Genomic DNA, 44,134 nt, shown 5'->3' on the forward strand with positions numbered 1-44,134 from the left:
CGCTTCAACCCCATCTACCGGCTGGCCCGGCGCATCGCAGCAAGCGGGCTGCTGGGGTCCCTGCGCCACATGAGCCTGGAGAACGACGCCGCCGACGAGAACCTGCCTCCGGGCCACTGGTTCTGGGACCCGGCGGTGAGCGGCGGCATCTGGGTGGAGCACGGCGTCCACTTCTTCGACATCGCCGCACACCTGGCCGGCGCCCGGGGCGAGATCCAGTACAGCCAGGCCTGGCGGCGGGCCCCCGAGGGCCCCGTCGACCGGGTGGTGGCGGTGGCCCGCTTCGGCGACGTCCCCGCCACCTTCTACCACGCCTTCGACAAGCCCGGCCGCATCGAACGGACCACGTTCCGGCTGGCGCACGACGTGGGCTACATTGACGTCCTCGGCTGGATGCCGGTGGCGCTGGAAGCCGAGGCGATCCTGGACGAGGCCGGCCTCTCGGCGCTCACCGCCCTGGTCTCCGGCGGCATCCTGGAGATGGGGGCCGGGCGGACGGCGCCCATCCGGGCCGCCCTGGACCTGGTCCAGGGCTACCCGGGCCAGGAGCGGCGGACCCGCGGCCGGTGGGCGGACCGGGAGGTCAGCCACCGGGTGAGGCTCACCGTCGAGTGCCCCGAGGGCAAGATGGCGGTCTACGCCCGGACGATCCAGGCCGGCGTCGCCGACTTCGCCCGGGGCGTGCGGGACCCGTCCTACCGGCCCGAGGTGACCCTGGCGGACGCGGCGGCCTCCCTCGGCCTGGCCGTGGCCGCCGCCGGCGGGGCGGTCTGCGCACCGACCGGCCCCTGATCCCGCCGCGCCGCATCCCGTACTCAACAGCAAGAAGGGGGCCCCGATTGTGCTGAAGCTCAAGCGCCTGTCGCAGCAGCCCATCCTCACACCGATCCGGGCGCACGCCTGGGAGCGGGAGGCCGTGTTCAACGCGGGCGCGCTCTACGAGAACGGGCTGTTCTACCTGTTCTACCGGGCGGCCGACAACCGCTTCCGCCTGGACCGCCCCGAACCGCGGCCGGAGGAGAAGTTCGTCTCCTCCATCGGCCTGGCGGTGTCGCGCGACGGCGTCAACTTCTCCCGGTTCGACCGGCCCGTCTTCACGCCCGCCACCGAGCAGGAGGCCTGGGGGGTGGAGGACCCGCGCATCACGCGCATCGGCGACACCTACTACATGCTCTACACGGCCTTCGGCGGCCGGGACTGGTATGACTACCGCCCGGCGATCGCCTGGTCGCAGAACCTCATCGACTGGCAGGGGCGGGAGATCCTGCTGGACGAGCCGAACAAGGACGTGGCCCTCTTCCCGGAGAAGGTGGGCGGGCGCTACGTGCTCCTGCACCGGCGCGAGCCCCACATCTGGATCGCCTTCTCCGAGGACCTGCGGCACTGGACCGACCACCAGGTGCTGATGGAGGCGCTGCCCGGCGGCTGGGAGGCGAAGAAGATCGGGGCCGCCGGCCCGCCCCACCGGACCGAGGCCGGGTGGGTGCTCTTCTACCACGCGGTGGACGCCGACCACGTCTACCGGCTGGGCGTGGCCCTGCTGGACCTGGAGGATCCCACCCGGGTCCTGGCCCGCTACCCGCACCCGATCCTCGAGCCCGAGACCGACTGGGAGCGGTACGGGCTGGTGCCCAACGTGGTCTTCTCGTGCGGCTCCGTGGAGAAGGACGGCGCGTACTACGTCTACTACGGCGCCGGCGACTGCTGCATGGGCGTGGCGGCCGTGGACCGGTCCGCGCTGCTCTGGCACCTCACGCAATCGAAGTAGGGGCGCCGGCATGCCGGCGGCCACGGCAGCACGTCCCCGCACCGCCCCGTCTCTCGCACCTGCCCATCCCCATCAGGAGGCCGACGACGCATGATCAAGCTGGAGCGACTCTCTGACCGGCCGATCCTGGAGCCCAACCCCGCCCACGAATGGGAGCGGGCGGCGGTCTTCAACACGGCCGCCATCTACGACAACGGGCTCTTCCACCTGCTCTACCGGGCCACGGACATCGGCTGCCACGCCCGCTACGGCCGCTACATGAACAGCATCGGCTACGCCGTCTCCTCCGACGGCGTCCACTTCAGCCGCCTCGACCGGCCGGTGATGGCCCCGGGCGAGCACATCCAGGAGCTGCGGGGGCCGGAGGACGGCCGGCTGGTGAAGATCGGCGACACCTACCACCTGACCTACACCGGCTTCTCCGACCGGTTCGAGGGCGACTACCGCATCTGCCGCGCCACGTCAAAGAACCTGATCACCTGGGAGCGGCACGGCGTGGTGCTGGATGAGCCCAACAAGAACGCCTCGCTCTTCCCCGAGAAGGTGGGCGGGCGCTACTGCCTGCTCCACCGCCGGTACCCGGACATCTGGATCGCCTTCTCCGACGACCTCGTCACCTGGACCGACCACCGGAAGGTCCTCTCACCCATCCCGGGCACCTGGCAGGACGCCCGGGTGGGCATCGCCGGCCCGCCCATCAGGACCCGGCAGGGGTGGGTGCTGATCTACCACGCCGCCCGGAAGGCCGACAACTCCTACCGGCTGGGCATCGCCCTGCTGGACGCCGCCGACCCCTCGGTGGTGCTGGCCCGCCAGGCCGAGCCGATCATCGAGCCGGAGCTGGAGTGGGAGCGGGTGGGCTTCGTACCCAACGTGATCTTCTCCAACGGCCACGCCCTGCGGGGCGACGACCTCTACGTGTACTACGGCGGCGCCGACACCGTGATCGGCGTGGCGGCCGTGCGGTACTCGGACCTGCGGTTCTGACGCTTCCTGCCATCCCCCTGTGCATCGCGCGAGGGCACCGGCCTGCGGCTGCAGGCAGGTGCCCTTATCCAGCAGAGGACATCTGCGAACGGTTGGTCATCGCCCGGGCCAGGGGGCGCGGCTGAAACGCACCTAGGGCACGCTCACCACGAACGTGTACCGGACCTCCTGCCCGGCCCGGGTGAGGACCACGACCTCGACCTCCCAGTCGCCGGGCATCCCGAAGATGATGGGGTCGGCCACGTAGACGCCCGGCTCCGTCTCCCTGGCCTCGACGGAGTGCAGGCCGATGTCGTGATCCCGCTCCCGGACCCGCAGGCCCACGCTCGCCCCGGAGATGGGCGTGCCGTCGTGCTCGGCGACCTCGACCGTGGGCGTGTTCATCCCAATGCGGGCAGGTGTGATCTTCAGCCGCAGCGCCAGGGGCTGCAGGTGCACCAGCGAGGAGAAGGGGCCGGACCGGGCACGGATCTCGGCCCTGGCCGGCGGCATGCTGGTGAGGAAGCCGGTGGCCGCCACGATGGCGACCAGCAGCGCCAGCTCCGCCCAGACCGCCCGGCCGAACCGGCCGTGTCCCCGGCGCACCATGTTGAGCGCCCCCAGGGCGAGGACCGGCACCAGCAGGGCCAGCTTGGTGGCCAGCGTTCTGCCGTAGGTGGTGGTCGTGACGGCCTCGGGGCCCGGCACGTGCAGCAGGGCGCCGTAGGCTCCGGTGCCCGCCAGCAGCAGGACGGCGGCGGCGGCGACCGGCGTGAACCGGCGGATGACCGGGTCGAGGAGCGCCCGCCGCTCCGCTGGGCCGAGCGACGGCAGCGTCAGGGCGAACCCGGCGAGACCGCCCGCCCAGGCCGCCGCGGCGAGCAGATGGACGAAATCGGCCGCCACGGGAAGCCACTGCCGCGTGGCCATGGCGTGGCTCTGCAGGCTGAGGGTGAGCAGCAGGCCGGCGCCGGGCAGCAGGGCGAGCGCCCGGGTCAGGGGGCCGCCGAGCCGCCCGGCGTAGGTCAGGATGCTCCCGGCGAGCAGGCCCAGGGCCGAGCGCACCAGCCAGAGCTGCCCCGTGCGGGTGCCGGTGGCTGCGTTGAGCAGCAGTCCGGCCGAGAGCGGCTCGCCGGAGGCCTGCACGGCGTACAGGCCCAGTTCGCCGAGGCCCGAGAGGATCAGGAGGCTGCTCAGCACGTCGCCCACCAGCCGCAGCGACCCGGGCAGTCGCCGCACGCCGGCCACCGGCGTCCAGACCAGCAGGAGGAATGCCGGCAGGCCGGCCAGGAGGAGCGAGAGCCACTGCGTCAGGCCGTGGAGCAGGCCGGCCGGAAGCGAGACGCCCGGTGCGCCTGCGCCGCCGGCTGCCTCCGCCGGGGGCGGCGCCGTGCCCACGGAGAAGGCCAGCGTCCCCTGGACCACGTGGCCGTCCAGCGAGGTCACGCGGTAGCTGATCGTATACAGCCCCTCGCCGAGCGGTCTCAGTCCCGCCACGAGCCTCGTCGGGTCCTGCGGATCCACGCGCCCGTCGCCGGCGTCCACGCGGACGCCGGCGCTGTCGCGCACCTGGATGGCCGTGAACGCCGCGGTGACCGGCTCGCTGAACCGGACCTCCACCGCCGTGGGGGGCTCGCGCAGCACCGCCCCGTTGGGGGGGCCGCTGCCCACCAGCTCGGCGTGCGCCCCGGCCCGGCCCGGCGTCACGATGAGGGCGGCCACCGCGGCCAGGATCAGCACCAGGCGCTTCACGGCGGGCTCCCTACCTCCTGCGGAGGGAGAGGACCAGGGCGGCTGCGCCCAGGACCAGCCCGCCGTAAGCGGCACCGGTGGTGAGCGGGCTGGCGGCCGCGGCGGGCGCCTGGGCGGCAGCGGGATCAGCGGCAGGAGCGGGAGCCGGAGCGGGCGCCGTGGGCGCAGGCGGCGCCTGCTCCTGGCCGTGGGCGTCTGTCACGGCCTCGCCGGCCCTCACCTCCATGAAGGAGGCGGGGGTGTTGGAGTCCGAGGCGCCCGCCCAGGCGACCACCTCGCCGCCCTCGTAGGTCTGGTAGACCCGCCAGGCGTACCGGCCGGGGGTGGCGTGGGTCTTGCCCTGGAACTCGAAGTCCTGGAACTCGCCGTCCAGGATCTTGCCGCCCGACCAGGTGATCGCGGTCACGGTCCTGCCGTCGGCGCCCCGGGTGAACTCATAGTTCCAGCCGGGCACCGGCTTGACCCGGGAGACGGCGAACCCCTCGGGCACCTCCACCCTGACCTCGACGGTGGGGACCTCCTTCTCGTTGGGCACCCGGAGCACGAACACCTCGTAGCTGCCGGCGGTCACGACCCTGGGCTGCACGGTGGCGTGGGCGCCGGCCAGCCCGGGCACGAAGAAGAGGGAGAGGGCCGCGACGATGCCCGCAGCAACAGCTTTCTTCAACATATAGATCCCCCTTGTTACCTATCTGTGGTGTGAATTACCACAGTCTGGCCCGCGCGTCACTGGGGCGACGACCTGAGCCCGTTAGGTAGCATGCCCGATGTCGAAGGCCAGGCGCTCGGCGGCGACAGCGAGCACGGCGAATCGCCGAAGGCGGCCGCCGCCTGCCGCGGTGCTCCGGCGCGCACACCGCCGGGCACCGCAGTGCAGCAGAACACCACGACCACCAGCCCCAGCGGAGTGGTGGTCGTGGCGTTCTATGCTGAACCTGGAGCCCGGCGGCGAACCCCCGAAAGGAGGGGCAGTATGGTCAAGCAGTACGCGAGCCGAATTCCGGTTGGCTGCCGCCACGTCTGTAAGGGGAATCGACGGCCGGGCTCCCGGGCACCGCGGGGTGCCTGGTTCCATTATTGCCCAGACCAGCTTTCGTCAAACCGGACCGGAGCCGACTATCAACCTTCATGATCGGCATAGTGCGCACAGAGCTGCAGTGCTCATACGGGAGGTCCGTGCAACAGAAAACCATGGCCACCGACCTAGGGAAAGCAGGATATGGGTACAGTGGAACAGAATAACAATTCGGAGCCCGGCGGCGAGCCCCCGAAAGGAGGGGGCAATATGGTGAGTCTCACCATAACAGGGCGACACGATAGCCGTCGCCTTGCTCGTGCTGATCGTGCTCAGCACGGTTGCTTCAGCCGCTAAAGACAAGCGGTAGGCTATGCGATTTCTTGCTGGCTGCCGCCAAGTCTTGAACGGGGACGCGACAGCCGGGCTCCCGGGCACCGCAAGGTGCCCGCTTCCATTATTGCCTAGACTAGAAATCGCTAGTCGGAGCCCGGCGGCGAGCCCCCGAAAGGGGGACGCGACAGCCGGGCTCGCAGGCACCGCAATCAAACCGGGGTCGACCACGCGCAAAGCCCGGCGGGCTGCGCCGCCGGGCTTCCGAGCACTACTTGTACTGATCCACGAGCTTCTGCCAGACCGCCGGGTCCACCGACCAGTCCCGGTTGACGATGCCCTCGGCCGGGTAGCCGGCCACGCGGTCCTCGTACCGGACCGAGTTCGGGTCCTCGTAGACGATGCCCGTCACCAGCTCCTCCGTCTCCATCAGCTTCTTCATCGCCGCGAAGCGGTCGTGCCGGTCGTAGGTCGGGTCCTCGTCCAGGTTGGTCAGGTGCTGCTTGAAGAAGTCGAAGGTGTTCTGCTTGTTGAACGTAACGCACGGCGAATACGTATTCACCAGTGCGAAGCCCGGGTGCTGGATCGCCCGCTTGATGATCTCCACCAGCTGCTTCTGGTTGGCCGAGAAGCCGTTGGCCACGAAGCCGCAGCCCGAGGCGATGGCCAGCTGCAGCTGATTCACCGTCCGCTCCACGTTGCCCGCCGGCGTCGACTTCGTCTGGAAGCCGTGCTCCGAGGTGGGCGAGGTCTGGCCCTTGGTGAGGCCGTAGATCATGTTGTCCATCACGATATAGGTGATGTCCACGTTGCGCCGCAGGGCGTGCATGTAGTGCCCCATGCCGATGGCGAAGCCGTCGCCGTCACCGCCGGCCGCGATCACCGTCAGCTCCCGGTTGGCCAGCTTCAGCCCCTGGGCCGCCGCCAGCGCCCGCCCGTGGACGGTGTGCAGGTTGTAGGAGTTGATATAGTTGCCGATCTTGCCGGAGCAGCCGATGCCCGAGACCACGGCCACCTTCTCCGGCTCGATCCCCAGCTCAACCAGCGCCTTCTGCAGGGCCGCCAGCACGCCGAAGTCGCCGCAGCCCGGGCACCACCAGGACTTCTCCGAAGTCCGGAAATCCGCCATGGTAACTGCCATCTCGCCTACGCCTCCTTCGCTGCCAGCGCGATCGTCGGGTCGTCGGTCGGCCGCACGCCCTGGCCGCCGCCGGTGACCAGGTACTGCGCCTCGCCGGCGAGCACCGCGCGGGCGCCGTCGACGATGTCCTTGACGGTGAACAGGTTGCCGTCGTACCGGAGCAGGCTCGCCACCTTGGAGGCGTCGTAGCCCGTGCCCTTCAGCATGAAGGCGAACTGGCCCGTGGCGTTGGACTCGACCACCAGCGCCTTGCCGTCGCCCACGTAGCGGGCGATCTCAGCGGTGGGCACCGGGTAGATCAGGCGGATCTGCAGCACGCCGACCTTCTTGCCCGTCATCTGCTCGATGATGGGCTGCGCCTCCTTCGCGGCGCCCAGCGTCGTGCCGAAGGCCAGCAGCACCAGGTCGGCGTTGGGGCTGCCGAAGTAGCGCACCGCCTCGGTGTTGACCTTCGTAATGCGCCGCAGGCGGCGGTTCATCATATAGACGCGGTTGGCGGGGTTCTCCGTCACCTTGCCCATCGGGCCGTGCTCGGCGCCGGTGGCCAGGAACTGGCCGTTCTTCATGCCCGGCAGCGAGCGGGCGGAGACGCCGTTCTCATTGACCTGCTTGCTGTACCGCTCGAAGATGTCGCGCCCCAGCGCCGCCAGCTGCTCCGGATCGGCGATGGGCCCGCGGTCGATCTTCGGCAGGTTGGCGAGGTCGGCCGCGTCAGGCTCCACGGTCTGCTGGAACAGGGCCAGCGCCAGGTCGGAGGCGATCAGCACCGGGCAGTGGTAGTTGTCGGCCAGGTTGAATGCCTCGGCGGTCAGCGGGATGAGCTCCTCCACGGAGCCCGGCGCCAGGACGATGCGCGGGCCGTCGCCGTGGCCGCCGTAGGCCATCGCGAGCAGGTCGGACTGCTCCTGCTTGGTGGGCATGCCCGTCGAGGGGCCGCCCCGCTGCGTGTTCACCACCACCACCGGCGTCTCGGTCATCGAGGCGAGGCCGATGGCCTCCTGCATCAGCGAGATGCCGGGGCCGGAGGTCGCGGTCATCGCCCGCGCACCGCCGAAGCCGGCGCCGACGCAGGCCACGATCGAGCCGAGCTCGTCCTCCATCTGCACCGCAATGCCCCCCACCTTGGGGAAGGCCTTCACCAGGTTCTCGGCGATCTCGGAGGCGGGGGTGATGGGGTAGGAGAACATCAGGCGGCAGCCGCCGGCGAGCGCACCGAGGGCGGCCGCGTCGTTGCCGGTCATCAGCAGGCGCTCCTGCCCGTCGGGCTGCGCCAGCTCCAGGCGCAGGTCGGGCCAGTTCTCGACGACGTGGTTATAGCCCTGCTCCATTGCGGTGTGGATCAGGGCCACGAAGTCCTCGCCCTTGTTGCCCCAGCGGCGCACGGCGTACTTCTTGAAGTGCTCCAGCGGCAGGCCGAGGAACGCGGCCGAGGCGCCGAGGACGATGTTGTTCTTCATCAGGGTGTTGCCCAGCGCCAGGGCCATCTTGTTGAAGGGCATGGTGAGCAGCTTCGCGTCCAGCCCTTCCGGCAGCTGCGGGTCGAAGGCCTCGTCCGCCAGCACGATGGCACCGGGGTACACGTTCCTGGCACAGAGGTTGATGGACTCCTGGTCCAGCACCACCAGCAGGTTGACCCCAGCCGCCGGCGCCAGGACCCGTTCGACGGAAATGCGGGTTGTGAAGTCGGTGTGTCCGCCCTTGATGCGGGAGGCGAACGTCTTGTAGGCGTACACGTAGTAGCCCGCGCGGCTGGCGACGGTGTTGAACACCTCGGCCGTGGAGTCAAGGCCGGAGCCCTGCTCGCCGCCGATCTGCCAGCAAACCTCCTTAAGCAATATGGTCCCCTCCTCAGATCTGGTGCCGCGGAACGAGGCTCTGCACCCGCCCGCGAAGTCAGCTGCGTCCCCATGTGCGCGCTTGCTATCCACTACCAACTATACGGCCTATTAGGGTATGATGAACATGCATAGTTGACATACCGCAAATACTCCCGGTGCATCATGTGCCGGGTAGTACAAGGAGGCCAGCCCGGTGTTACTTCAGCACTTGATAACCTTCTGCCGTGTTGTGGAGACGGGCGGATTCGCCCGGGCCGGGGCGCTGGTGGGCCTGAGCCAGCCGGCCGTGACCCGGCAGATCGCAGCGCTGGAAGCCGAGCTGGGCACGCCCCTGCTGGACCGGGCCAGCAGGCAGCTGCACGTGACGCCCGCCGGCGAGCTGGTCTACCAGCGCGCCCGCCGCATCGCGCAGGCGGTGTCAGCGCTGAAGGAGGAGGTGGCGGACCTGGCCCACCCCGACCGGGGCCGCGTGGCCATCGGCACCGTCACCACCGTCGGCCTCCGGCTCCTGCCCCCCATCCTCGCCGCCTACAAGGAGCGGTTCCCCCGGGTGCAGGTCCAGGTGAAGGCCGGGCGCACCCAGGAGACCATCAACCGCCTCCTGGAGGGCGAGATCGAGCTGGCCATCCTGCCCACCCCGGTCTCGCACCCGAGGCTGCGCACCATCCCGCTGATGGACGACCCCGTCGTGCTGGTCTGCTCCCCGGATCGGCGGGCGGAGCTGCCCGACCCGCTCCCCCTGGCGATGCTGGGCGAGATCGATCTCATCTCGTTCCAGGCCCCGTCCCGCTTCCGCACCTTCGTGGACGCGATGCTGGAGCAGCACGGGGTCTACCCCAACGTCACGATGGAGTTCGACTCCCACGAGGCCGTCACCCTGATGGTGGAGGCGGGCTTCGGCTGCGCGCTGGTGCCGGCGTCGGCGGTGGAGCGGGAACTGGCCCTGGGCAGCCTGGTCAGGGTAGAGGTGGAGGGCATGCCGCCTATGGCCCGGACCACCTGCCTCGCCCTGCGCCACCCCAACCTGGACTGGAACCCGGCCGCCGAGCACCTGTACCAGATGATCATCGCCCACTTTGGCAAAAAGGGGTAAACAGGAAGGATTTCGCCGCATTATGCCTAATTACTAGTACCTAGTCCTAAGTCGCACTTGCCTGAACGCGTTTGTGCTAATTACAGCTTACGTACTCCCGCCGGATAAGGTAGTGCTATACTAGATTCAGGTATAACCGGTTCGGGCCCATCACGAGCCCCTACGAGGAGGACCTGTGGCTATGCATCGACTGGGTAACATGCGGTTGATACTGCGCCTCGAGATCCAGAATACCGGGTCCATTTTCTCGTACATCGCCACTGCGATCGGCGCCACAGGTGGGGACATCCTGGCCGTGGACCTGATCCAGTCCCGTCGCGACGTCGTGATCCGCGACATCACGATCGGGGTGGAGAACAGGGCCCACGGCGACCGGGTCATCCAGGCGGTCACCGCCCTGCCCGGTGTGAAGCTGGTAAACGTCTCGGACCGCATCTTCCTGGCCCACCTCGGCGGCAAGATCGAGGTGACGCCGCGGGTGCAGGTGAAGACCCGCGACGACCTCTCGGTGGTCTACACGCCCGGCGTGGCGGACGTCTGCCGGGCCATCGCCGAGGATCCGAACAAGGCCTTTACGCTTACGATCAAGCGGAACACGGTGGCCGTGGTCACCGACGGCACCGCCGTGCTCGGCCTGGGCGACATCGGCCCGGCCGCGGCGATGCCGGTGATGGAGGGCAAGGCGATGCTGTTCAAGCAGTTCGCCGACGTGGACGCCTTCCCGATCTGCCTCGACACCAAGGATCCGGACGAGATCGTCCGCATCGTCAAGGCCCTCGCGCCGACCTTCGGCGGCATCAACCTCGAGGACATCTCCTCGCCGCGCTGTTTCGAGATCGAGCGGCGGCTGCAGGAGGAGCTGGACATCCCCGTCTTCCACGACGACCAGCACGGCACCGCCGTCGTGGTGCTGGCCGGCCTGATGAACGCCGCCCGGGTGGTGGGCAAGGAGCTCTCCGACCTGAAGGTCGTCGTCTGCGGCATCGGCGCCGCGGGCATCGCCATCACGAAGATGCTGATGCTGGCCGGCATCAAGAACATCATCGGCGTCGACCGGGAGGGCATCATCGAGCGGGGCAAGAAGTACCCGAGCAACCCGATGTGGCAGTGGTACGCCGAGAACACCAACCCCGAGAACCGGCACGGCGGCATGGCGGAGGCCATCGAGGGCGCCGACGCCTTCATCGGCGTCTCCGGCCCCGGTGCGCTGAAGATCGAACACGTGAAGAGGATGGCCAAGGACCCGATCGTCTTCGCCATGGCCAACCCCACGCCGGAGATCGACCCGGAGGAGGCCGAGCCGTACGTGGCGGTGATGGCCACCGGCCGGTCCGACTACCCGAACCAGGTCAACAACCTGCTCTGTTTCCCCGGCCTCTTCCGCGGCGCCCTGAACTGCCGTGCACGGCAGATCAACGACGCGATGAAGCTGGCCGCCGCCCGGGCCATCGCCGCGGTGGTCTCGGACGAGGAGCTGCACGCCGAGTACATCATCCCGTCGGTCTTCAACAAGCGGGTGGCCGAGATGGTCGCCCAGGCGGTGGAGGCGGCGGCGTACGAGAGCGGTGTCGCCCGGCGGGAGCGGCAGCCCCAGCCCACGCAGACCCGGGGCGGCGACGACTAGGCGAGGACGCCCTGTCCCTCACTGAGCACCGGCAGGAAGCCATCGAGGCCGAGGAGCAGCACTCCTCGGGTCCTCGATGGCTTTTGCTATGGAGGCTTGGCCCTGCTTGCGGGGAGAAGGGGGGGCCGCACGCTTGGCCGTTGAACTGCGCGGGAGCCGCGCCCCTCATTTGTGATAGAATAGTCTCGCTACTGCTTGCGCCGGGGATGAAGTGCCCCCCTGGCGGTTCCGTCCGGCGGTCGTCCGTGCTCGCCGTGCAACAGCAGCGGCGGGGGCTGCCCGGCGGGAGGCAGCCAGCGGGAGACATCCAGCGGGAGACAGCCAGCGGAAGGCTGCCAGCGGGAGACAGCCGGCGGGAGACAGCCAGCGGAAGGCAGCCAGCGGAAGACAGCCAGCGGAAGGCTGCCAGCGGGAGACATCCAGCGGGAGACAGCCGGCGGGAGACATCCAGCGGGAGGCAGCCAGCGGAAGACAGCCAGCGGAAGGCTGCCAGCGGGAGACAGCCAGCAGAAGGCTGCCAGAGGAAGGCTGCCAGCGGAAGACAGCCAGCGGGAGACAGCCAGCGGAAGGCTGCCAGCGGGAGACAGCCGGCAGAAGGCACTCGGCGGGAAGCAGCTGGCAGGAGGCAGCCGGCGGAGGCAGCTGGCTGGCGGCACCTTCCGGTCAGTGGGGGAGAGGTCATGTCAGGTATCAGGCGCACCGCGGCCCTTTGGATCCTGATCGTCACGGTTGGATGCACACGGCCGGCCAGTCCCGACCACCTGGCCGGGGACCTGCCGGGGGAGCCGAAGCCGTATGAACTTGAGGTCGCGCAGGTGAGCACCGGTGGTCGGGCCTCCGGCGAGCGGGCGAAGGACCCCGGACCCGCCGACGCCCAGGTGCTGAACTGGGTCGCGTTCGAGGGGGGAGCGGTCGGGGACCGTCCGTTCTCGGGCGGGCGTGTTCTGCTGTGGGAGTCAGAGCCCGGACGACTCACCGCACAGGCCTTTCTCGGCTCCGAGGCCGAGGGCTGGAAGGCGGCCGGCGTGGTGTCACACCTGGTCACGGGTGAGGAACGGCCGCTCTACGCCACCGCAACCTTGCTGAACGACGTGGTGGAGGACGAGCGCCGAGTCCCCTTGTGGACCTTCTACGGCAAGGCAAATGACGCACGCATCGAGTCCATCCGGATCGTGTTCCCGGGCTCGCCAATCATCCAGCGGGATGTGGGTGCGGGCGGCACCTGGCTGATCGTCTACCAGGGGATCATCGACTATGGCCCTCCCCATGAAGTGACCGTGGTCGCACTGGACGGGCGAGGGCAGGATGTGTTCCACCAGCAACTGAGCCTGCGATGAAGGGGGGCATCCCCGCAGCCCGCAACTCGTCCGCCCTCCGCTCCGTCTGACTAGACGGGAGGTGGTCACGGTGCGGCGGCGCTTCGGTCGCGTCATGTTGCTGGCCGTGGCCCTTGTCCTGCTGTGGGTGGAGGCGGCGTTCGCCTTCACTTATTTCGCGCCCGTGCCCCAGGGAACCGTGGGGTGGGCGCGTCCCCGCATCGTCCAGCGGTTCAACCTGGAGCCCGGCGACCGCATCGTCGCCGCCGAGATGTGGCTGGACGGGCGTCCCGTCACCCCCGCCTGGGACGACACGGGCCTGGTCTACTACGACCCCCCCGGTCCGCTGGAGCCGGGGGCCCACCACGTGCGCCTGACCGTCCGGGTGGTGCCGGGCCGGGAGGGCTACGTGTACGCGCCGGTGACCTCCGAGTTCACCATCACGGTGACCGCCGATGCCCCCGCCGTCCTTCCGCCTGCAGGCGCGGAGGGGGCGGCGGCCCTGGCTGCGGTGAACCGGTACCGCCTCACGGCCGGGGTCTCCCCGGTCGTCCTCGACGCGCGCCTCTCAGCGGCGGCCGCCCTCCAGGCCTCGTACCTGGTGGCCAACCCGGACCAGGTGACCGTCGACGCCCACCGGCAAACGCCGTCCACCCCGGGCTTCGTCGCCGAGAGCGCGGCAGGGCGCGCCCGCTACTACGCCTACGACGGCGGGACCGCCGAGGTGATCAACTTCAAGGAGCGGGCGGAGGAGGCGGTCGCGGGCTGGATCGACACCCTCTACCACCGCGTCCCGCTCCTCCATCCGGGCATGCGGGAGATGGGCTACGGGCTGGCCGGCGACGACGGGCTCACGGTGAACGTCGCCGTGCTGGGGCCGTACACGAGCGCGGACCAGACGGTGCGCTGGCCGGCGCCCGGGCAGACCGGCGTGCCGCCGCTCTGGGACGGGCTGGAGACGCCGGACCCGCTCGCCGGCACGGGCCTCTCGGGACCGGTCGGGTACCCGATCACCCTCACGTTCGGCGCCCGGCCCGAGCAGCTGCGCCTCACCCGCTGGAGCCTCACGGGGCCCGACGGCCCCGTGACCGTACTGCCCTACGACCCGGAGCGGGACCCCAACCTGGAGGATACCGTCGCGCTCATCCCGACGGCGCCCCTGCGCCCGGGGGCGCAGTACACGGTGGCCATGGCCGGCGAAGTGGACCTGGGCAGCGGCCGCCAGCCCTTTGACTACTCCTGGACCTTCCGCACGGCCGCCGAGGCCCATCCGGTGGTTTCACGGCGGGTGATCACGTACCAGGCCGACGGCAGCGTGGCGCACATCCGGCTGGAGGGGCACGCCTTCCCCGTCGGGGTTCAGGTCTACCTGGGCGGGCTGCCCGTTGCAGGGCTGGTGCGGGAGTCGGCGTCCAGCCTGCGCTTCCAGCTGCCCCAGGGGTACCCGGGCGGCCCGGCCGACCTGCTGCTCGTCACCCCCGGCGGCCACGAGGTGACCTGGCCGGAGTTCCTCACCGGCGCCGAACCGCTCTCGCCCTCCCCGGCCCAGGCCTTCCGCCAGGTTCCCCTGGTCGTGCGGGGGCAGCCTCAGGGCCAGCCGGCGCTGGTCCACGGCGGCGGGGCCGTGCTCGTGCCCGGGTCGGCGCTGCTGCGGTGGGGACTGGAGCCCGAACAGGTGACGGCCATCGGCCGGACGTGGTGGCGGCAGGACGTTCCGTCGGCCCTGGGCGAGTACACCCTGGGCCGGGTGATCGCCAGCGTCGGCGGCAGGCCCGTCCGTCTGGCGCTGCCGGTGCAGGAGCGGCTGGGGCAGATCTACGTCGATGCATCCTTCGCCGCGGCCCTGATCGGGGCCGAGCTCCGGCAGGTGGGCGGCCAGTACCACCTGGTGCGACCGGTGGGCGGCCAGTACGACGTGGACGGACACTGGGCTGAGGCCGTCATCGCCCGCCTGCTGGAGGACGGTGTCGTCTCGGGCTACGGCGACGGCACCTTCCGCCCCGACGCGACGCTCTCCCGGGCCGCCTTCGTGCGCATGCTCGTCTCGGCCCTGGGCCTCCAGGGGACGGGCGCACAGGGACAGGGGGCGGCGTTCGCCGACACCGCCGGCCACTGGGTGGCCACGGGGGGCTACCTGGGCGCGGCCGTGACGGCAGGGATCGTCCGGCCTGAGGACTACCCCGGCGGCCGCTTCGACCCGGACCGGGCGATCCTGCGGGAGGAGATCGCCGTGATGCTGGTGCGGGCGCTGGGCCTGGAGGAGCGTGCGCTGGCGACGCCGCTGCAGACGTCCGACGGCGTGGCGGTGATCGAGGGCCGCCGCTTCACCGACGCCGGCCAATGGCAGAGGCCCCGGCACGTGGCCGAGGCCATCCGATCGGGTCTGATTGCGGGGTACGCCGAGGCGGGGGGCGCCTATACCTTCCGTCCGGACCGGACCGCAACCCGGGCCGAGGCGGCGGCGATGCTGGTGCGGGCGCTGGGCGAAGGTGGTTAGCCGATGCGTCCCGCAGGCGGGCTCTAGCTGTTGCGTCCCGGGGGCGGCGGGGCCTGGCCGCTACGGCGTGCGGGTGGTGGGCTCTAGCCGATGCGTCCCGCGGGCGGCGCGCTCACGCCGGTGCGTCCCCGGGAGCGGCGTGCTCTGGCCGTTACGGCGTGCGGGTGGTGGGCTCTAGCCGAAGCGTCCCGCGGGCGGTGGGTACTAGCCGAAGCGTCCCGCGGGCGGTGGGCATTAGCCGTTGCAGCTTGCGGGCGGCCTCTAGCCTGTCCGTCCCGTGGTGGCGGGGCGAGGGCCGCGTAGGACCGCGGCCAGGGCGTCACGGATGGCGATGTTGGCCCGCTCGTTCCGCCGGATCGCCCGCTGGTCCTGCAGGCTGGGCACGACCTGTGCGGGGGCGAGGCTCCACTCGCCGCAGACGTCCGCCCCGATGACGCGGCAGTGGCGGCCCAGCAGGCTGATCCAGCGGAGCAGGTCGGCGAGCCGCAGATCGCCGTCACCCCAGTTGGTGGCGCCGTCCTCCGGCGCGAGGACGTCCTTGTCGACGGAGATGTAGATGTCCCCCGTGGGCAGCGTCTGCCGGGCCCACTCGGTGAACGGCTCGGGAGGGGTCGGGTCGGTCACCCGCACGAGGCGGGGGTGGGGGAGGTAGAGCTGGAGCTCGGGGTTCCGGCCGCCCACCCAGACGACCCGCCGGACCCAGGGCAGGTCCAGGGCGTGGCGGACCCAGTCGCCGCAGGTGACGACGCCGCGCTGCACCGGCGCCGAGTCGTGGTGGTGGTCGAAGAGCACGAGCGTCACCGGTTGGCGCAGGGTCCTCAGCCGGAGCAGGGTGACGTAGTGGTACTCGCCGGCGCCCCAGAAGCAGAGGGGGACGTCATGGTAGGGCTGGAGGGCCGCCGCGAGGGCCGACAGGGCCTCGGGCGTGGCGCAGGCCTTCTTCCCCTCCAGGTGCCGGAGGTCGATCCACGTGTGGGTGGCCGCCAGGAGGTTCGGCTGCCAGGTCAGGGTGTCGTCGAGGTTGAGCACCAGGAATGGCCTGTCCATTCGTGTTGTCACCTCGGTTTTCATTGTAGCAGACCCTGGCAACCGGAGCGGATGTGATTGCGCCCTGCACCGGTGCTGCGGCAGGGACAGATGGACGTGACGTAACCCAGCCGACGAGGCTGGGTTTCCTCTTGTGCCTTCGCCGCCCTGCCTTATGAGCCGTGGGCTCGCCGGCCCTCCCGGCCATCACCGACTTCGGCCGAAACTAGCTCCGCGTCCTCCGCCGAGTACCGCCGAATGGAGGGCCTGGCGGCGGCTTTCGGGTTCAACTCGCGCGGCTCGCTCGGCGCCGCCTTGTCGGATGACTGCCTCTCCGGCGACGACTTCTCCCGTGCATCGGGCATTCCCGATCACCGCATCGTCTGCTGCCTGTTGAGGTGCCTGCTGCAAGACGCGGCGCTGCGTCACGTGCGTTGACCCCGCACCGTCGCGAAATAGGGGGAACTTGGAACCCTATTTTTCACCGATTACAGGGAACCTGGCACCCTATCTCGAGCTGCCCATACCCCGGGGGAGTATTTCAAGCGGGTCTCCCCCCCGGTTTACCCGGGCCGCGGGTCCCCGCCCCCCAGCTTCATGGCTGCCGGCGGCCTCCTCACCGGAAATATGGGGAGAATTTCCCTGTATCTCGTGAAAAATGCAGTTCCCGTTTCCCCCTATCTTGGGCTGACGACTGGTACTCTCCTCGCCCACCCTCAGAACGGTGGCGGAGCGGCCCCGCGTAAGCCTCGCATAGCCTGAACCCGGCCGCCGAACGGCAGCAGAACGACCCGCCGGCACCACATCCCCCACGGCGCGGCGTGAGCGGTGGGCTTGTCCCACCGCTCACCGCCACTCACAGCGTCCAGTTCGTGGACTCCCGCACCACCAGCTGGCTCGGCAGGACTACCTGCCGGGGGCCCGTCACCCCGTGCTGGAGGCCGTCCAGCAGCAGCCGGGCTGCGGTGCTGCCCAGGTCGAAGACGGGGATGCGCACCGTGGAAAGCGGCGGGTCCAGGAGCGCCGTGAGGGGGTCGTCGTTGACGCCGATCAGCGCGACCTGCCGCGTCAGGCCCCGCTCCTTCAGCACCATCAGGGCCCCGACCGCCATGGCGTCGTCGGCGCAGAAGACGGCGGTCGGCGGTTGGGGAAGGGTCAGCAGCCTGACCATCGCCCGGTAGCCGCCGTCCTTGGTGAACTCGCCCTCCACCTCGTACTCCGACGGCAGGTCCAGCTTGTAGCGGGCCATGGCCTGGCGGAATCCCTGGCGGCGGTCCAGCGAGACGGTGAGCTCCTCGGGCCCGTTGATCAGGGCGATCCGCTGGTGCCCCCGGCCCACCAGGTGCTCCACCGCCATCTCGCCGACGGCCACGTTGTCGTTGTTGACCCAGCTCACCGGCTGTCCCTCGCCGGCCCGGCCGATCAGGACGAAGGGGTACTCGCCGGCCACCAGCTCCTCCAGCAGCGCATCGTGCACGCGGGAGGAGGTCAGGATCACACCGTCGACCCGCCGCTGCTTCAGCAGGCGGAGGCACGCGGCATGCTCCTCCTCGGGCGTGGTGGTCATGGTCAGGACGAGGTCGTAGCCGTGCCGGTGCAGTTCGGCGCCGATGCCCCGGAGGACCTCCGGGAAGAAGGGGTTGGCGAAGGCCTGCTCCGCGGGCCGGGCGATGATCACGCCCACGGCGTTGGTGGCCCTGCGTACCAGGCTCCGGGCATTGGCGTTCGGGTAGTAGTTCAGCACCTTCATCGCCTCGCGGACCCGGGCCTGGGTCTCGGGGCTGATGCGGCTGGAGCCGGCGACCACCCGCGAGACGGTGGAGGGGGAGACCCCCGCAAGACGGGCCACGTCCTTGATGTTGGCCATAGCCGACACCTCCTCGCATCGCGCAGGCCAACCGGTGGCGCGGCGCCTGCGTCGCCGGTCCTGCAAACGTTTGCGTTAACCCTTTCAGTTCACCACATCCCGCCATTCTCCTGCCGCCCAAGGGGACTGCGGAGTATTGCGACAAATGTCGGTGCGACCGCCGCAGCGTGTCGGCGCCGCCTGGCCGCTGCGCGCTGTCGGCACGGGCGCCGGCCGGCAGGGGTTTCCGGCTCGTTGCGCTATGACGGCACGGGCGTCGGCCTGAAAGGGCCTCCGGCTCGCTGCGCTATGACGCCACGGGCGTTCGGTCTGCAGGGGTTTCCGGCTCGTTGCGCTATGACGGCACGGGCGTCGGCCTGAAAGGGCTTCCGGCTCGCTGCGCTATGACGCCACGGGCGTTCCGTCTGCAGGGGTTTCCGGCTCGGTGTGCTCTGCCGACGAGAGTGTCAGCCTGCAGGGGCTTCCGGCTCGCTGCCCTCAGCTGGCACAAGCGTTGCCGGCCCGATGCTCGCTCGTCACACTCGCCGGCGTGATCCTCCACGGTGGGTGCCCGCTATCCCGCCAAGGCGCCTGGACACCTGGCGGCACAAGGTCCAGGCGCCTGGACGTCTTGTGGCACAGGGTTCGGGCGCCTGGACGTCTTGCGGCACAAGGCCCGAGCGCTTCTGGCTGCTTCGGCCCGGGGCGTGATGCGTACTCGATCGTTCGGCACGGAATACCCTGCGCATTCGGACTATATCCTTACCACGAAGTATTATTTTCATGTTCTCAAGCCTGACCAGCAGGAGTCGGTCCGGGGGAAGACGAATAGGTTGTTCAAACGATTGCACAGACGCCGCATTCCCCGGTTTGGGGCGCAGCGGCCGTTATTTCACGCCAATCATGCAAACGCTTGCACGGCTGGCGGACCGGTATCTGACTACAGCTCGGAGGTGCTCGACGTGCTGCCAGTCGGCTCCCTGCTCGACTACGACTTTGCGGCCGGTACCCTCACGCTCCGGACGGCGGGTGCGCAGCTGAGCCTGCGCTTCCTCGCCCCCGACCTGCTGCGGATCACGCTGCTCCCCGAGGGCAGGCAGATGCGGCCGTCGGTGGCGGTGCTGCCCCGGCAGTGGGACGACGTCCAGGTGCGGCTGGACGAAGGGGAGGAGGCCCTGCGCCTCGCCACCCCCGCCATGACCGTGGAGGTCGGCCGCGACCCCGTCCGCCTGCGCTTCTACGACCGTGACGGCCGGCTCCTGGCGGGCGAGGCGAGCCTCGCCTGGGGCGAGGGTGCCGTGGCCTGGGAGCAGGCCGCGCCGCCCGAGGTCCGTTACTACGGCTTCGGCCAGAAGCCGGGCTTCCTGGACCGGCGCGGCCGGGCGATGACGCACTGGGCCACCGACGAGTCGCTGCATACGCCCGACCACGACGTGCTCTACCAGGCGATTCCCTTCCATATTGCCATGCAGGGCAGCCGGGCCCACGGCCTCTTCGTGGACAGCACCGCCCGGGTGCGCTACGACGTGGCGAAGGAGCGGGCGGACCGCCTCCGCATCCTGGCCGACGACGACTACCTCGACGCGTACCTCTTCGCCGGCCCGGCCATCAAGGACGTGCTGGTCCGCTACACCGAGCTCACCGGCCGGATGGAGCTGCCGCCCCTGTGGGCGCTGGGCTACCACCAGTGCCGCTACACCTACTTCCCCGAGGCCCGGGTCCGGGAGGTGGCGGCGGAGCTGCGCCGCCGGGAGATCCCGTGCGACGCCGTCTGGCTGGACATCGACTACATGGACGGCTACCGCGTCTTCACCTGGGACCGGGAGCGGTTCCCCGACCCGAAGCAGATGGTGGCGGACCTCAGGGAACAGGGCTTCCGCACCGTCACCATCGTCGACCCCGGCGTGAAGGTGGACGCCCGCTACCCCGTCTTCCGGGAGGGCGTGGCCGGGAACCACTTCATCTGCCACGCCGACGGCGAGCTCTGCATCGACAACGTCTGGCCCGGCCGCTCGGCCTTCCCGGACTTCACCCGGGCCGCCACCCGCCGCTGGTGGGGCGACCTGCACCGGGAGTTCGTCAACGACCTGGGCATCGCCGGCATCTGGAACGACATGAACGAGCCAGCCGTCTTCAACGAACGCAAGACCCTGCCCCCCACGGCCGTCCAGGGCGAGGACGGGGCCAGGGTCGGCCACGACCGGGTGCACAACGCCTACGGCTTGCTGATGGCCCAGGCCACCCATGAGGGGCTCCGGCGCCTGCAGCCCGACCGCCGGCCCTTCCTGCTCACCCGGTCCGGCTACGCCGGCATCCAGCGCTACGCGGCGGTCTGGATGGGCGACAACCACAGCTGGTGGGAGCACCTGCTCACCACCGTCCCGATCCTGCTCGGGATGGGCCTCTCCGGTGTCCCCTTTGTGGGCACCGACATCGGCGGCTTCCAGGGCGACTGCGACGGCGAGCTCTTCGCCCGCTGGGTCCAGCTCGGCGCCTTCCTGCCCTTCTGCCGCAACCACGCCGCCATGGGCACGGTGGACCAGGAGCCCTGGGCCTTCGGCCCGGAGGTGGAGGAGATCGCCCGCCGGTACATCCAGCTGCGCTACCGGCTGCTGCCCTTCCTGTACAACGAGTTCTACAAGTCCAGCCAGACCGGGCTGCCGGTGATGCGCCCGCTGCTCCTGGAGTACCCCGACGACCCGGAGACCGCCAACCTCTCCGACCAGTTCCTCCTCGGCGAGGACCTCCTGGTCTGCCCGGTCTACCAGCCCGGCGCCACGGCCCGGATGGTCTACCTGCCGGCCGGGGAGTGGGTCGACTTCTGGACCGGCGCCCGGCACAGGGGTCCCGCCCGCATCGTGGCCGAGGCCCCGCTGGAGCGGATGCCGCTCTACGTGCGGGCCGGGGCGATCCTCCCCATGGGACCGGTCCGGCAGTGGACCGACCAGCCCGCACCGGCGGAGCTGACCCTGCAGGTCTACGCCGGTGCCGACGGCGCCCTGGACCTCTACGAGGACGAGGGCGAGGGCTACGCCTACCGGGACGGCGGGTACGCCATCACCCCGGTGCGGCTCTCCGGCACACGGCTGCGCATCGGCGCCCCGGAGGGCGGCTACCGCCCCACCCGGGACCGGCTGGTGGTCCGGTTCTTCGCCCCGGGCCGCGTGGTGGTCGCCGAGCGGGACGGCCGGCCTGTCACCTTCCGCACGGCCGCCGATGGCGCCGCGGAGGTGGTCCTCACCGAGGGGACCACGGATGCGTGCGAACTGTCCTTCCGGGTCGAGGGCTGATCCGCCCCGGAACAGGCTGGCCTTCCGCCGCAGGTCTCGCCCTGCCATGAAGCGATGCGATGTGACCATGCTTCTGATCCTCTCCGGACGGGCCTCGCTCTCCCACGAGATTGACCGAAGACGCTCCTGCGCATCCCCCGGCGAGGGCGGGCCCTCCGACGCAGCGATCTGGCGACGCTTCTGAGACCCCGCGATCCGTTCCGACCCTCCCAGCGAACCGACCTTGCGGTGTCCCGGAGCCCTCAGGCTCTTCGCATAGACCACATCCACATCTCACATGGAGGGGTTTTGTATGCGCACCAAGAAGTGGCTTGCTGGCGCCCTCTCGGTCCTGATGCTCTCCCTGGCCCTTGCAGGCTGCGGATCCGCCAAGTCCCCGACGTCCGAACCCCAGAACCAGGGCGGCACCCAGCAGGGGTCGTCCACCAACACTCCCGCAAAGACCCCGGTGGAGCTGACCGTCTGGTCGCACCTCACCTCGCCTGAGGTCCAGGAGGTGCAGAAGGTGGCCGACGAGTGGGCGGCGAAGACCGGCAACAAGGTGACGGTCCTGGAGGACCAGACCGGCTTCCAGGAGTACGCCGCCGCCGCGACGGCCGGTCAGGGCCCCGACATCATGTACGGCCTGCCCCACGACAACCTGGGCCCCTTCTGGAAGGCCGGCCTGCTTGAGCCCGTGCCCGATGGCGTGATCGACGAGAGCAACTACGAGAAGGTCACCCTCGACGCCGTCTCCTACGAGGGCAAGAAGTTCGCAGTGCCCATCTCGTACGAGGCCGTGGCGCTCTTCTACAACAAGGCGCTGGTGAGCGAGCCCCCGACCGAGTGGGACGAGTTCCTCGCCCTGGCCCAGGAGAAGGGCTTCATGTACAAGATCAAGGACTTCTACTTCACCTACGGCTTCATCGCCGGCAACGGTGGGTACGTCTTCAAGGACAAGGGCAACGGCAACCTCGACCCGACCGACGTGGGCTTCGCCAGCGAGGGCGGCATCGCCGGCCTGCAGCTGCTCAGCGACTTCGTCAACAAGTACAAGCTGATGCCCAGCGACGTGGACGACAACATGGCCAAGGCCGAGTTCCAGGCCGGCAATGTCGCCTTCTACCTCTCCGGCTCCTGGGACGTGAAGGGCTTTGAGGACGCCGGCGTCGACTTCGGCATCGCTCCGATGCCCAAGATGCCCAACGGGCAGCCGTTCAGCCCGTTCGTCGGTGTGCAGGCCGCCTTCGTCAACGCCGACTCCAAGCACAAGGCCGAGGCCTGGGACCTGATCAAGTACCTGCAGGAGAACGTGCCCGAGCGGCTCCTGGCGGTGGGCAACCGCATCCCGGCCCAGAAGTCCATGGCCTCCGCCCTGCAGACCAACCCCTACCTGGCCGGCTTCGCCGAGAGCGCCAAGGTGGGCCATCCGATGCCCAACATCCCCGAGATGGCCTCCGTCTGGGCGCCCGCGGCCAGCATGATCGAGCTCGTCGTCATGCAGCAGGCCACCCCGGAGCAGGCCGCACAGCAGGCTGTGCAGGCCATCAACGAGGCGGTCGCTGCCCAGCGGTAGCGTGAGTGCGAGGGGGGCGGCGCCGCCCGCCCCCCTTCGATGCTGCCTTCCGGCCGATCCACCCCTGGGGAGGGACATCCGATGGTAACACTCCGTCGCCGGCTGGCCCCGTACGCCTACCTGTCGCCGGCCATGATCACGATCCTGATCATGACCATCTTCCCGATGCTCTTCACCATCTACCTCGCCTTTACCGACGCCAACCTCTACACCTTCCGGACCGGGCCCAAGTTCACGGGCCTCGCCAACTTTGTCGACATCTTCACGGGCTCCTTCTCCAAGGCCTTCTTCCCCGTGCTCGGCTGGAACATCGCCTACGCGCTCTTCAGCGTGCTGACCCAGTTCAGCTTCGGCCTCTTCCTGGCCATCCTGCTCAACAACCCGCACATGCGGGAGTCCAACCTCTACCGGGCGATCCTCATCGTCCCCTGGGCCATCCCCGGCACCCTGGCCGTCCTGGCCTGGAAGGGACTGCTCAACACCAGCTCCGGCGCGATCAACGTAGCCCTGGGTGCGCTGTTCGGGCTGGACCCGATCCCCTGGCTGCAGGATCCGCACCTGGCCCGGGTCTCGGTGCTGCTGGTCAACCTCTGGCTGGGCTTCCCCTGGTTCATGACGGTCTGCCTGGGCGCCCTGCAGTCGATCGACACCGGCCTCTACGAGGCGGCGGAGATCGACGGCGCCAGCCTGTGGCAGCAGTTCCGGTCCATCACGTTCCCGCTCCTGACCCGCATGACCGTCCCGCTGATGATCAGCTCCTTCGCCCACAACTTCAACAACTTCGGTACGGCCTTCCTGATGACCGACGGCGGACCGGTGCGCCTCGCCGCCTTCCAGGCCGGCTACACCGACATCCTGGTCTCGGTGGGCTACAAGCTGACGGTGCAGCAGTACCGCTACGGCCTGTCGGCAGCGCTCTCGCTGGTGCTCTTCGTCATCGTCGCCGTCATCAGCCTGATCAACATGAAGGTCACCGGGGCCTTTGCGGAGGAGGACTGACATGGCGCGCACACGGAAGAAGCTCCGCCCGTACGAGCGGGCGCAGCTCTGGGTCTCTCGGGTCATCCTCTGGGCGATCATCCTCGCCGTGCTCTTCCCGCTCTTCTCGGTGGTCGCCTCCTCCTTCCAGAAGGGCGACGCCTTCGCCGTGAAGCGGCTGTTGCCCGACCCGAAGCTCTTCACCCTCGACAATTATCGCGAGCTCTTCTCCGAGACGAGCCGCTTTCCGATCTGGCTCAGGAACACCCTCCTGATGGGCACCGGCGTCGGGGTGCTCCAGGTAGCGGTGACTCTCACGGCCTCCTACGCCTTCAGCCGCCTCAAGTTCTGGGGGCGGAAGAACGGCATCCGCACCCTGATGATCATTCAGATGATGCCGAGCATGGTCTCGCTGGCTGCGGTGCAGTACGTGCTGTTCAAGCTGAACCTGGCCAACCTCTGGGGCTTCCTGCTCTCCTCGATGGGCGCCAGCGCCTGGTCGATCTGGCTCCTGAAGGGCTACATCGACGGCATCCCCCGCGACCTGGACGAGGCGGCCAAGGTGGACGGCTGCAGCGACTGGCAGGTCTTCCGGCTGATCGTGCTGCCGCTCTCGGTGCCGATGCTGGCCGTGCTCTTCCTGTTCAGCTTCATCGGCGTCTTCAGCGAGTACGTGATGTCCAGCGCCCTCTTGAAGAACCCCGACCACTGGCTGATGGCCCAGGGCCTCCGGTCCTTCTCGGCCAACGCCTACTCCACGGCCTGGGGCAAGCTCTCCGCCGCCGTGGTGGTCACGGCGTTCCCGCTGGCCGGGGTCTGGATGCTGGCGCAGAACCTGGTGCAGGCGGGCCTGACCCGCGGCGCCGTCAAGGGATAGGGAGGGGGAGCCCATGCAACTGGCTGCACTGCAGCACCGCTGCACGGTCCCGTTCGCCTATCCGGTGGGCGACGGCCACCTGCGCGTGATCCTGAAGGCGGCCGACGGCGACCTGGCCGCGGCCGAGTGCATCTTCGGCGACCGGTACGCCTGGCCGCCGTCCGAGGACGCCCCCCTGCCCCTGGCACGGCTGGGGGGCGATGGTGTGCACGAGTACTGGGGCGCCACGCTGCCGGCCCCGCAGCGGCGGGTGCGTTACCGCTTCCGCCTGGAGGGGCGGGACGGCACCGTGGTCTGGCTGGCCGAGTCCGGCCTGCACGACGCCCCGCCCGACGGCGGCTTCTTCCAGTACGCCTATATCCACCGGGCCGATCGCTTCCGCCAGCCCGACTGGCTGCGGGAGGCCGTCTTCTACCAGATCTTCCCCGACCGCTTCTGCAACGGCGACCCCGCCAACGACCCGCCGGGTACGGGGCCCTGGGGCGAGCGCCCCACCCCCCGGTACCTGGCCGGCGGCGATCTGGCGGGCATCCGGGCGCGCCTGGACTACCTGGCGGACCTGGGGGTCGGCTGCATCTACACGACGCCAGTCTTCCGCTCGCCGTCCAACCACAAGTACGACACCGCCGACTACTACCAGGTCGACCCGGCCTTCGGCACCAACGGGGAGCTGGTCGGCCTCGTGGCGGCGGCCCACGAGCGGGGCATCCGGTTCCTGCTGGACGCCGTCTTCAACCACAGCGGGGCCCTGTGGCCGCCGTTCCAGGACGTCCTCGCCCGAGGGGCCGACTCGCCCTACCGGGACTGGTTCTACGACCTGCGGTCCTTCCCCGTGGACCCCGAGGCCTGCAACTACGAGACCTTCGCCAACCACGTGCCCACCATGCCCAAGCTGGACACCGGCAACCGCGACGTGGCCGCCTACCTGCTGGAGGTGGCCGAGCACTGGCTGCGAGAGGCCGGGGTCGACGGCTGGCGGCTGGACGTGGCCAACGAGGTGGACCACCGCTTCTGGCGCGCCTTCCGCGACCGGGTGAAGGGCGTGAACCCGGAGGTGTTCATCCTGGGTGAGGTCTGGCACGACGCCCTGGACTGGCTGGGCGGCGACCAGTTCGACTCGGTGATGGACTACCCCTGGCGGGACGCGACGCTGGCCTGGCTTACCGGCCGCATCGACGCCCGGGACTACGACCGGTGGCTCACCCGGCTCCGCTTCCGGTACACTGCCGAGGCGGCCCGGGGCCTGGTGCGCCTGCTCTCCACCCACGACACGCCCCGGGTGCGGACCGTGGTCGGCTCCCGGGAGCGGGCGGCCCAGGCGGCCGTGCTGCTGCTCACCTGCGAGGGCGTGCCGATGATCTTCTACGGCGACGAGGTGGGGCTGGAGGGCGGCGACGACCCCGACTGCCGCCGCTGCTACCCCTGGAACGACGAGGAGCCCCGTGACCTGGGCCTTCTCAGCCTCTACCGGCGGCTGGGCCGCATCCGCCGGGCCCTCCCGTGGCTGAACGACGGCGCCTGGCAGACCGTGCTGGCCGAGGGCGACCTGCTGGCCTACCTGCGCCTGCCCACCCCGCTGCACGCCCCCGAGCGCCCCGCCGGCGAGGAGGGGCTGCTGGTGGTGCTGAACGGCGGGACCGATTCGGTCGAGCTGGCCCTGCCCCCGGGCGACTGGGTCGACCTGCTGGCGGGCGAGATGCAGACCGGCCGGCTGGAGGGGGCGGGGCAGAGGGCGGCTGCGAAGGCGATCCGGCGGAAGAACGGAGGGAAGAGCGGGCAGGTGACCCTGCAGGTGTCTCACAGGGCACGCGGGCGGGCGCCTGGGCGAGCAGCCAGGCACGCAGCCGAGCAGCTCTCTGACCATGTGGCCTTGCAGGCGCCGGGGCGTGCGCTGGGGACCGTCACGCTGCGCCTGCCCCCGCTCGGGCTGGCCGTGCTCGCCCCGGCGTGGATGGAAGGGGTGGTGAAGGGATGAGGCGTGCCGCTCGCCTCGCAGCGGCGCTGGTGGCGGTCTTGCTCGCCGCATCCATGCGGGCGGCGTTGCTGGCCTCACCCGCCTTCGCCGCCGGGACATCCGCCTACGCCGCGGCGACGGCGCCCGCATCGTTCGCATCGATCCTCGCCGCAGCGCCAGCCCAGGCCCGGGCAGAGGCCGCTGCCCCCTTCGAGTCCGCCCCTGTAAGCGCCGGAACCCGAGCCGCCGCAGCGATGGCCCAGACATCGCTGGCACCTGCCTTGCCGGCAGCGATGGCCCAGACATCGCTGGCACCTGCCTTGCCGGCAGCGCCTGCCCGGACATCGCTGGCATCCGCCTTCGCCGCGGCGACCGCCCGGACACCGCTCGCATCTGCCCCGGCGGCGGCATCGGCGACGGAACCCACCGATGCGGACCGCACCTGGCAGGACGAGACGATCTACTTCATCATGATCGACCGCTTCCACAACGGCGACCCGAGCAACGACGGGCCGGCCGATCCGCGGAATCCCCGGGCGTGGCACGGCGGCGACATCCAGGGCATCATCGACAAGCTGGACTACATCCAGTCGCTGGGCTTCAGCGCCATCTGGATCACCCCGCACGTGCGGAACGCCGGCAACGACTACCACGGCTACGGTGCCGTGGACTTCTTCGAGACCGACCCCCACTTCGGCACCAACGAGACGGTGAAGCGGCTGGTGGCCGAGGCCCACCGGCGGGGGATGAAGGTCATCTTCGACATCGTGGTCAACCACACCGGGCCGGCGAACCCGCTGGTCACCGAGCACCCGGACTGGTTCCACCCGAAGCGGGCCATCACCAACTGGAACGACCAGACGCAGGTGCAGGAGGGCTGGCTCTTCGACCTGCCCGACTTCGACCAGTCCAACCCGGAGGTGCGGCAGTACATCCTGGACTACTCCCGCTTCTGGATCGAGACCACCGACGTCGACGGCTTCCGCCTGGACACGGTGAAGCACGTGCCCCACGAGTTCTTCACCTGGTACGCCGCGGAGCTGCAGAAGATCAAGCCCGGCTTCTGGCTGATCGGCGAGGACTGGGAGAACGCCCCCTGGCGGCTGGCGGCCTACCAGGAAGCGGGCGTCACGGCGCTGTTGGACTTCCCCACCAACGCCGCCGCCCGGTCGGCCATTGCCCAGGGGGGCTCGATGCGCCAGCTGGCCAACCAGGTGAAGGCCGTCGGGGCCACGATGCCGGATCCCTATGAAATGGGCGGCTTCCTGGACAACCACGACATGACCCGGTTCGTCACCGAGGCCAGGGACCGGCCCATCGAGCGGCTGAAGCTCGGGCTGACGTTCCTGTTTACCCAGCGGGCCATCCCGATCCTCTACTACGGCACCGAGATCGGGATGGAGGGCGGCAACGACCCCTACAACCGGAACGACTTCCCCTGGGGGGAGGAGCGGGACCACGAGGTCGTCGGGTTTGTGCAGAAGTTGAACGAGATCCGCCGGAGCCACCCGGCCCTTCGCCGGGGGACGGTGGAGGAGCTGCTGGCCACCGACGCGCACTACGCCTACGGACGGGCGGCCGAGGACGACACGGTGGTCGTGGTCCTGAGCAACGCCACCGGGCCGGTCACCGGCCTGCCGGTGGACGTCGCGCCGCTCGGGCTCGCCGACGGCACCCGCCTGCGGGATGAGCTGACGGGCCGGGAGGTGCAGGTCAGCGGCGGGCAGGTGGCGCTGGACCTGGACCCGCTCTCCGGGGTCATCCTGGCGCCGGTCCCCGCCACGCCCGCAGGCCCGAGGGGGATCCCTGGGTGGGCGCCCGCGGCTGCGCTGGGCGGGCTGGCGGTGCTGGCCGGGGCGGTGGTCCTCGTCCGGCGTGCACGTCCGGGCCGGACGGGTTCGTAAGGTTTCCCCGGTCATCGTCGGGGCGACCCCTTGCACTCTGGTTCGCCGCTGATGGACGGGACGACTCCGCACGCTGGATGGGCGCCCTGCCGGACCCCCGGTGGGGATACCCCCCGCCCGGCGGGGATACCCGCCGCCCGATGGGGATACCCCCCGCCCGGCGGGGATACCCCAGGGAACGAAGCCTCATGAACACCCGGTCCCACTTCCCCGCGCCAGCGAGGAAGTGGGACCGCCCTTGTCAAACAGGAACTACGATGGCCCTGTACCTGACCACGCCGAACTACGGGTTACGGGAGTGTGTGCGCATGGCTCTGTTCGGAGGCATCGAAGCGGGGGGCACCAAGTTCGTCTGCGCGGTGGGCACGGGACCCGACGACGTGCGGGCGGTGACCCGGTTTCCCACCACGACCCCGGCGGAGACGATCGGCCGGGTGATCGAGTTCTTCCGCAGCCAGCCCGAGCCGATGACGGCCATAGGAATCGGGGCCTTCGGTCCCACCGACCCGGATCCGGCGTCGCCCACCTACGGCACCATCACCTCCACGCCGAAGCCCGGCTGGCAGAACACCCCGCTGCGCAAGCTGGTGGCCGACGCCCTCGGCGTGCCCGTCGCGTTCGATACCGACGTCAACGCCGCCGCCCTGGGCGAGTACACCTGGGGCGCCGCGCGGGGGATCGACACCTTCATCTACCTGACGGTCGGCACGGGCATCGGCGGCGGTGCGATGGTCGAGGGGCGCATGCTCCACGGGCTGGTCCACCCCGAGATGGGCCACATCCGCGTCCCCCACGATTGGGCTGTCGACCCCTTCCCGGGCTTCTGCCCGTACCACGGCGACTGCCTGGAGGGGCTGGCCGCGGGACCGGCGCTGGAGAGGCGGTGGGGCACCCGGGCCGAGACCCTCCCGCCCGACCATCCCGCCTGGCCGCTGGAGGCGGAGTACCTCGCCCAGGCGCTGGTCAGCTACATCCTGATCCTGTCGCCGAAGCGCATCGTAATCGGCGGCGGGGTGATGCACCAGCCCGCGCTCTTCCCGCTGGTCCGTACGCGGGTGAAGGAGTTGCTTGCCGGGTACGTGCAGTCGCCGGCGATCCTGGAGGGGATCGACACCTACATCGTGCCGCCAGCGCTGGGCGACCGGGCCGGCGTCCTCGGTGCGATCGCCCTGGCGCAAGGGCAGAGGTGAGTCCGCCTGCGGGGGCAGGTGTGAGTCTGCCATTAACCCGCGATCAACCCCACCAGTCCGCACGGTTGGTGGGGTTCGGTGTGCCCGCCGGGTTGGCCGCGATCCAGTCCTTCAGGACCGTCCGGTCCAGGTTCAGGCGGGTGGCCGCAGCTACCTCTGGCAGGCCGGGAAGACCACGGAACTGAGCGAGCCGAGTCGAGATAGACCCCGCCCATCTGCAGGCGGGGTTCAGTTTTTCCATTCACATAGCTACGCCCCGGATCCCTTCTGGGCGGGTCTGCGGGCCCGCCACCGGAACGCCCGATCATGCCTGAAGCGCCGCCAGACTGCGGCGGTATGCGGCACTGCGTACCTCAAGGTACGTGATCAGTTCCTCCATGCCGTCAAGACACCGCAGGGAGAGGGGGCCCTCAACCTTGTGCCGCATGCCCTCGAGGGTGAGGTCCTCGGGATGGACGATCACCAGGCGGATGCCGCGGGCCGTGCAGATGCCCACCTTGATCAGGTCACGGGCCTGCTGTCGCCGGGCCTCCTCTGCGTCTGGGAACAACCGGGTCGGTCCATAGTGCTGCGGGCCGTTGAACTCGAAGGCCACGCTCGGCGGGTAGAAGCGGTCGAACTGCATTTCCTCGTTGGTGTACGGGTTGATGAGGAACCCCGGAGATGCATCGTCTTCGAACTCCTCGCAGTCCACGAGGAGGGTGAGCCACTCCCGCATCAGCGCCTCGCCCAGGTACGGCGCCCGCTGAAGGCGGCGGTCGGCGGCTGCGATCGCCCGTCGGATCCGCTCTACCTGGGGGTTGTGGAGGGTGAGCCTGAAACTGCCCTTAAGGCCGGGGCGGTGGACAGAGAGCCAGCCTTGTGCTTCAAGAATCGTGACCGCCCGTCGGAGCGTGTTGAGGCACAGGTCGGTGAACGACCTCAGCTCTGCCCACGTCGTGGTCACGGACCGCCCACTGAACCCAGGCAGATATTGAACGGCGGCGTAGAGGAGCTTCGCCTGTCCGGTGATGCTTCGGGCGCTCAGGAGGGCGATGGGGAGCGTCGCACACCCGGCCCGACTGACTGCGATCGGTTGCGGCCGCAGCAGGTCGTGATCCCGCAGGCGGCGTTGCGCATCGGACACTCCAGAACTCGACAGGCCTGTCAAGAGCCGCAGTTCCTTTGTGTCGTCCGTCAACTGACGGGCCGCCCAGACCAACTTGGATGCGGCGCTTAGCGAACGGTTCAGCAGGATCTCTCGTGGAACAAGGACTTCTTCTGGGGGACGACGTTTCCTTTGCATTTCTGATCCCTCCGCAGACCATTTCGTGGGCGAGAAGGAAACTCCTTCCAACCCATCGCCCGACGGCCTTCAGACCCGTAAGGTCGGCCACTCGCCGACTGAAGGGGTGTCGTGGCTCGGCCGGGGGTAGATCACGGCTTGATATAACCTGCCTGGGCAAGCGAGCCCAAGCCGCGCAGATCGGTTGAGCGGTGAAGGAGCAGTTGGCTCATCCTGGTGAGACGTGCGGTCCTGGCGCCGGGTCGTTCAGGGATGAAGTAGCAAGAATCTGCAGTGGGTGGCTCGACCGGATGCGGAAAAAGTGACACTTCAGGTGTGAAGGGTTGCGTGGCGATTCGCCCGGGGGCGACGAGGGCTCGAGGGGTGAGCCGCCGGGGAGCGGCGAGGGTCCGAGAGGTCGCGATGTTCACCTGTGAAGTAGCAAGAGTCTGCGGTGGGTGGCGCAGCGGGGTGCAGAAAAAGTGACATTTCGGCTGTGAAGGGTTGCGTGGTGAGCCGCCCTAGAGCGATGAGGGCTCGAGGGGTGAGCCGCCGGGGAGCGGCGAGAGCCCGAGAGGTCGCGATGTTCACCTGTGAAGTAGCAAGAATCTGCGGTGGGTGGCTCGACCGGATGCGGAAAAAGTGACACTTCAGGTGTGAAGGGTTGTGTGGCGATTCGCCCGGGGGAGATGAGGGCTCGAGGGGTGAGCCGCCGGGGAGCGGCGAGAGCCCGAGAGGTCCGGATGTTCAGCTGTGAAGTAGCAAGAATCTGCGGTGGGCGGCGTAGCGGGGTGCGGAATAAGTGACACTTCGGCTGTGAAGGGTTGCGTGGTGATTCGCCCTGGAGCGACGTGGGCCCCAGAGGTCGCGATGTTCAGCTGTGAAGTAGTAAGAATCTGCAGGGGGTGGCTCGGCCGGGTGCGGAAAAAGTGACACTTCAGGTATCGAGGGTTTCGTGGTCAGCCGTCTGGGGGTGACAAGGGCCCGACGCCGAACGGTGACGTCGTCAGTCTGCGGTCGGGGCCACGGGACGGGGCTGGCTCATTGGAGCCAAATACGGAGGCCACCGCGTGCCGTGCGGTGGCCTCCTGATCGTTCCCGGAAACCCAGCACATGTGCCCTCGGGCCCTCCGGGTCGCACCCCCGGGGAGACAGTCGGCACCACTGCGATCAACCCCGCTCAACCGACTGCGCCACGTCGGCGAAAACTCCTCCGGTTGCCCGGGGCAGATCCTCCACCCGCAGCCTGAGGAGCGCCTCGGGTACGCCGCCGCCAGCCCAGATGTCCGGGAAGCGCTGCAGGGTCTCGTCCAGCAGCACGGTGACGGGTCGCAGCAGCCCCACCGGCGCCACGCCCCCCGCCACGAACCCGGTCACCGCCAGGACCTCGTCCGGTCCGGCCAGGGTGACCTTTCCCCGGTCGAGCAGCGCCTTCACCTTCTGGCGGTCCACCCGTTGGTCCCCCGCCGCGACCACCAGCACGGGTTCGCCGCCGGCGAACAGCAGGATCGACTTGGCGATACGGCTGGGCTCCACCCCCAGCGCCTCGGCAGCAGCCGACACCGTCGTGAGATGGTCGGCGAAGAGGCGAATCTCACCCTCCACACCCGCCGCCTGAAGCGCCGCCCGAACCCGCACCAGCGGTTCTGGTTCCATCTGTGCCCCTGTGATCATCACTCACCCTCCGCTACGTACACAATCCGTTGGCCGGGATCGAGCGTTGGCACTCCGTGAAGGAGCTGGCCGACCGAACCCGCCACCCGCCCTCCACGCGATCCACAACCACCAAACATTCCTTGTTCTTCAGCGAGTCATCCTTTAATCCTTCATCGCGGACTCGCACCACCGCCACATCCCCCCGAACTCTCCGCGCAGCCACGCCACCCGGGACCGGTCGCAGTCGCCCTCACCGCTGTAGGCGGTCGCGCTCCTTCGGGGGTTGGCGCCACCGCAGTCGTCGTGCTCCGGTCAGGCGGGAGTAGCACGAAGGTTCATGTCCTTTGGGTCTCGCCTCGTCTTCGACCTTGACTTTCTTTGACATTAGCAGCAATATGAAAGAGAGAGGGGGGATGCGGCGATGCTCACCTTCCATACGGTTCTGCTCCTGATCGCCCTGTTCGGCCTGGCCGGTCTCGTCGGCTGGACGATGCTCGGCCCCCTGGGTGCGGCCGTGGTGATCGCGGTGTCGCTCCTGACCAGCACGGCTGCGTACCGGGGGCGTGCACGGGCCTCGCTGCGCCAGATGGGCGGCCGTCCGCTGCAGTGGTATGAGGCCCCCGACCTGTACGAGCTGGTTGCGGCCCTGGCCCACCGGGCCGGGCTGCCGACGCCGCGCCTCTACCTGCTGCCGGGCGAGATGGTCAACGCCGTCGCGGTGGCCACCGCCAGCAGCAGCGCCATCGGCGTGACGCGGCCTCTCCTGCGCCACATGCCCGCGGATGAGGTGGCGGCGGTGATCGCACACGAGCTCTCCCACATCCGCCACGGGGACCTGCCCCTCAACATGGTCGCCGCCGGCCTGGCTGGCGCAGCGGCGGTGCTGGCCGAGATGGGACGTTTCGGCGTGATCTTCGCCTGGCTGCTCGGGGCGCCGGTCGGCGTCGGCGAGCTGGCCCTTGCACTGCTGGTCGCCGGCGGGATTCCTGCCGTCGCCCTGGCCCTGCGGATGAGCATCTCCCGGGAGCGGGAGTACCTGGCCGACGCCGGCGCCGCGGCCCTGGTGGGATCAACGCAGCTCATGGCCCGGGCCCTCTGGCGGCTGGATCAGCTCAACCGGCCGACCTGGTGGCAGCGTCTGCTGGGCTACCCGTCACCGGTGGAGCCCACCGGACTGGCCGCACTGTTCAGCAGCCATCCGCCCACCCGGCAGCGCATCGCCCGGCTGCAGGCGATGCGCCCGCCCCGGCCGAACCTGACCTACGGTTTCCTCCACCTGTGACCCGAACCGCCCTGCCTGACCGCAGGGCGGTTTCCGCGCTTTGGACCTGCGGCCCGCCGGCTCACGGTGCGCCGCGGAAACGGCCAACGGAGAGCTGCGGACGGGTGCATGCGGCGGCCCCCACCAGGGGAGTTGGGCCGGCACGGCGAATCTGGAGGGCGGGAGGTTGTGAGGGATGCCATACTCGATGTACGGGCGGTTTCCCGTCTTCGGCGAACACGACCGGGAGACCCTGGCCCAGCTCCAGACGTGCGCCGAGGTGGGGGACGCGGTCGCGGCGGCCCTGATGGCCGACGGCCACAAGGGATACAGCCAGCCCATCGGCGGGGTGCTCTTCTACGACAAGTACATCTCACCCTCGGGCGTGGGCTACGACATCGCCTGCGGGAACAAGGCCGTGCGCACGAACCTGACCTACGGCGACATCCAGGCCGACAAGGGGCGCCTGGCCAGCGAGATCTTCCGCCAGGTCTCCTTCGGCATCGGGCGCAAGAACGCCGTGCGGGTTGATCATGAGCTGTTCGACGACCCCACCTGGAACGACGTGCACTATCTGCGCACGCTGAAGCCCCTGGCCCAGGACCAACTGGGTACGGTGGGCGCCGGCAACCACTACGTGGACCTCATGGCGGAGGTGCAGTCCGAGTGGAAACTGGGCGACCCGATCCCTGCCGGAGCGCCGGTCTGGGTCGCCGTTCACTTCGGCTCCCGCGGGTTCGGCCACCGCACGGCTTCGGGCTTCCTCAACCTGGCGGCCGGGCGGGACTGGGACGCGCGGGCACCGGGCGAGTCCATGGACCAGCCCCCGACCCTGATCCCCGCCTCCTCAGCGCTCGGCCAGGATTACATCGCCGCCATGCGGCTGGCCGGCCGGTATGCCTACGCCGGCCGGGACTACGTGGTGGAGCAGGTGCTGCGGATCCTCGGCGCCGAGGCGACCTTCACCGTGCACAACCACCACAACTACGCCTGGCTGGAGGAGCACGGCGGCGTGAAGGGCTGGGCGATCCGCAAGGGCGCCACGCCGCTCTTCCCGGGACAGCTGGGTTTCATCGGCGGGTCCATGGGCGACATCGCGGTGGTCGTGCGCGGCGTCGACGGGGAGGAGGCCCGGGCGGCCCTCTACAGCACCGTCCACGGAGCCGGCCGGGTGATGTCCCGCACGCAGGCCGCAGGCAAGTGGAAGCGGATGGGCGGCAGGCGGGTCCGGGTGGGAGGCGCCATCGACATGGAGTCCGTCCGCCGGCGGCTCGCCGCCGCGGGGGTCGAGCTGCGGGGCGCCGGCGCCGACGAGGCCCCCGACGTGTACCGCCCGCTCCGGCAGGTGCTGGCCTGCCACGCGCCCACGATGGAGGTGCTCCACGTCCTGGCTCCGGTCTGCGTGGTCATGGCCGATGCCGAGGAGTTCGACCCGTACAAGGACTGACCATAGCCGGCGCGCCCGCGCTCCGCCCGCCGCAGCAGCCCTGGGTGACGCCGGGGAGGGGGCCCTGGCGCCCAACCCTGCGGCAGGATAAGACCGAGCAGGCAAAGAAATCTGGCAATAGAGCAAGCGAACCCAGGACACGTGCAGCCCAACACCGCAAAGGGGGGACTCGGGCTGATGCGAATCGAAGCGGTGCCGACGCCCTCTGGCGCCGGCGTGACGATCCAGAACCGGTTGACGGGGCCTGAAGGTGGCAGCGACAAGCTGATGGTGATGTTGCCCGGCAACAACTACAGCTGCGACGCGCCGGCGCTCTTCTACCTCAGGCAGGCGGCCGTCGCGGCGGGTTGGGACGTGCTCTCCACCGCCTACGCCTTCCAGCAGACGGGCGGCGAGGTCGACGGCCCCGCGATCCTCGCCGACGTCCGGGCGGCGGTCGAGCGGGTGCTGCCGAACGGCTACCGGGAGATCTGCATCGCCGCGAAGTCCCTGGGGTCGGCAGTCGCCCTTCCGCTGGCCCGCACCCTGTCGGAGTACCCGGTGTCGCTCCTGATCCTGACCCCGGTGCCCCAGTTCCTCCAGGAGCCGGTCGGCGACCTGCGCACGCTGGTCGTCATCGGCACGGAGGACCCTGTCTACCAGATGCCGGAGTGCGCCGCCGCCCGGGAGCGGGCCGACGCCGAGTGGGTGGTCGTCCCCGACCTGGACCACGGGTTCAACGTGAAGGGCGACTGGGAGCGCTCGGTGGCGTCCCTGCCGCAGGTCATCGCCCCCTGCCTCCGGTTCCTCGCCGGGAGCTGACTTCGCACAAGGGAGGCTCGGTCCCATGGAGGTCCGACTCGACCCCCGTCTCCTGACGCTGGCGGCTGCTCTCACGGCGACCTCCACGCCGCCCGCTGCGCATACGCCACCGGATACCCTGACTGCTGCGGCGGGTCCTTCCGCCGCCCCACCGGCGGAGCTTGAGCACCGACTGGTTGCCGAGACCCGGCGCCGCCTGGCGGGCGCGGCTGACCATCCCGCCGTGCAGTGGCTCCGGGCGGAGTACGAGCAGCACGACCTGCTCGGACTGGCCATGCAGGCCGTCCAGCTGGGCCCGCCGCCGGCGTTCGACGACGCCTGCCCCGACGGCGTGCCGCCGTACGTCGAGACCTACTTCAACGACGTGGACCGGTCGGCCCTGGCCCGGGCGCTCCGGTCTGTCTGGCAGGACCTGCGCGTGGGGGAGTTGCTCGCCGACCAGGATGCCGAATGGCGGGCGGTGACTGCGACCGTGGAAGGCCTGCTGACGGACGCTCAGGTGGAACCGTTTCAGAGGCTCTTCTGGGGCCGCTTCCCGTACCGCCTCGTCGTCGTTCCCCTGTGGAACATGGCCGCCCGCGGGCTTCGGGGGGTGGGGGTGGCCAGCGTGCACGAGACGTACGCCGTCTGCCTGCCGCGCGGCGCCGCCCCGCCGGAACAGCGGGAGGTCCTGATCCTGGCGCAGCACGAGGCGAGCCATCCGGTCCTGGACGACATCCAGCGGCTCTACCCTGCCGTGCCCCGCGCCTGCGCCTTCGTCGAGACCGACTTCCCTCCGGCCGGCCGGTTCGCCCAGTTCTACGGCGACCCCACGTTCCGCTGGGTCGAGACGCTCATCCGTGCCTCCACCTGCTTCTACCTCGAGTACCTCGGTCGTCCGGACGACGCCGAGTCCTTCGCACAGTTGGAGGTGGAGTCCGGCGTCACCGCCATCCGCCCCTTTGTCTCGGCCCTGCGCCCGTGGTGGGAGGCGCGGCGCCGGGGCGAGGCTCCGGGGTTGGACCGGGTCCTGCCCCAGCTGCCGGCCTGGCTGCGGTCGGCCCTGGCGGAGTACACCAGCATGTAGCGGGCGCTTGCCGAGTTGGGCGGCCGGAGGGGCCCGGCTCAGCACCGGCGGCCGCGAGGCAGGCTCACGGATCCTGATGCCCTACCGCAGGACGTACTGGGCCAGCACCTGCTGGAGTTCGTAGATGTTCAGGCTCCGGTTGAACTGCTTCACGATCGGCTCGGCCGTTCCCGTGACCCAGAGCTTCAGCTCGGCGTCCAGGTCAAAGTGGCCCGCCGTCTCAATGGCGAAGTGCGTGATCGAGCGGTACGGGATGGAGTGGTACTCGATCTTCCGTCCCGTCAGCCCCTGCTTGTCGACCAGGATCAGCCGCCGGTTGGTGAACAGGAACATGTCGCGGATCAGGCGGTACGCCTTCTCGATGTTCTCGCCCGCTGCCAGGATGGTCCCGAACTCCTGCTGCGCCTCGGATGCGCTCACCTCGGATGCGTTGCCCATCAGGCCGTCCAACAGACCCATTGAGTTCCCTCCTTACAGTCACACGCCGCCTGGTCTGCACAGGCGGCGAGTCTTTTTGGCTCTCTTCAGATAAGACGCGCGCCGGCGCGGTCGAGTTCGGAGTGTCGGTGCCCTGCGCTGTGAATCCCCTGGGCGCCGTTTGGTGGGGAGGGCGCGGCGCATGGGTTCTGTTCGTGCTCGCTGTTGATGAGGCGGGGAGGGGTGTGCGGGCAGCGCATGGCTTCTGTTCGTGCTCACTGTTGATGACGTGGGGAGGGGTGTGCGGGCGGCGGCTGGGTTCTGTTCGTGCTCACTGTTGATGGGGCGGGGAGGGGGTGGTCGGGCGGCGCATGGGTTCTGTTCGTGCTCACTGTTGATGAGGCGGGGAGGGGGTGGTCGGGCGGCGCCCGGGTTCTGTTCGTGCTCGTTGTTGATGAGGCAGGGAGGAGGTAATCGGGCGGCGGCTGGGTTCTGTTCGTGCTCGTTGTTGATGAGGCGGGGAGGGGGTTCGCGGGCGGCGCATGGGTACTGTTCGTGCTGAATGTTGATGAGGCGGATCGGGGTGATCGGGCGGCGCATGGGTTCTGTTCGTGCTCAGTGTTGATGAGGCGGGGAGGGGGTTCGCGGGCGGCGCATGGGTTCTGTTCGTGCTCACTGTTGATGAGGCGGGGAGGGGGTGGTCGGGCGGCGCCCGGGTTCTGTTCGTGCCCGCTGTTGGTGAGGCGGGGAGGGGTTGATCGGGCGGCGCCCGGGTTCTGTTCGTGCTCGTTGTTGATGAGGCGGGGAGGCGGTGGTGGGGCGGCGCCCGGGTTCTATTCGTGCCCGCTGTTGATGAGGCGGGGAGGGGTGTGCGGGCGGCGCCCGGGTTCTGTTCGTGCTCGTTGTTGATGAGGCGGGGAGGGGGTTCGCGGGCGGCGCATGGGTACTGTTCGTGCTCGTTGTTGATGAGGCGGGGAGGGGGTTCGCGGGCGGCGCATGGGTACTGTTCGTGCTCACTGTTGATGAGGCGGGGAGGGGGTGAGCGGTCGGCGCATGGGTTCTGTTCGTGCTCAGTGTTGATGAGGCGGGGAGGGGGTGAGCGGTCGGCGCATGGGTTCTGTTCGTGCTCACTGTTGATGAGGTGGGGAGGGGTGCGCGGGCGCGGCGTGGGTCATGGCGCGCCTTCTGTTGCTGCAGCGTCGCAGCGGGTGGTGGACGTGTCCCTCGCTCCACCCGTCAACAGTGAACCAGAACAGATTCCAAGGCCTTGGCACGATGGGCGCTGGCCCGCCCGGTGACGACAGGCATGAACAGTTGAGCGCGCGGCGAGGTCGCCAGGAGGGCTGCTCCCTCCGGGTCATCAACAGTGAGCCAGAACAGACCCAGTGGTCCGGGAGCGGCGGGGGCTACCCTGCCGCCAGAATGGCAGGCACAAACTGTTCAGTCTGAGACGAGTTCGGTAGAGCGGGTTCTCCCCCGGGCTACCGGGACCGCTGCCCCCCAGGGCCATCAACAGTGAACCAGAACAGAACGCAATGTCCCGGATGGAAGTGGGAGTCCTTCCAGCGCCTGCGCCCTCCCTCGCCCGGCCGGCGCAGCGCCGCAACAGCAGAGGGGGCGGCCCTGAGGCCGCCCCCAGACCACCTATCGCAACGCCCGCACGGCGTCCCGGTACGCCGCCTGCAGCGCCCGGGCCACCGGTCCCACGGCGCCGCTGCCCACTGGCTTCCCGTCCACGGCCACGATCGGCATGACTTCCGACGTGGTGGAGGTGAGGAAGAGCTCCTGGCAGCGGTCCAGCGCACCGAGGGGGATTCCCTGCTCCCGCACGGTGTAGCCCAGTTCCCGTGCGTTGCGGATCACCCGCTGGCGGGCGATGCCGTTCAGGATGTAGTTGCAGGCGGGGTAGGTGACGATCTCGCCGTCCAGGACAGCGAAGAGGTTGCTGCTGCTGCCCTCGATGACGAACCCGTCCCGGACGAAGAGCGCCTCGTAAGCGCCGCGCTCCACCGCCTGCTGCTTGGCCAGGACGTTGGGCAGGAGCGACACGCTCTTGATGTCGCAGCGGGCCCAGCGCTGCTCGGGCACGGTGATGGCCGCCACGCCCTCCCGCCGGTGCTGTTCGCCTGCGGCGAGCGCCTCGGGTGAGAGCGGGTGGGTCAGCACCACGACAGTCGGCGCCGCCGTCCCGGTCGGGAAGGCGTGTGCCCGGGGGGCATGCACCCCGCGGGTGATCTGGAAGTACACGGTCCCCTCATCCAGCCCGTTGCGCCGGATGAGCTCGCGGGTCACCGCAGCCAGGTGCTCGCCGTCGGGCTCGGGCAGGCGCAGCTCTCCGGCGCTGCGGGAGAGCCGCGCCAGGTGCGGCTCCAGGTCGAACGGACGGCCGCCGTAAACCCGAACCACCTCGTAGATACCGTCCGCGAAGAGAAAGGCCCGATCTTCCACGGAGATCAGGGCCCTCTCATGCGGGACAAACTCGCCGTTAAGGTACACGGTTGACGACATCTGTGCGCCTCCCCACTCGTTATACGGCCTCGGTGCGCTCCCCGAAGATCCGCTCCAGGAGCCCCGGTTCGTACCGGCGGACCGTCACCCTGAGCCAGATCTGCCCGGCCTGGTCCAGGGGCGGAGCCCCCGGAAGATGAACATCAGCCCTGTGGTCCAGCAGGCGGATCTTCAGGTTGGGTAGGTCCTTCACCACCTGCACCTCGTCGCCGAAGACCGTCAGCACCACTTCCCGGGCCACAGCGTAGAGCAGTTCCGGCCCCGTGGTGACGGACAGCACCCGCTTCCGACCAGGCAGTACCCGTTCGTCGCTCGGTCCTGTACGGCGTATGAACGTCAGCCAGATTTCATGCTTGCCGGGCCGTACCTCCGGGAGGTCAATCCGACTTGCGATTGCCTTGGCTACGGTCCGGATCATCAGGTTGAGTTCGTTGTCCCCCATCTGACCACCCCCCACGCAGGATGGGGAAAAGCGCCGGATCCGGCGTTACCCACAGCGTCTTCTGGTTGTCGTAGATCACCATCCCGGGTCGTGCCCCTCCGGGTTTGCGCACATGCTTGCGGGCCGTGTAGTCCACGGGAACGCCCGACGACTGCCGGGCCTTCGAGTGGTAGGCCGCGAGCGCCGCCGCCTCATGGATCGAACGCTCCGGCACCTCCTTCCCCGGCGGCACCCGGAGGATCACATGGGAGCCGGGGATCTCCTTCGTGTGGAACCAGAGGTCCTGTGGAGCTGCCAGTTTGAGCGTCAGGTAGTCGTTCTGCCGGTTGTTGCGGCCGACCCAGATCTCGAGCCCGTCGGACGAGCGGAGCGTGATGGGCGGCTGCGCCCTCTGCTCCTTGCCCTCGCCTGCGGGACGGCGCCTGCCCGCCTCCGCCCCCCGCTCGGCGCGGCCTTTCAGGTAGCCTTCGGCGGTCAGCTCCCGCCGGATCTCCTCCAGGTCCGGCAGCGACTCCGCCTGCTCCAGCGCCACCTCCACCTGCTCCAGGTAGGCGAGTTCGGCGGCGCTCTTCGCCAGCTGCTCCTGGATCGCCGCCAGGCCGCTGCGGGCCTTCTGGTAGCGCCGGTAGTAGGCCTGGGCGTTCTCGGCGGGGCTGAGGGCCGGGTCCAGCGGAATTGCGATCTCGCCGCCATCCGGGTCGTAGTAGTTCTCCACCCGGACCTCCGTCATACCCTTGCTGATCTGCCACAGGTGGGCCGTGATCAGTTCGCCCTGAATGCGGTAGGTCTCTGCCGCCTCGGCCGTCGCCAGCGACTCCTGCTGGGCCCGGTGTTTCTTGCGCACCCGGGCGATCTCGTCGCGCACCAGCTTGGTCAGGCTGCCCCGCAGCGACCGGAAGTGCTCCTCTTCTGCCCGGCGGCCGAAGTAGGCGTCGAGGCAGGCGGAGACCGAGTCGAAGCCGGTCTCCACCGGACCGGGCCAGTGGCGGATGTCCAGCACGTGGAAGTCCTTCAGCCGCCCGTCGGTGGCGTAGAGCAGCCTGGGGCTGGTGAGCACCGTGCTGCCAGGTGCCGGGCCCTCCCAGCAGTTCGGGCGCATTCCAGCGAAGGCGACCAGCTCACGCACCGCCTCCGCCAGGGCGGCCGGGTCCACCGAGCGCAGCGGGGCTTCGGCCGGGGATCCGGTGCGGAACACCGCCTCCCGGGCCAGGAGCGGCCCGAGCCCGTCCACCCGGTTCAACAGCACCTGCCAGGCGGGCAGGTCCGGGTCCGGCGGGGGCAGGTCAGTGCCGGCCACGGTGCCCGGCGTCGGGGCGGTGCCTGTCAGGTCGGAGGCCGTCAGCGTCGCGGGGTCCAGCTTGCCGGTGGGAGGCGGGGGTACGTAGGGCAGGCCGGGGAGCAGCTCCCGGTAGCGGTTGACCTCCTCGGTGACGCGGCGGATGGCGTCCACGATGCGCCCCTGCGGGTTGATCAGCACGATGTTCGAGTGCTTGCCCATCACCTCGGTCACCAGCAGGTAGGTGACCGGGTTGCCCAGCTCGTCCGCGGCCCGGATGGCGATCCGGCAGATGCGGTCGCGCCCCGCCTGGGCGATTTCGGTGATGCGCCCGCCCTCCACGTACTTGCGCATCAGCATACAGAACATGGGCGGGGAGGGCGGATTGCGCTTCTCTATGCGGGTAAGGTGCAGCCGCGCGTGGCGGGGGTTCGCAGAGAGGAGAAGGCGGTAGTTCTCGCCGCCCGCGTGGCAGATCAGGGCGAGTTCGTCGGGTTCGGGTTGGTAGATCTTGCTGATCCGGCCGCCCAGCAGCCGCTGGTTCAGCTCGGCCACCACGGCGGCCATTACGGTGCTGTCAAAGGCCATGAAGTGGGCTCCTTCGTCGTCAGTCCTTCTACTTCAAGCATACCACTTCGGCCCAGTTCCTGCCATGGGATCGACCCCAGATCTGCCCGCGGGCAGAGCCCGAAATCTGCCCCTGGGCAGAGGCTGAATCCGGCGCAGCGGGGTAGACTGGGGACCAGCTACTAATATGTGGACCCAAAAGGGGCTGAACGAGATGGATCTGCCCTCGCTGCGCGTTGGCAACAAGGTGGCCCGACTCTGCATCGTTCAGGGCGGGATGTCGGTGCGGATCGCCCTGCACCGGCTCGCGGCCGCGGTGGCGAACTGCGGCGGCGTCGGCACCATCGGCGGCATGGGGATTCCGCCAGGCGAGCTGCGCCGGGAGATCCGGGCGGCCAGGGCGCTCACCGACGGCGTGGTGGGCGTGAATTTGATGTACGCCGGGTACATCTTCGACCGGCTCCTGGACGTCTGCATCGAGGAGCGGGTTGACTACGTGGCCATCGGCGCCGGGTTCGCCCGCGGCCCCTTCAAGAAGCTGCACGAGGCGGGCATTCCGGCCTTCTGCATCATCTCGTCTGTCAAGGCGGCCCGCATCGCCGCCCGCACCCCGGGCGTCACCGGCATCGTGGTGGAGAGCGGTCAGGCCGGGGGCCACCTGGGTCCGGACGACCCCGAGATCTCCACGTGGGAGCTTTTCCCGCCGGTGCGCGTCGCCCTGCGGGAGGCGGGCTTCACCGGCCCGATCATCGCCGCTGGCGGACTGCTGACCCGGCAGGACCTGCTGCGCGCCCTGGCGATGGGCGCCGACGGCGTGCAGATGGGCATCCGCTTCGCCATGACCGAGGAGTCCGCCGCCTCGCCCGAGATGAAGGCCCGGTGGGTAGCCGCCACCGGCTCGAAGGTGACCGACTGGAGCCCCACCGGCTACAAGAGCCGCTCCATCGTGCCCCACGTGCCCTTCGAGAACCTGCCCCGAACCCGGGAAAACGGCGGCACGTACAGCTGCACCAACTGCCTGAAGCACTGCCTCCACCGGGACGAGGGGCGCTCCCACTGCATCTGGAACGCCCTGGTCAACGCCCAGCAGGGGCGGGTGGAGAACGGCCTGATCTTCTGTGGCGGGCGCATCGGCGAGATCAACGACATCGTGCCGGTGGCCGAGGTGTTCCGCAGGCTTACCACCCCGACAGCGGACGAGGCCGCGGCGGACTAGACGCCGACGATGGACGAAGGCGCTGCGGACCAGGCGCAAACGGCGGACGAGGCGGCGGGATGAGGCCGCGACGGACTAGGCGCTGCAGCCGGGCGAGTTGCGGCAGGACATGGCAGGACATCCAAGTAGAAAAGGGACCGCTGGCGGTCCCTTTTCAGGCTGTAGACAAAATCCGGGAGACCCCTCGCGGGCGCCCGGATTTTGCGTTACAATGTAAGTGCAAGTATAAATTGCCGGCGGGTGAGTGCGG

Annotated in this window: 32 protein-coding genes (1 of these 32 running past the window's edge); 20 read left to right on the plus strand and 12 right to left on the minus strand. The window is 69.5% G+C overall.

All coding sequences use genetic code 11. The features are described 5' to 3' along the window. The 3 genes from J2Z79_RS09685 to J2Z79_RS09695 all read left to right on the plus strand — a co-directional run. Window positions 1–792, plus strand: the 3' portion of a protein-coding gene (locus J2Z79_RS09685) for a Gfo/Idh/MocA family protein (protein WP_209466671.1). The gene continues 375 nt to the left of window position 1, outside the view; 792 of the gene's 1,167 nt are visible here — the last part of the coding sequence; its start codon lies off the left edge, out of view; the stop codon is at window positions 790–792. 49 nt (window positions 793–841) lie between these two features. Then, the gene (locus tag J2Z79_RS09690; RefSeq protein WP_209466672.1) at window positions 842–1,768 is read left to right on the plus strand and encodes a beta-1,2-mannobiose phosphorylase; all 927 of its coding nucleotides are present in this window, start codon (window positions 842–844) and stop codon (window positions 1,766–1,768) included. Window positions 1,769–1,858: 90 nt separating this feature from the next. Continuing rightward, window positions 1,859–2,755, plus strand: a complete 897-nt coding sequence (locus tag J2Z79_RS09695) for a beta-1,2-mannobiose phosphorylase (RefSeq protein ID WP_209466673.1) — start codon at window positions 1,859–1,861, stop codon at window positions 2,753–2,755. A 132-nt stretch (window positions 2,756–2,887) separates the two neighbouring features. Here J2Z79_RS09695 and J2Z79_RS09700 read toward each other — a convergent pair whose 3' ends face one another. The 4 genes from J2Z79_RS09700 to J2Z79_RS09715 form a co-directional block, all read right to left on the minus strand. Continuing rightward, a complete protein-coding gene (locus J2Z79_RS09700; protein ID WP_209466674.1) occupies window positions 2,888–4,486 on the minus strand; it encodes a copper resistance CopC/CopD family protein in 1,599 nt (532 codons plus the stop codon). A 10-nt stretch (window positions 4,487–4,496) separates the two neighbouring features. Next, complete coding sequence (locus J2Z79_RS09705; protein WP_209466675.1) at window positions 4,497–5,153, minus strand: YcnI family copper-binding membrane protein; 657 nt, start codon at window positions 5,151–5,153, stop codon at window positions 4,497–4,499. A 952-nt stretch (window positions 5,154–6,105) separates the two neighbouring features. Beyond that, the gene (locus J2Z79_RS09710; protein WP_209466676.1) at window positions 6,106–6,975 is read right to left on the minus strand and encodes a 2-oxoacid:ferredoxin oxidoreductase subunit beta; all 870 of its coding nucleotides are present in this window, start codon (window positions 6,973–6,975) and stop codon (window positions 6,106–6,108) included. A 5-nt stretch (window positions 6,976–6,980) separates the two neighbouring features. Further along, entirely contained in the window at window positions 6,981–8,810 is a 1,830-nt protein-coding gene (locus tag J2Z79_RS09715; RefSeq protein WP_209466677.1) for a 2-oxoacid:acceptor oxidoreductase subunit alpha, read from the minus strand. 196 nt (window positions 8,811–9,006) lie between these two features. On the opposite strand from J2Z79_RS09715, the gene J2Z79_RS09720 reads away from it, so the two are divergent. The 4 genes from J2Z79_RS09720 to J2Z79_RS09735 all read left to right on the plus strand — a co-directional run bounded on the left by J2Z79_RS09720 (window position 9,007) and on the right by J2Z79_RS09735 (window position 15,343). Next, window positions 9,007–9,906: a LysR family transcriptional regulator gene (locus J2Z79_RS09720; protein WP_209466678.1), complete on the plus strand. Its 900-nt coding sequence runs from the start codon at window positions 9,007–9,009 to the stop codon at window positions 9,904–9,906. 181 nt (window positions 9,907–10,087) lie between these two features. After that, a complete protein-coding gene (locus tag J2Z79_RS09725) occupies window positions 10,088–11,530 on the plus strand; it encodes a malic enzyme-like NAD(P)-binding protein (RefSeq protein ID WP_209466679.1) in 1,443 nt (480 codons plus the stop codon). Between the two features lie 680 nt (window positions 11,531–12,210). After that, window positions 12,211–12,867 carry a hypothetical protein gene (locus J2Z79_RS09730; RefSeq protein ID WP_209466680.1) on the plus strand — a complete coding sequence of 219 codons (657 nt, stop codon included), beginning with the start codon at window positions 12,211–12,213 and terminating at the stop codon, window positions 12,865–12,867. A 70-nt stretch (window positions 12,868–12,937) separates the two neighbouring features. After that, window positions 12,938–15,343 carry an S-layer homology domain-containing protein gene (locus J2Z79_RS09735; protein WP_209466681.1) on the plus strand — a complete coding sequence of 802 codons (2,406 nt, stop codon included), beginning with the start codon at window positions 12,938–12,940 and terminating at the stop codon, window positions 15,341–15,343. Window positions 15,344–15,604: 261 nt separating this feature from the next. On the opposite strand, the gene J2Z79_RS09740 is transcribed toward J2Z79_RS09735, so the two are convergent. Continuing rightward, window positions 15,605–16,390 (minus strand): arginase family protein, encoded by a 786-nt coding sequence (locus tag J2Z79_RS09740; RefSeq protein WP_209466682.1) that lies wholly within the window; start codon window positions 16,388–16,390, stop codon window positions 15,605–15,607. Between the two features lie 237 nt (window positions 16,391–16,627). Between J2Z79_RS09740 and J2Z79_RS09745 the strand changes: the two genes are divergently transcribed. Further along, entirely contained in the window at window positions 16,628–16,807 is a 180-nt protein-coding gene (locus tag J2Z79_RS09745) for a hypothetical protein (RefSeq protein ID WP_209466683.1), read from the plus strand. 418 nt (window positions 16,808–17,225) lie between these two features. On the opposite strand, the gene J2Z79_RS09750 is transcribed toward J2Z79_RS09745, so the two are convergent. Then, on the minus strand, window positions 17,226–18,236 hold the full coding sequence (locus J2Z79_RS09750; RefSeq protein WP_209466684.1) for a LacI family DNA-binding transcriptional regulator: 1,011 nt from the start codon (window positions 18,234–18,236) through the stop codon (window positions 17,226–17,228). Window positions 18,237–19,177: 941 nt separating this feature from the next. Between J2Z79_RS09750 and J2Z79_RS09755 the strand changes: the two genes are divergently transcribed. The 7 genes from J2Z79_RS09755 to J2Z79_RS09785 all read left to right on the plus strand — a co-directional run bounded on the left by J2Z79_RS09755 (window position 19,178) and on the right by J2Z79_RS09785 (window position 29,963). Further along, window positions 19,178–21,505 (plus strand): glycoside hydrolase family 31 protein, encoded by a 2,328-nt coding sequence (locus tag J2Z79_RS09755; protein WP_209466685.1) that lies wholly within the window; start codon window positions 19,178–19,180, stop codon window positions 21,503–21,505. Window positions 21,506–21,797: 292 nt separating this feature from the next. After that, window positions 21,798–23,060, plus strand: a complete 1,263-nt coding sequence (locus J2Z79_RS09760) for a sugar ABC transporter substrate-binding protein (protein WP_209466686.1) — start codon at window positions 21,798–21,800, stop codon at window positions 23,058–23,060. A gap of 81 nt (window positions 23,061–23,141) precedes the next feature. Further along, window positions 23,142–24,059: a carbohydrate ABC transporter permease gene (locus J2Z79_RS09765; protein WP_209466687.1), complete on the plus strand. Its 918-nt coding sequence runs from the start codon at window positions 23,142–23,144 to the stop codon at window positions 24,057–24,059. Between the two features lies 1 nt (window position 24,060). Continuing rightward, window positions 24,061–24,915: a sugar ABC transporter permease gene (locus J2Z79_RS09770; RefSeq protein WP_209466688.1), complete on the plus strand. Its 855-nt coding sequence runs from the start codon at window positions 24,061–24,063 to the stop codon at window positions 24,913–24,915. Window positions 24,916–24,928: 13 nt separating this feature from the next. Beyond that, window positions 24,929–26,890, plus strand: a complete 1,962-nt coding sequence (locus tag J2Z79_RS09775; RefSeq protein ID WP_209466689.1) for a glycoside hydrolase family 13 protein — start codon at window positions 24,929–24,931, stop codon at window positions 26,888–26,890. Continuing rightward, the gene (locus tag J2Z79_RS09780) at window positions 26,887–28,773 is read left to right on the plus strand and encodes an alpha-amylase family glycosyl hydrolase (RefSeq protein WP_209466690.1); all 1,887 of its coding nucleotides are present in this window, start codon (window positions 26,887–26,889) and stop codon (window positions 28,771–28,773) included. The genes J2Z79_RS09775 and J2Z79_RS09780 overlap by 4 nt, the downstream gene beginning before the upstream one ends. Before the next feature lie 308 nt (window positions 28,774–29,081). Then, the gene (locus J2Z79_RS09785) at window positions 29,082–29,963 is read left to right on the plus strand and encodes an ROK family protein (RefSeq protein WP_280953671.1); all 882 of its coding nucleotides are present in this window, start codon (window positions 29,082–29,084) and stop codon (window positions 29,961–29,963) included. A 304-nt stretch (window positions 29,964–30,267) separates the two neighbouring features. Here J2Z79_RS09785 and J2Z79_RS09790 read toward each other — a convergent pair whose 3' ends face one another. Together J2Z79_RS09790 and J2Z79_RS09795 are read right to left on the minus strand one after the other, a co-directional pair. Next, on the minus strand, window positions 30,268–31,248 hold the full coding sequence (locus J2Z79_RS09790) for an ArsR family transcriptional regulator (RefSeq protein ID WP_209466691.1): 981 nt from the start codon (window positions 31,246–31,248) through the stop codon (window positions 30,268–30,270). Window positions 31,249–32,397: 1,149 nt separating this feature from the next. Further along, window positions 32,398–32,901 (minus strand): YbaK/EbsC family protein, encoded by a 504-nt coding sequence (locus tag J2Z79_RS09795; RefSeq protein ID WP_209466692.1) that lies wholly within the window; start codon window positions 32,899–32,901, stop codon window positions 32,398–32,400. Between the two features lie 403 nt (window positions 32,902–33,304). Here J2Z79_RS09795 and J2Z79_RS09800 point away from each other — a divergent pair, with 403 nt between their 5' ends. The 4 genes from J2Z79_RS09800 (at window position 33,305) to J2Z79_RS09815 (ending at window position 37,458) form a co-directional block, all read left to right on the plus strand. Beyond that, window positions 33,305–34,165 (plus strand): M48 family metallopeptidase, encoded by an 861-nt coding sequence (locus tag J2Z79_RS09800; protein ID WP_209466693.1) that lies wholly within the window; start codon window positions 33,305–33,307, stop codon window positions 34,163–34,165. Between the two features lie 175 nt (window positions 34,166–34,340). Then, on the plus strand, window positions 34,341–35,591 hold the full coding sequence (locus tag J2Z79_RS09805; RefSeq protein ID WP_209466694.1) for an RtcB family protein: 1,251 nt from the start codon (window positions 34,341–34,343) through the stop codon (window positions 35,589–35,591). Window positions 35,592–35,768: 177 nt separating this feature from the next. Next, a complete protein-coding gene (locus tag J2Z79_RS09810) occupies window positions 35,769–36,392 on the plus strand; it encodes an alpha/beta fold hydrolase (protein ID WP_209466695.1) in 624 nt (207 codons plus the stop codon). A gap of 25 nt (window positions 36,393–36,417) precedes the next feature. Further along, entirely contained in the window at window positions 36,418–37,458 is a 1,041-nt protein-coding gene (locus J2Z79_RS09815; protein WP_209466696.1) for a hypothetical protein, read from the plus strand. A gap of 81 nt (window positions 37,459–37,539) precedes the next feature. Here the strand turns inward: J2Z79_RS09815 and J2Z79_RS09820 are convergent, their stop codons facing one another. The 4 genes from J2Z79_RS09820 to J2Z79_RS09835 all read right to left on the minus strand — a co-directional run bounded on the left by J2Z79_RS09820 (window position 37,540) and on the right by J2Z79_RS09835 (window position 42,689). Then, complete coding sequence (locus tag J2Z79_RS09820) at window positions 37,540–37,917, minus strand: PH domain-containing protein (protein ID WP_209466697.1); 378 nt, start codon at window positions 37,915–37,917, stop codon at window positions 37,540–37,542. Between the two features lie 1,602 nt (window positions 37,918–39,519). After that, window positions 39,520–40,383: a D-amino-acid transaminase gene (gene dat / locus J2Z79_RS09825; protein ID WP_245302538.1), complete on the minus strand. Its 864-nt coding sequence runs from the start codon at window positions 40,381–40,383 to the stop codon at window positions 39,520–39,522. 19 nt (window positions 40,384–40,402) lie between these two features. Next, entirely contained in the window at window positions 40,403–40,663 is a 261-nt protein-coding gene (locus J2Z79_RS09830) for a hypothetical protein (protein ID WP_209466698.1), read from the minus strand. A 97-nt stretch (window positions 40,664–40,760) separates the two neighbouring features. Continuing rightward, complete coding sequence (locus J2Z79_RS09835) at window positions 40,761–42,689, minus strand: Rqc2 family fibronectin-binding protein (protein ID WP_209466699.1); 1,929 nt, start codon at window positions 42,687–42,689, stop codon at window positions 40,761–40,763. 193 nt (window positions 42,690–42,882) lie between these two features. Between J2Z79_RS09835 and J2Z79_RS09840 the strand changes: the two genes are divergently transcribed. Beyond that, a complete protein-coding gene (locus tag J2Z79_RS09840) occupies window positions 42,883–43,884 on the plus strand; it encodes an NAD(P)H-dependent flavin oxidoreductase (protein ID WP_209466700.1) in 1,002 nt (333 codons plus the stop codon). The last annotated feature ends 250 nt before the right edge of the window (window positions 43,885–44,134 follow it).

Origin of the sequence: Symbiobacterium terraclitae (assembly GCF_017874315.1) — a bacterium.
GTDB lineage: Bacteria > Bacillota > Sulfobacillia > Symbiobacteriales > Symbiobacteriaceae > Symbiobacterium > Symbiobacterium terraclitae.

Coding starts and splice junctions, on each gene's coding strand:
- J2Z79_RS09695 (WP_209466673.1), top strand. CDS start 1,859: ATGATCAAGCTGGAGCGACTCTCTGACCGGCCGATCCTGGAGCCCAAC.
- J2Z79_RS09710 (WP_209466676.1), bottom strand. CDS start 6,975: ATGGCAGTTACCATGGCGGATTTCCGGACTTCGGAGAAGTCCTGGTGG.
- J2Z79_RS09725 (WP_209466679.1), top strand. CDS start 10,088: ATGCATCGACTGGGTAACATGCGGTTGATACTGCGCCTCGAGATCCAG.
- J2Z79_RS09730 (WP_209466680.1), top strand. CDS start 12,211: ATGTCAGGTATCAGGCGCACCGCGGCCCTTTGGATCCTGATCGTCACG.
- J2Z79_RS09740 (WP_209466682.1), bottom strand. CDS start 16,390: ATGGACAGGCCATTCCTGGTGCTCAACCTCGACGACACCCTGACCTGG.
- J2Z79_RS09745 (WP_209466683.1), top strand. CDS start 16,628: ATGGAGGGCCTGGCGGCGGCTTTCGGGTTCAACTCGCGCGGCTCGCTC.
- J2Z79_RS09750 (WP_209466684.1), bottom strand. CDS start 18,236: ATGGCCAACATCAAGGACGTGGCCCGTCTTGCGGGGGTCTCCCCCTCC.
- J2Z79_RS09760 (WP_209466686.1), top strand. CDS start 21,798: ATGCGCACCAAGAAGTGGCTTGCTGGCGCCCTCTCGGTCCTGATGCTC.
- J2Z79_RS09765 (WP_209466687.1), top strand. CDS start 23,142: ATGGTAACACTCCGTCGCCGGCTGGCCCCGTACGCCTACCTGTCGCCG.
- J2Z79_RS09770 (WP_209466688.1), top strand. CDS start 24,061: ATGGCGCGCACACGGAAGAAGCTCCGCCCGTACGAGCGGGCGCAGCTC.
- J2Z79_RS09775 (WP_209466689.1), top strand. CDS start 24,929: ATGCAACTGGCTGCACTGCAGCACCGCTGCACGGTCCCGTTCGCCTAT.
- J2Z79_RS09780 (WP_209466690.1), top strand. CDS start 26,887: ATGAGGCGTGCCGCTCGCCTCGCAGCGGCGCTGGTGGCGGTCTTGCTC.
- J2Z79_RS09785 (WP_280953671.1), top strand. CDS start 29,082: ATGGCTCTGTTCGGAGGCATCGAAGCGGGGGGCACCAAGTTCGTCTGC.
- J2Z79_RS09790 (WP_209466691.1), bottom strand. CDS start 31,248: ATGCAAAGGAAACGTCGTCCCCCAGAAGAAGTCCTTGTTCCACGAGAG.
- J2Z79_RS09795 (WP_209466692.1), bottom strand. CDS start 32,901: ATGATCACAGGGGCACAGATGGAACCAGAACCGCTGGTGCGGGTTCGG.
- J2Z79_RS09800 (WP_209466693.1), top strand. CDS start 33,305: ATGCTCACCTTCCATACGGTTCTGCTCCTGATCGCCCTGTTCGGCCTG.
- J2Z79_RS09805 (WP_209466694.1), top strand. CDS start 34,341: ATGCCATACTCGATGTACGGGCGGTTTCCCGTCTTCGGCGAACACGAC.
- J2Z79_RS09810 (WP_209466695.1), top strand. CDS start 35,769: ATGCGAATCGAAGCGGTGCCGACGCCCTCTGGCGCCGGCGTGACGATC.
- J2Z79_RS09815 (WP_209466696.1), top strand. CDS start 36,418: ATGGAGGTCCGACTCGACCCCCGTCTCCTGACGCTGGCGGCTGCTCTC.
- J2Z79_RS09820 (WP_209466697.1), bottom strand. CDS start 37,917: ATGGGTCTGTTGGACGGCCTGATGGGCAACGCATCCGAGGTGAGCGCA.
- dat (WP_245302538.1), bottom strand. CDS start 40,383: ATGTCGTCAACCGTGTACCTTAACGGCGAGTTTGTCCCGCATGAGAGG.
- J2Z79_RS09835 (WP_209466699.1), bottom strand. CDS start 42,689: ATGGCCTTTGACAGCACCGTAATGGCCGCCGTGGTGGCCGAGCTGAAC.
- J2Z79_RS09840 (WP_209466700.1), top strand. CDS start 42,883: ATGGATCTGCCCTCGCTGCGCGTTGGCAACAAGGTGGCCCGACTCTGC.